44 protein-coding genes, 2 tRNA genes and 1 pseudogene are annotated in these 57,671 nt (G+C 44.4%); 23 read left to right on the top strand and 24 right to left on the bottom strand.

Annotated features, from left to right (window positions below; all coding sequences use genetic code 11):
* Positions 1-142: 142 nt before the first annotated feature.
* Both MSMTP_RS10280 and MSMTP_RS10275 read left to right on the top strand, forming a co-directional pair.
* Entirely contained in the window at positions 143-985 is an 843-nt protein-coding gene (locus MSMTP_RS10280) for a hypothetical protein (protein ID WP_048179003.1), read from the top strand.
* Positions 986-1,005: 20 nt separating this feature from the next.
* Positions 1,006-2,250 carry a BREX system ATP-binding domain-containing protein gene (locus tag MSMTP_RS10275; RefSeq protein ID WP_048179000.1) on the top strand — a complete coding sequence of 415 codons (1,245 nt, stop codon included), beginning with the start codon at positions 1,006-1,008 and terminating at the stop codon, positions 2,248-2,250.
* Positions 2,251-4,223: 1,973 nt separating this feature from the next.
* On the opposite strand, the gene MSMTP_RS20385 is transcribed toward MSMTP_RS10275, so the two are convergent.
* Positions 4,224-4,634: a pentapeptide repeat-containing protein gene (locus MSMTP_RS20385; protein WP_369799638.1), complete on the bottom strand. Its 411-nt coding sequence runs from the start codon at positions 4,632-4,634 to the stop codon at positions 4,224-4,226.
* Here MSMTP_RS20385 and MSMTP_RS20380 point away from each other — a divergent pair.
* Together MSMTP_RS20380 and MSMTP_RS10265 are read left to right on the top strand one after the other, a co-directional pair.
* Positions 4,523-5,875, top strand: coding sequence for a BREX system ATP-binding domain-containing protein (locus tag MSMTP_RS20380; RefSeq protein ID WP_369799637.1), 1,353 nt, complete (start codon positions 4,523-4,525; stop codon positions 5,873-5,875). The two genes, MSMTP_RS20385 and MSMTP_RS20380, sit on opposite strands and share 112 nt — an antisense overlap.
* A gap of 130 nt (positions 5,876-6,005) precedes the next feature.
* The gene (locus MSMTP_RS10265) at positions 6,006-7,670 is read left to right on the top strand and encodes a DEAD/DEAH box helicase (RefSeq protein WP_048178996.1); all 1,665 of its coding nucleotides are present in this window, start codon (positions 6,006-6,008) and stop codon (positions 7,668-7,670) included.
* Between the two features lie 10 nt (positions 7,671-7,680).
* On the opposite strand, the gene MSMTP_RS10260 is transcribed toward MSMTP_RS10265, so the two are convergent.
* The 5 genes from MSMTP_RS10260 to MSMTP_RS10240 all read right to left on the bottom strand — a co-directional run bounded on the left by MSMTP_RS10260 (position 7,681) and on the right by MSMTP_RS10240 (position 10,457).
* Positions 7,681-8,109, bottom strand: a complete 429-nt coding sequence (locus MSMTP_RS10260) for a fasciclin domain-containing protein (RefSeq protein ID WP_048183330.1) — start codon at positions 8,107-8,109, stop codon at positions 7,681-7,683.
* A 79-nt stretch (positions 8,110-8,188) separates the two neighbouring features.
* On the bottom strand, positions 8,189-8,383 hold the full coding sequence (locus MSMTP_RS10255) for an MM0924 family protein (protein ID WP_048178994.1): 195 nt from the start codon (positions 8,381-8,383) through the stop codon (positions 8,189-8,191).
* Positions 8,384-8,539: 156 nt separating this feature from the next.
* Entirely contained in the window at positions 8,540-9,574 is a 1,035-nt protein-coding gene (locus tag MSMTP_RS10250) for a hypothetical protein (RefSeq protein ID WP_048178992.1), read from the bottom strand.
* A gap of 68 nt (positions 9,575-9,642) precedes the next feature.
* A complete protein-coding gene (locus MSMTP_RS10245; RefSeq protein WP_048178990.1) occupies positions 9,643-10,089 on the bottom strand; it encodes a GNAT family N-acetyltransferase in 447 nt (148 codons plus the stop codon).
* Positions 10,090-10,343: 254 nt separating this feature from the next.
* Positions 10,344-10,457, bottom strand: a tRNA-Arg gene (locus MSMTP_RS10240).
* Positions 10,458-10,890: 433 nt separating this feature from the next.
* Between MSMTP_RS10240 and MSMTP_RS10235 the strand changes: the two genes are divergently transcribed.
* Positions 10,891-11,613 carry an ATPase domain-containing protein gene (locus MSMTP_RS10235; protein WP_048178989.1) on the top strand — a complete coding sequence of 241 codons (723 nt, stop codon included), beginning with the start codon at positions 10,891-10,893 and terminating at the stop codon, positions 11,611-11,613.
* Entirely contained in the window at positions 11,603-12,460 is an 858-nt protein-coding gene (locus tag MSMTP_RS10230) for a response regulator (protein WP_052718368.1), read from the top strand. The genes MSMTP_RS10235 and MSMTP_RS10230 overlap by 11 nt, the downstream gene beginning before the upstream one ends.
* Positions 12,461-12,653: 193 nt before the next feature.
* Here the strand turns inward: MSMTP_RS10230 and MSMTP_RS10225 are convergent, their stop codons facing one another.
* From MSMTP_RS10225 to MSMTP_RS10210, 4 genes are all read right to left on the bottom strand, one after another.
* Positions 12,654-13,373 (bottom strand): RAD55 family ATPase, encoded by a 720-nt coding sequence (locus MSMTP_RS10225; RefSeq protein WP_048178987.1) that lies wholly within the window; start codon positions 13,371-13,373, stop codon positions 12,654-12,656.
* Positions 13,374-13,763: 390 nt separating this feature from the next.
* The gene (locus MSMTP_RS10220; RefSeq protein ID WP_048178984.1) at positions 13,764-14,441 is read right to left on the bottom strand and encodes a TrkA family potassium uptake protein; all 678 of its coding nucleotides are present in this window, start codon (positions 14,439-14,441) and stop codon (positions 13,764-13,766) included.
* A 142-nt stretch (positions 14,442-14,583) separates the two neighbouring features.
* Positions 14,584-15,528, bottom strand: coding sequence for a TrkA family potassium uptake protein (locus tag MSMTP_RS10215; protein ID WP_231582748.1), 945 nt, complete (start codon positions 15,526-15,528; stop codon positions 14,584-14,586).
* 317 nt (positions 15,529-15,845) lie between these two features.
* On the bottom strand, positions 15,846-17,657 hold the full coding sequence (locus MSMTP_RS10210; RefSeq protein ID WP_048178981.1) for a site-2 protease family protein: 1,812 nt from the start codon (positions 17,655-17,657) through the stop codon (positions 15,846-15,848).
* Between the two features lie 509 nt (positions 17,658-18,166).
* On the opposite strand from MSMTP_RS10210, the gene cutA reads away from it, so the two are divergent.
* The 4 genes from cutA (at position 18,167) to MSMTP_RS10190 (ending at position 22,402) form a co-directional block, all read left to right on the top strand.
* Positions 18,167-18,517, top strand: coding sequence for a divalent-cation tolerance protein CutA (gene cutA / locus MSMTP_RS10205; protein ID WP_048178979.1), 351 nt, complete (start codon positions 18,167-18,169; stop codon positions 18,515-18,517).
* A 284-nt stretch (positions 18,518-18,801) separates the two neighbouring features.
* Positions 18,802-18,884: transfer RNA gene (locus tag MSMTP_RS10200), tRNA-Leu, on the top strand.
* A gap of 1,604 nt (positions 18,885-20,488) precedes the next feature.
* Positions 20,489-21,154 (top strand): flavodoxin family protein, encoded by a 666-nt coding sequence (locus MSMTP_RS10195; protein WP_048178977.1) that lies wholly within the window; start codon positions 20,489-20,491, stop codon positions 21,152-21,154.
* Positions 21,155-21,541: 387 nt separating this feature from the next.
* A complete protein-coding gene (locus MSMTP_RS10190) occupies positions 21,542-22,402 on the top strand; it encodes a hypothetical protein (protein ID WP_048178976.1) in 861 nt (286 codons plus the stop codon).
* Positions 22,403-23,361: 959 nt separating this feature from the next.
* Here the strand turns inward: MSMTP_RS10190 and MSMTP_RS10185 are convergent.
* Both MSMTP_RS10185 and MSMTP_RS10175 read right to left on the bottom strand, forming a co-directional pair.
* Positions 23,362-24,534, bottom strand: coding sequence for a type III PLP-dependent enzyme (locus MSMTP_RS10185; protein WP_048178974.1), 1,173 nt, complete (start codon positions 24,532-24,534; stop codon positions 23,362-23,364).
* 901 nt (positions 24,535-25,435) lie between these two features.
* Positions 25,436-26,737, bottom strand: a complete 1,302-nt coding sequence (locus MSMTP_RS10175; RefSeq protein WP_048178971.1) for an APC family permease — start codon at positions 26,735-26,737, stop codon at positions 25,436-25,438.
* A gap of 268 nt (positions 26,738-27,005) precedes the next feature.
* Here MSMTP_RS10175 and MSMTP_RS10170 point away from each other — a divergent pair, with 268 nt between their 5' ends.
* On the top strand, positions 27,006-27,866 hold the full coding sequence (locus MSMTP_RS10170) for a hypothetical protein (RefSeq protein WP_048178970.1): 861 nt from the start codon (positions 27,006-27,008) through the stop codon (positions 27,864-27,866).
* Between the two features lie 98 nt (positions 27,867-27,964).
* On the opposite strand, the gene MSMTP_RS10165 is transcribed toward MSMTP_RS10170, so the two are convergent.
* Positions 27,965-29,146 (bottom strand): FprA family A-type flavoprotein, encoded by a 1,182-nt coding sequence (locus tag MSMTP_RS10165; RefSeq protein WP_048178968.1) that lies wholly within the window; start codon positions 29,144-29,146, stop codon positions 27,965-27,967.
* A 609-nt stretch (positions 29,147-29,755) separates the two neighbouring features.
* Here MSMTP_RS10165 and MSMTP_RS10160 point away from each other — a divergent pair.
* Positions 29,756-31,276, top strand: coding sequence for a glutamine synthetase family protein (locus MSMTP_RS10160; RefSeq protein WP_048178966.1), 1,521 nt, complete (start codon positions 29,756-29,758; stop codon positions 31,274-31,276).
* 538 nt (positions 31,277-31,814) lie between these two features.
* Here the strand turns inward: MSMTP_RS10160 and MSMTP_RS10155 are convergent.
* Positions 31,815-32,135: a YbjQ family protein gene (locus MSMTP_RS10155; protein ID WP_048178964.1), complete on the bottom strand. Its 321-nt coding sequence runs from the start codon at positions 32,133-32,135 to the stop codon at positions 31,815-31,817.
* Positions 32,136-32,143: 8 nt separating this feature from the next.
* Positions 32,144-32,347 (bottom strand): hypothetical protein, encoded by a 204-nt coding sequence (locus MSMTP_RS10150; RefSeq protein WP_048178963.1) that lies wholly within the window; start codon positions 32,345-32,347, stop codon positions 32,144-32,146.
* A gap of 319 nt (positions 32,348-32,666) precedes the next feature.
* Between MSMTP_RS10150 and MSMTP_RS10145 the strand changes: the two genes are divergently transcribed.
* The gene (locus MSMTP_RS10145) at positions 32,667-33,506 is read left to right on the top strand and encodes an ion transporter (RefSeq protein ID WP_048178961.1); all 840 of its coding nucleotides are present in this window, start codon (positions 32,667-32,669) and stop codon (positions 33,504-33,506) included.
* Positions 33,507-34,032: 526 nt separating this feature from the next.
* Here the strand turns inward: MSMTP_RS10145 and MSMTP_RS18015 are convergent.
* Positions 34,033-38,001, bottom strand: coding sequence for a NosD domain-containing protein (locus MSMTP_RS18015; RefSeq protein WP_052718367.1), 3,969 nt, complete (start codon positions 37,999-38,001; stop codon positions 34,033-34,035).
* A gap of 487 nt (positions 38,002-38,488) precedes the next feature.
* Here MSMTP_RS18015 and MSMTP_RS10135 point away from each other — a divergent pair, with 487 nt between their 5' ends.
* The 5 genes from MSMTP_RS10135 (at position 38,489) to MSMTP_RS10115 (ending at position 41,816) form a co-directional block, all read left to right on the top strand.
* Positions 38,489-39,103 (top strand): hypothetical protein, encoded by a 615-nt coding sequence (locus tag MSMTP_RS10135; protein ID WP_156153787.1) that lies wholly within the window; start codon positions 38,489-38,491, stop codon positions 39,101-39,103.
* Positions 39,104-39,114: 11 nt separating this feature from the next.
* The gene (locus MSMTP_RS10130) at positions 39,115-39,564 is read left to right on the top strand and encodes a hypothetical protein (protein ID WP_048178957.1); all 450 of its coding nucleotides are present in this window, start codon (positions 39,115-39,117) and stop codon (positions 39,562-39,564) included.
* A 374-nt stretch (positions 39,565-39,938) separates the two neighbouring features.
* Complete coding sequence (locus MSMTP_RS10125) at positions 39,939-40,865, top strand: D-aminoacyl-tRNA deacylase (RefSeq protein WP_048178956.1); 927 nt, start codon at positions 39,939-39,941, stop codon at positions 40,863-40,865.
* A 43-nt stretch (positions 40,866-40,908) separates the two neighbouring features.
* Positions 40,909-41,271 carry a DUF3147 family protein gene (locus MSMTP_RS10120; RefSeq protein ID WP_048178954.1) on the top strand — a complete coding sequence of 121 codons (363 nt, stop codon included), beginning with the start codon at positions 40,909-40,911 and terminating at the stop codon, positions 41,269-41,271.
* Positions 41,272-41,420: 149 nt separating this feature from the next.
* A complete protein-coding gene (locus MSMTP_RS10115; protein WP_048178952.1) occupies positions 41,421-41,816 on the top strand; it encodes a DUF3147 family protein in 396 nt (131 codons plus the stop codon).
* A 97-nt stretch (positions 41,817-41,913) separates the two neighbouring features.
* On the opposite strand, the gene MSMTP_RS19730 is transcribed toward MSMTP_RS10115, so the two are convergent.
* Positions 41,914-42,072 (bottom strand): hypothetical protein, encoded by a 159-nt coding sequence (locus tag MSMTP_RS19730; protein ID WP_197076065.1) that lies wholly within the window; start codon positions 42,070-42,072, stop codon positions 41,914-41,916.
* A gap of 412 nt (positions 42,073-42,484) precedes the next feature.
* On the opposite strand from MSMTP_RS19730, the gene MSMTP_RS10110 reads away from it, so the two are divergent.
* Together MSMTP_RS10110 and MSMTP_RS10105 are read left to right on the top strand one after the other, a co-directional pair.
* A complete protein-coding gene (locus MSMTP_RS10110; RefSeq protein ID WP_048178950.1) occupies positions 42,485-42,979 on the top strand; it encodes a MarR family winged helix-turn-helix transcriptional regulator in 495 nt (164 codons plus the stop codon).
* Positions 42,980-43,304: 325 nt separating this feature from the next.
* The gene (locus MSMTP_RS10105; RefSeq protein ID WP_369799636.1) at positions 43,305-45,689 is read left to right on the top strand and encodes a hydrophobe/amphiphile efflux-3 (HAE3) family transporter; all 2,385 of its coding nucleotides are present in this window, start codon (positions 43,305-43,307) and stop codon (positions 45,687-45,689) included.
* A 1,091-nt stretch (positions 45,690-46,780) separates the two neighbouring features.
* On the opposite strand, the gene MSMTP_RS10100 is transcribed toward MSMTP_RS10105, so the two are convergent.
* The gene (locus MSMTP_RS10100) at positions 46,781-47,914 is read right to left on the bottom strand and encodes an aldo/keto reductase (RefSeq protein WP_048178946.1); all 1,134 of its coding nucleotides are present in this window, start codon (positions 47,912-47,914) and stop codon (positions 46,781-46,783) included.
* 165 nt (positions 47,915-48,079) lie between these two features.
* Positions 48,080-48,589: a GNAT family N-acetyltransferase gene (locus tag MSMTP_RS10095; RefSeq protein ID WP_048178945.1), complete on the bottom strand. Its 510-nt coding sequence runs from the start codon at positions 48,587-48,589 to the stop codon at positions 48,080-48,082.
* A 385-nt stretch (positions 48,590-48,974) separates the two neighbouring features.
* Here MSMTP_RS10095 and MSMTP_RS10090 point away from each other — a divergent pair, with 385 nt between their 5' ends.
* Both MSMTP_RS10090 and lon read left to right on the top strand, forming a co-directional pair.
* Positions 48,975-49,286, top strand: a complete 312-nt coding sequence (locus tag MSMTP_RS10090; RefSeq protein ID WP_231582747.1) for a MarR family winged helix-turn-helix transcriptional regulator — start codon at positions 48,975-48,977, stop codon at positions 49,284-49,286.
* A gap of 223 nt (positions 49,287-49,509) precedes the next feature.
* A complete protein-coding gene (lon, locus tag MSMTP_RS10085; RefSeq protein ID WP_048178940.1) occupies positions 49,510-51,894 on the top strand; it encodes an endopeptidase La in 2,385 nt (794 codons plus the stop codon).
* 518 nt (positions 51,895-52,412) lie between these two features.
* Here the strand turns inward: lon and MSMTP_RS10080 are convergent.
* The 4 genes and pseudogenes from MSMTP_RS10080 to MSMTP_RS19980 form a co-directional block, all read right to left on the bottom strand.
* The gene (locus MSMTP_RS10080) at positions 52,413-52,922 is read right to left on the bottom strand and encodes a hypothetical protein (RefSeq protein ID WP_048178938.1); all 510 of its coding nucleotides are present in this window, start codon (positions 52,920-52,922) and stop codon (positions 52,413-52,415) included.
* A gap of 15 nt (positions 52,923-52,937) precedes the next feature.
* On the bottom strand, positions 52,938-54,338 hold the full coding sequence (locus MSMTP_RS10075; protein WP_048178936.1) for an ATP-binding protein: 1,401 nt from the start codon (positions 54,336-54,338) through the stop codon (positions 52,938-52,940).
* Positions 54,339-54,692: 354 nt separating this feature from the next.
* Positions 54,693-55,652, bottom strand: a complete 960-nt coding sequence (locus MSMTP_RS10070; RefSeq protein ID WP_048178934.1) for a hypothetical protein — start codon at positions 55,650-55,652, stop codon at positions 54,693-54,695.
* Positions 55,653-55,860: 208 nt separating this feature from the next.
* Positions 55,861-55,977 (bottom strand): annotated as a pseudogene (locus tag MSMTP_RS19980) (IS200/IS605 family transposase); the annotation flags it as partial.
* Positions 55,978-56,446: 469 nt separating this feature from the next.
* Here MSMTP_RS19980 and MSMTP_RS19270 point away from each other — a divergent pair.
* A complete protein-coding gene (locus MSMTP_RS19270; protein WP_156153786.1) occupies positions 56,447-56,608 on the top strand; it encodes an AbrB/MazE/SpoVT family DNA-binding domain-containing protein in 162 nt (53 codons plus the stop codon).
* A gap of 125 nt (positions 56,609-56,733) precedes the next feature.
* On the opposite strand, the gene MSMTP_RS10060 is transcribed toward MSMTP_RS19270, so the two are convergent.
* Entirely contained in the window at positions 56,734-57,591 is an 858-nt protein-coding gene (locus MSMTP_RS10060; RefSeq protein WP_197076064.1) for a glycine betaine ABC transporter substrate-binding protein, read from the bottom strand.
* Positions 57,592-57,671 lie beyond the last annotated feature (80 nt).

Below are 57,671 nucleotides of genomic sequence, written 5' to 3'. Positions count from 1 at the left end.
TCCGGAAAAATCCTTGCATTAAAAATTACATACCATATTATTATATTTTAAATAGAATTATTCACTTCAGATATAAATATAGGCAGATTTATGTACTCCGTATAAAGATACTTTGCTACGAGAGCAGGACGCGAGGGTTTGAATGGAAGAAATAATCAAACAACTCGGGAGCCAGGCCACATTAGCAAAAAACATGAGGCTGGCCCTTAGAAAAATTGGCAAAGAGGAAGAGAACCCTTCCAGACGTTTGAGCATCCTGAAAGACGAAGTGAAGAAAATGGACAGGTACCTGGAAAACTGCCTGTTCGACCCTGTTTTTAAGGGCAGGATAAATTCGGAGCTTAAAGCATACAGGGCTGAGATTTCAAGTCTCGAAGCCCTTGTAAAGGCGGATTTCGGACGAAAACTGGCTGAAAACCTGAAGGACCAAGGTTTTTCCCTGGAAGGCCATTACCCGCGGCTCAGGACCTCGATGTACACGTTTGTGGTAAAGCTGGACGCAAATAAGGTAGACATCTACTACGGGCCCGAATTCGAGAGGATTGACACGGTTAAAGCCAGCCCGGACCTGACTGCGGCAAAGCTGCTGGAATGGGACGAAACCATAAGCAGCAGGCAATTCGATGACGACGAGTTCCTGAACAACCTGCTGGAAGCCTACAGGATCTGCCTGCTCCGGGAGAATAAGAATTTTGATGAAGAAATCCCGGTTTCCGAGATCATTTCTGCGTACTCTTTTGTCATTCAGGATAAAAAGTTCAGGGAAAACCCCCTGAAAAAATACTACGGTGAATACAGCCGGATCATGTTCAGCTATGACCTCTCACGCTTGAGAAAGCGGAGGCTTGAAGGTTTCGAACTCAGGCTCATAACGGCAAGGAGAGCGGAAACAAAACGAAAATCAGCTTTCCTCTGGATCCCCCCGCAGTCCGGAAAAGGCCTGGGCGAATCCATATCCCAGGTTAAGTTCAGGGAAGTGAAGTAACACAGAAAGGGAGAGGAAAGATGGGTGATGAAACCGAATTTGAAAATCTCGACAGGACCCTGGCAAAGCGGATCATAAACGAGGTAGGAGGGACCGGACAGCCTCCCCTTTACGGATACCAGTTTTTCACGGCGGGCCTGGACAGGTACATGGAAACGATCGAAGCCGAGTACCTGAAAGACTACATAAAATACGGCGGTAGCTCCTTCAAAATGGTCGTGGGAGCCTACGGAGGGGGTAAGACCCATTTCCTGTACAATGTACTCGGGAGGGCCTGGGAACATAATTACATCACTTCTTACATCGAGCTGAGTGCCAATTCCGTGCCCTTCCACAAGCTGGAAGAGGTGTACAGGGCCATTGTTTCCAATCTGATCTTCCCCCAGGAAACTGCCGCCCTTCTGGATGAACCTGAAAAAGGGATTGAGGCGGTATTGAGAAAGTGGTACAGGGAAACCATTGAGATTTTGCCCCTGGTTCCCCCCTACCGTCCGGGAGAGGAGGTGGAAAATTACCTCCGGGCACTTGGGTCCTTTGAAAGCACAAGTTTCCAGAACGCGGTGAAAAAAGCTTTTACTGCCCTTTACCAGGGAGAGGAAGAACTTTTCGACCTCATTGTGCAGTGGCTGAAAGGAGAAAACCCCTCCTCGAAACTGTTAACCGAGCTCCACATATATGAGAAAATTGACAGGTCAACAGCCTTCAAAATGCTCCGCTGTCTTGTCCAGTTTGTTTTGAAAACCGGGTATTCGGGGCTTATAGTCCTGCTGGACGAAGCCGAACAGACCCCTAGCATGAGCACAAGGGAACGCAGCACCCTCCTCCAGAACCTCAGGGAACTGGTGGATGCCTGCAGCCGGGGTGCCCTGAAAGGGACCATGGTCTTCTATGCCGTGCCTGACGAGAGCTTCCTGGAAGGCAGGACAAATGTCTACGAAGCCCTCAACCAGCGCCTTTCGACCACCTTTGAAGGAGAAATCAACCCCACGGGAGTCAAGATTGACCTTGAAAACCTCTCAAAAGACCCCGTGGACCTCCTGATCGAAATCGGGGCAAAGCTTGCCAGGATCTACGAAATCGCCCACGAAGTGAAATTCGATGAGGCCGAACTGGAAACCACGATCAGGGAAGTTGCTGAAAAAGCCGACCAGGAAAGCTACGGAGAAATCGCATACAACCGCCTCTTTGTCCAGCTGATTGTTCCTTCCTTCCATGCCCTGAAAGCAAACAGTATGGAAAATGCGAAGGGGGCGGAGAAAACCTGATAAAAATTTAAGCCAGGACTTACGCAGTTGAAACAAAAAAACAGTGGGATGAGACTCCAAACTATCTAAATAATTATTTTATTGGTAAGGTCTCATGTGCTTGTTTTTACTTCCCAAGTGCGTAACTTCTATTAAGCATTAAATAAATTTAATATATTATACTCTTTGCTTTTTATTCAAATCCTCGATTTTCAATATTAATTCCCAGTATTAATTCCCAGTATTAATTCCCAGTATTAATTCCCAGTATTAATTCCCAATATTAATTCCCAATATTAATTCCCAATATTAATTCCCAATATTAATTCCCAATATTAATTCCCAATATTAATTCCCAATATTAGTTCCCAGTATTTATTTTCAAATTACTCCCCCAGGTGGTGCCGTGGCCGGAAAAAATTTTTTAGGACTTAGACTCCCTATCTTTGGAAAATTCACTGAAATTTTGAGTAAATTGAGCCGCCGGATTTTTGGAGGCTCTTCAAAAGCAGAAGCCGAAAGGAAAACAAAAGAAACCGGGAAAGCAAAGGAGATACTGAAAAGCAGCAAACCCCCTGAAAAGGCAATTGACACAGTCGAAGCCCTGCCCTTATCCCTGCCTGAGGAGACAAGTCTTCTGTCCTCCGAAGGCCGCAGGGTGGAAAAAATCAGCCCTCCTCCCAGAGCTGCCCTTGACATTAAAACTCTTTCCTCAATCAGTCTTCCGGATTCAATGGAAACCCCGGATCTGGCAAAAACCCCCGATTCGACTAAAACATCTGATCCGACTGAAGTCTCTGATCTTACCAAAATCTCTGATCTGACAAAACCCCCCGCCTTAAAGAAAACACCGGAAGCAGCACAAACCCCGGCAGTCCCCGTAATCTTCGACCTGCTGAAAGTCTCAAATCAACTGGATAAACCCGAACCTGAAGGGGTAAAGGAGCCTGCTGAGGAAAAAGCCGTATTGGAGGTGCTTGCTCCGGTTGAAAGCCCGGCTCCCGTAAAAATGGAGCCGATAGAAATTTCGGATATTTTGAAGGTCCCTGAACTTCCGGAAGTAATGCACAATGGAGAACTGATAAACCAGCTGGAAGTCCCCTCCAATCCGACATCCCCGAATTCCGGAAAAACAGCTGATTTAACGGACTCGCAAGTGACTGCCCCGGAAAAATCTTCGCCTCTTGACGAAATTCTGAATTTGCTGAAAACCCCTGAGCCTTTAGAGGACGAACGGGCTCCAGAAGGTCCAGTTCCGAACGTTTCCTTCTCAGAGGAAGTACCAGAACCTGCGCAAAAGACCGAACCTTCAGCAACTTCAGCTCCTGCAGCAACCTCGGAAGCGGAAATAAATAAGGATTCGACAGGAATCTCTAATTTGCTGGCTACCATAAATTCGATTACTTCGGATGAAAAGCAGAAATACGAACAAATTGATGACACAGAAGAAGATACAGAGAAAGATAAAGAAATAAGTCGTGCTTCTCCCGAAATAACCACGGAACCAGATATTGAACCCGCTGTTTCTGAACCTGTAGAATCCGATTCTGCTGTTTCTGAACCTGTGGAATCCGATTCTGCTGTTTCTGAACTTGTAGAATCCAAGTCTGTTGTTTCTGAACTTGTAGTTTCTGAACCTGTGGAATCCGAATCTACTGTTTCTGAACTTGTAGTATCTGAACCTACAGCACTTGAACCTGCAGAGTCCGAATATGTGGAATCCAAATCTGCTGTTTCTGAACCTGTAGAATCCGAGTCTGCTGTTTCTGAACTTGTAGTATCTGAACCTGTGGAATCCGAATCTGCTGTTTCTGAACTTGTAGTATCTGAACCTGTGGAATCCGAATCTGCTGTTTCTGAACTTGTAGTATCTGAACCCACAGCAATTGAACCTGTAGAGTCCGAACATGTGGCATCCAAATCTACTGTTTCTGCAACTCCTGTGACTTCTGCTGGAATAGGCACTGAAACACTTCTAAAATCAATTGCTGAACTTACCGGAGAGGTAAACGAACTTCCAGAACTCGAATCTTCTGAACTCGAATCTTCTGAACTCGAATCTTCTGAACTCGAATCTTCTGAACTCGAATCTTCTGAACTCGAATCTTCTGAACTCGAATCTCCTGAAATTGAATCTCCTGAACTCGAATCTTCGGAAATTGAATCTCCTGAAATTGAATCTCCTGAAATTGAATCTCCTGAAATTGAATCTCCTGAAATTGAATCTCCTGAAATTGAATCTCTTGAACTCGAATCTTCGGAAATTGAATCTCCTGAAATTGAATCTCCTGAAATTGAATCTCCTGAAATTGAATCTCCTGAAATTGAATCTCCTGAAATTGAATCTCCTGAAATTGAATCTCTTGAACTCGAATCTTCGGAAATTGAATCTTCTGAACTCGAATCTTCGGAAATTGAATCTCCTGAAATCGTATCTTCGGAAATTGAACAAAATGCTGCCGAGCTTAAAGCGGAAGTCCCGGGTCCCGGGAATGGAAACGCTCCCGGAGAGGATGTCAAACCGAGAATTGCAGCCCGCAGGATAATTGAGGCACTAAGGCTTGGAGGTGTACCTCTTTCCTGTGTTGAAAAGTATTCAGTGGGCAGGGAGAAAGAATTCCTTGAAGCCTGTAGCTGGCTCGATTCAGGAAGAGGAGCCCTGCAGGTCATAGGGGAATACGGAAGTGGAAAGACTCATTTCCTTGAGATGCTCTCGGAAACGGCGCTCAGGCAAAACTGGGGGGTTGCAAGGATCGAAATCGATGCCCAGGAGACTCCGTTCCACAAACCGCACCAGCTGTATGAAAGTTTTGTAAACAATTTCTGTTTCAGGGAAAACGGGGCTTTGGGAGATTTCAGGGCATTCCTTACCCTCCTGAACGAAAGTGAAAGTCCTGAGGTAGAAAAGATCCGTAGCCATCCCTACCTTGGCAAAATGCAGGAGGCCTGGCAGGAAGGGAAGGACCGGGAGTGGCTTTTCGAATGGATCGAAGGTAGGAGGGAAGGGCCTGCAGGTTTCCCGGTCCTCCAGAAACACCAGACTGCGGCAAACCTTTACGCCAACCTGCTCAACGGCTTAAGCTGGGCTGCAAAGCACATCCTGGGGCTGGAAGGGGTCCTCATCCTTTTCGACGAAGCCGAGACTGTTGACCCTTACTGGTATACGAATTACCAGTTCGACAAGGCCCTTAACACCCTCAGGGGGCTTGTCCTGCTAAGCAATTCAGACGAGTCCCTGATAGACGACACCCCGGACGCTGACAACCTGGGGAAGAAAAGCGGCCTGATCTACAGCAAAATGACACAGCAGCCTATCCCTTACCTCTGGGAGAGGGAATCGGACCTGAAACTTATCTTTTCATTCGTGCCCGAAATGCTTGAATCCATGGAACAATTTTCAAAAATATCCTCCCTCTTTGGTTCCATGGGCCGGATAGAACTTGAAACCCTGGACGAACCTTCTCTGCAAACCCTGCTAGGGAACATAGAAAAAATCTACTCCGAAGCCTACGGTTATTCGTCTGAAAAAAACCTTTACTCCTATCTCCCGCTTGACAGGCCCCGAAGCTTTGTCAAGGCTGCGGTGGAAGGGCTGGACCTCATGCGCTACCATCCGGACAGCGGTTCCGATGAAAGATTCAAATGAATCTGAAATGCAAAAGGTCAGACGGAATAAAATTAGATGGAGAAAATCAGACCTAAAAAGCCCAGATGAAAAAGCCAGACCTGAAAGGAAGGCAAAAAAAGCCCTATAAATAATTCCGGAAGCCCTGAGTATGAGTGAGAAAGAAGGAAATGAGCGAACAGTATACGAAGGAAGGGTAAAAACAGGGGATGAAAACCAGGATATAAAACGGCTCCTGAAAAGGACCTGGTACATCTTTTTTAGCCGGTCTGCGCCCTTATCTCCTGTCCGGAAAATGGTTATTAGGACCGTGTTTGAGGGAAAAAATGCGGTCATCGCGGCTCCGGAAAAAGAGGGGATTTCCGAAGCTGTGCTTGCTCCGTTGTGCGAAACTGTCCTCGAAGAAAAGAGAAAAGGGCTGGCTGTGCTTTACCTCACCCCTACCCGGGCGCGGGCAAATGAAATATTTGGCCGGCTCCGTGAACAGCTTGCCAGGCCTGGCCTGAGGGTATCTAAAAAAACAGCGTATAGGGTCTTTATAAATGCGGATAACCCCCCTGACTTCCTGATAACGACCCCCGAAGCCCTGGACTCCCTGCTCTGCAGGTATCCGGAAGGGCTGGAGAGGGTACGGGCTGTGGTCCTTGATGGGGTCCACGGTATCGACGGGGGATACCGGGGAGACCAGGTCCGCCTCCTCCTGGAACGCTTAAGGGAAATTGCAGGAAAGTTTTCCGTCTACGCCCTCTCAACCCCTGTCGGAAACGCGGTACAGGTCGGGGAACGGTACATGGACGATTTCCAGGTAATCCGGGTGGAAGAAGAGAGGGAGATAAAGGAGACTTATGCAGCTTCATTCGAGGAGATCTTCGAGCTTGCCGGGAAGGAATACATAAAAAAAATCCTTGTTTTTTGCGGCAGCAGGGAGAAAAGCGAAGAAGTCGAGACCCTGCTGAAGAAGTTCCGGGATCCTTTGACAGCAGCCGCCCATCTGGCCGTCCTCCATGAAGGACTTTCAGGGTCCGAAAAAGAAGAAGTGGAGAACTTTTTCAAAAATGCCGAAAGAGCCGTCTGCATTTCATCAGTTGCTCATGATGCCGGAATCAGTGTTGGAGATATTGATGCCGTGGTCTTTGCCGGGATTCCGGGGAACCTTCATTCATTTGCCCGGGGCTTTGAATGCGCCGGGAAAACAACAGGGTTTGCGAGGGTCTTTTTCCTCTGCGACAGCAAATCAATGCCCTTATTCGAACTTCTTTTGGACCATGCAAAAGAAAACTTCCCTGGAAATAAAGTGTATGTCCCGGACCTTTCCGTTGCAGTCCAGCAAATTTTTTCCGTCCTGTTCTCAAACCCCTGGGGCGTGGATGAAGACTACCTGTACAGGCTATTCAACAATTTCTGTGCCTACGAAGACCTGAAAAGCATCATAGAAGAACTGCTTGCTTCAGGGCTGATAAGCTCCAGAAACCGGAAAATTTACGCCTCGGAGTTCATCATGAACCAGGGCGAGGAGGGTACGCTCCATTCCAATATTCCTCTCGAAAGGTTTGTGGAAGTCGTGAACTCCCGGACAAACAAAAAAATAGGGGAAGCCCGGCTTTCCCCAGGCTGCATTAGAGCCTGCCAGAGCTTTTCTCTTGCAGGGAAGTCCTGGGAGATCTTTAAGCTTGAAGAAGAAAGCGTCTACGTTAAAAAATCGACAGTAAAGGCTGTATTTAATAGCTTGAAATGCGCAGCCGGGCTCGGAGCTTTTTTTGAGTATTTGCCTGATAAAATCCAGGAAGCTGAAATCGAAAAAAGGAAAGGAGTTTGAAAGAAGAAGTTTAACGGGGGGCAGCATGCATTTTAATTGATTTCGGGATTAATACCCTGTCAATTACATGGATGACACCATTAGAACACTCGATATCCGGCTGGGTTACCTGTGCATCTCCAATCTGGACTCCCTGGGTGATATCGATCTTGAGTTCCTCGCCCTGCAGGGTCTGTACAGACTGCATTTTCACGATATCCCGGGACATGACCTGCCCTGAAGCCACATGGAAGAGCAAGACCTGTCTCAGGCTTTCTTGATCTTTTAAAAGAATGTCCAGGGCTCCCCCGGGAAGTTTTGAAAAAGCCTCGTCATCCGGGGCACAGACCGTAAAAGGTCCCTCCTCGCTCAGAGTTTTGACCAGGTCTGCAGCCTCTACAGCCTGGACAAGAGTCTTGAATACTCCTGCGTCAATAGCAGTTTCCACTATATTTCTCATGTTTCCCACTCCCTCGTTTAATTCCATTCTTTTCGGATTCACGGTTATTGAGTACCTATGCTTTTTGCATCTATGTTCTTTATTTCAGGATTTTCCAAATGGCGGCAATACTTTCGATATCGATATGTGTGTAGCCCTCTTCTTTTATATTCCATTTGAGGCTCAGTACCCCGTCCTTACATTCGGCAGCAATTCCACGATACGTGTTTCTCCCACAAACGTCAATTTCAACTTCCTTTCCCAAATAGTACTTTTCTATGAATTCCTGTTTCATGTTCCAACTCCCCCTATGATCAATTCTGTTTAAAACCGGTGTTTTCATATTATCAATTGTATTTTAATAGCCATATACATTGTGAAAACAAAGGTTCTGAATATTGATACGGGAAAAAAGCACAGAAAAGAAAAAATTGAAGAGAAATTAAAAAATTTAAAATCCCGTGATTTCCGGTTCGGAACGGGAAAAACCGTTAAAAATCGGAATTTCCGATTCGGTATACCAGGCTTCAAGGAAACTCAGCATATGGTACTTGGTGAAAACGCCAAAGGGCACGCCCAGGAAAAGCATTGCCACAAAGATCACCAGCAGTTCAAGCAGGACAAAGGGGATCAGAAGCACCCAGAGCATGGTTCCCGACACCAGGGCCGAGAAGAGGAAATACAGGACTCCGTCGACAATCAGGAATACCAGCCCGAACGCCAGAAAGAGAATTAAAGAAAGAATTACGACAAAGATTGTGATTCCGATCATGAGGAAAAACCTGACTACCCAGTAAACCAGTAGCTCTTTCCAGCTTTTCCTGATATTTCCAAAGGCAAGCCCGAAAGCCGAGAGAATCCCTGTTTCCCGATAGATGGAGAGAGGAATTGCAAAGTTAAGGAAAGAATTGATAAACGATCCCAGGATCGCAAGCCCCGTAATCACGGCAAAAAGCCAGATAAATCCACCTACCAGGGCAGGCCAGGAAAAATCCGAGGTATTTTCAAGCAGTTTGGAGACTAAGGGGAGTGCAGCAATCCCAATGAGCAGCAGGAAAACAAGCCCGATACCGAACCTTATGAGCAGGAGATTGAACCCTTTGCCAAGGAATTTTCTGGAATAAGCCCAGAAGAGTACCTCGTTTTTTACCAGAGACTCCACAAAAACGAACTCCATGACACTGGAGATGTAGGAAAAAACAAGAACCAGCAAGAAGACCAGCACTATTCCTGCAATAATAATCCCGGAAACTTCGGCAATCTGCCCGGGGTCGATCTCCGGGAAAATATCTTCGAATTCGTCGGGACTCGCCTGGTAGTTGTTCCCCGAGCCTCCGTAATTGCCCCCAAAATTGGAGCCTGCGCCGCCTATTAAAAATATGATGAGCGCAAGTTTCGCCCATTTCCAGAAGTCAAAAGGTTCAAAAAGAGCTTTCCTCGTCCGGGAAAAAGCCCTGTCAACCGCATCTATGCCGTACCATCCCATGATACAGAATCAATTTTAAGGAATAAGTACGTATCAGTTAAATTTAATTTTGATAGATTGAAGGGGCTTCACATTTTTTTTATCATACCGATATGCTCGATATCCGATTCCATGAAAGTTTCCCCGTAAGCCACAAAGCCCAACTTTTCGTAAAAACCCGCAGCATAGGTCTGGGCATGGACATGGACCTCTCCTGCCTGCAGCTCGACGGCTCTTTCAAGCAGCTTTTCCACAACCAGTTTGCCGACCTGCTTTCCCCTGTATTCTTTCAGGACGGCGATACGCCCTATCAACCACACCTCACAGTCCTTAAAAATTCTTCCGGTAGCCACAGGTTTCGAATTTTCGTATACGACAACATGCCAGGAAACGGCATCTGCGGCATCCATCTCCTCTTCTTCCGGAACATTCTGCTCTTTCATGAAGACCTCCTGGCGGACATAATAGGGGTCCTCAAGATCCAGGTTTCCCCGGATCCATTTTATCTCAAAAGAGTGCTCTTGCTTCAGATCCATATGTGAAAATTCCATATTATTTAATTTCAAATTCATGTCCTGGATATCTTCAGGAAGTAAATTTCGATAATACGGGTCCTCTTACTTAGTGACTTACCGAATAACTTACTAATTGCCCCAACTGCAATTAATTTTTGGAATTGCTTAAATACGGAGGGAACGTAATTACCTGGTAAAAATATGTTTGAATAGCTGGTAGAAAATTTACTTCAGTGAAGTAAAGGAAAAAACTGACTGCAAGCAAAAATACTTAACGGGCCCGCCGCGATTCGAACACGAGTCAATGGGTATCTTCGTAAAAGACTTTACACCTCGTAAAAGACTTTACTTCGAAGCCCATTAGGATATCCTGGCTACCCTACGAGCCCGCAATGTAGCAGTAGTGATAGGAACTACCCATATTAAAGTTTTCTCTTGAAATGAAAGAATGCCCGGGCAGGAGAGAAACGTTTACTTTAACCTCTCAACTGGAGAAAACCGAATTTTCTGCCTCCCGCAGTCAAAAAATGGCCGGACAATATAATGTAAAATGCAAAGTGGCATATGGTTTGGCTAGTGGACATTAATCTTTTACGATTAAACAATAACGATTAAACAATATTTATATGATTGATATAACATTACCTACATCAACAATATTAAATATGAAGATCATTTTTACTTTTAATTAATAGAGTATTCCTAAAATCTTAAACTCAGTTTTAGCGGGATACAACTACATACAGAAAGACTTCCGATTCGATCCGGTGCAAAAGCCGGACAGAGGCCGGGGGCCCAGAAGCATAAAGGGTCAGGGTGAAAATGGAAAGGTTTTCAACGGGTATAGATGAACTGGATAAGAAGCTGAGCGGGGGCTATCCCGGGGAGAAGGTTATCCTTATAACAGGGGTAGCCGGTTCCGGGAAAACCATCTTCGGAATCCATTTTCTTTACAGGTCCTGCCTTGAAGGCAAGAAGTGTATGATGATAGCAACGGAGGAAACTCCCGAAGATATTCTCTACCAGGCAAGCCTGCTGGGCCACGATCTCAAGCCTTACTACGAAAGCGGGCAGCTTATCATCGAACGGATCTTCGAAAACCGCTCGGAAAGAATAGGGCAGACCAGGGTCGGATTCAAGCCCGAAAGTTTTGAAATCGAACTTCCCAATCTCGTAGAACTTGTACCCGAAGACACGGAATGCCTTGTTATTGATAATGTCGGGGTGTTCGCCCTCCGGATTTCCACGAGAAAATTGCGGGACCAGCTAGACGGGATGAACTACCTTCTTAGAAAAAAAAGATGCACAACCCTTTTGATTATGGACGAAGCCGCATACAACATGAGCCAGCAACTGGCGGAGTACACGGCATACGGCTCAATCCGGCTTCTTGTAAAAGAAAACGCGTACCTTGGAAAAATGGAGCGCTACCTGAATATTTCCAAAATGCGCAGCACCCCTATTTCTCCTGACATGTCGGTCTTTGAAATTACACCCGAGGGGATCAAAATACGGGAATCCGGAGGGACAGAACTTGTCGATTGAAGAAAAAACGCCCAAAATCCTGATTGTCGATGACGAAGAGATCAATGTAGAACTGATGGAAGCTTACCTTTTATCGGAACCCTACACAACGATTACCGCTTACGGCGGAAAAGAGGCTCTTCGGAAGGTCAGGGAAGAAAAACCTGACATGGTCCTCCTGGACGTCATGATGCCCGAAGTGGACGGCTATGAGGTCTGCAGGCTCCTTAAGGCTGACAGTGAAACCCAGTTCACCCCGGTCCTGATGCTTACGGCCCTCTCGGAGCTCGAGCACCGTATAAGGGGGATCGATGTGGGAGCTGACGATTTTCTTACGAAGCCCATAAACAAGCTTGAACTCACTACAAGAGTTAAGTCCCTGCTCAGGGTAAAAGACCTCCACGACAAACTGGCGGCCGAACGCGACAGCCTCGAGGTTAAAAACAGGATTCAGAGCATCCTGACCGAAATCATTCCCACTCTTCTTCAGGCAATCTCTTACGAAGAGAAAAAGATAATGATCAACCAGATGACCGGCATGGTCCAGAAAACCCTGATCGATATGTACTCCTTTGACCTGGAAGACCTGGACCTTGCCTACACAGGGAAAATCTGTGAAGATATTATGAACCAGCTCGGAGGGGATTTCAGTTCGAAAACAGACGATGAAGGAACCGCCTGCATAATTGAAGGGATAGCCTGTCCCTGGGGTAAAGAACAGGCGCGCAGAAACCCGATTCTCTGTACCCTCACAAGAAAGATCTTCTCAAATGTTGCCTCGAAAATGCCCGGCAGATGGGGAGTCGAAGTGTATAAAACCATTGGAAACCGAAATGAATGCTGTTATTTCAGGATAAAGGAAATCTGATATAAAAGCGGCCGATAAACCGATAACGGTTCAAACAAAACAGAAATAAGTACAGCCTGAAATACTATTTTCACATCTTTTTTTATTCCTTTTGAGAAGCGTCGCCAGGCAAGCTGGCGGAAGCACTTTATTACACTTGGATCAAAAAGCGTTTTCGGGTTCAAGAATAAATAAAAGGAACAAACCCTAAAATTCAGTAATTTCCTTTTATGCTATTGATTATTTCAATCCCTCTGGAACTAATGTCATACAGGGAATATTTTACAGGCACCTGCTTGTTTCGCATTTTCTGGACGTAAATATACTGGCTGGTCCTCCCGACACTAAGGTTTTCTTTCACCAGGAAACGGATAAGCCCGGCAACCATGTAGCCGGTAAGCCTGTGGGTAAGTTCGTAGGAATCCTCGTCCATGACGAAGAAGCCCGTACAGCCGTTTTTCATAAGGATGATACTTATTGAGCTGAACTTGTCCGCAAATTCCTTGATATCGTGGTCAATGGCCATTACCCCGATGTTGTCAAGGACCACGACCTCGACATCAGGGCTCATGCCGCTCAGGTGGTCGAGAATGTCTGCATCTACCGTACTGAGCCCCTTCCCGAATTTTGAGAAACTTTTGATCTTGTTAATTTTTTCCTCGAAGATGTTCTTTATGATAAGCTGCCCGTTTTCAACGAAGGGGTCAAGGTCGAGCCCCAGGCTTTTTGCCTGCTTGAGGAGGTCTTCCGTGAGTTCCCGGGTAAGGATCATAACACATTTCTTGCCTTCCGCACAGCTCCTGTGCAAGAATTGCAGCCCGAGAATGGTTTTTCCGGAACCCGGAGGGCCCGTGATAAGTACGCTCCTCCCCTTAGGGTATCCGCCATCTATCATCAAATCAAGCCCCTCAATCCCGGTAGATAAGCTCTCCATTTTATCACATCTTTAACGGTAAATAATTTTATAACTGTACATTATTCTTGACTGTGAATCGTTAACTGTGAATCGTTAACTGTGAATCGTTAACTGCGAATCATTAACTGCGAATCGTTAACTGTGAATCGTTAACTGCGAATCATTAACTGCGAATCATTAACTGCGAATCATTAGCTGTAAATAATCATTAGCTGTGACCATCGACTACAAACAATTTCTAGCTGTGGCTCAGTTTCCATTTATTGCATAAGCCCTAATAACAGATATATTCTCCCTAAAAAGTTCCCCTGAACATTCTTCCTAAAAAGTTCTCCTGAAAATTCTTTCGAAAAAGTCCCCCTCAAAATTCTTCCTCAAAAGTTCCCCTGAAATTACATACTATACTTCTTATTCAATATATTTTTCTTTAAACTCTGAAATCTGTTTACTGCTTCCGACGACAGCAATCACGTCCCCTGCCCTTATTAAAGTCTTCTTAGTGAGATCAGTCATGGCAAGGCCCCCGCGTTCAATGCCTACTATGGTGCATCCGATCTTATTTTCAAGGTCCAGGGTCCCGATTGACTTTTTATCCATGTGAGAGCCCTTTTCCACATGATGTATTTCGATTTCTATGCCTTCGTAGAGCATTATATCTTCATCTATCCTGCAGGACTTTCCCACACAGCTGGCAGTCATTTTGGCAAGCATCTGCCCTGCCACGATGGAAAGGGACCCTACGTAATCCGCCCCGGCCTTGTAGATCTTGTCGATGGACTTTACGGAGTTTGCCCTAGCTACGATGGTTGAGTTCGGATTAAGGCTTCTTGCAATCAGGGTTGCAAAAATGACGTTCGTATCGTCGTTCAGGGCCACGAAAATAAAGGATGCCGTCTTCACCCCCGCTGAAATGAGCACTTCCTCGTCGGCTCCGTTCCCCACGATATGCTCGAAGTCTGCGTATTCGAAGACCTTTTCATCCGAATCCACGACGACAAAACGAAAAGGTCCGCTCTTGAGCACCTTTACGAGGCTCTTTCCGACGTCTCCGTATCCCAGCACGACCAGATGTCCCTTTGGCTCCATTTTTCACTCCGGAATCTTCAGATCGAAATCATCAGATTCATTCTTTGACTTTATAATTGGCAGTTTTTTCTCTGCCTGTTATGTTCTGAAACAATAAACTTTTTTTGTTACATTGCCAGGGAACCTGATCCGGGAAACGGGCTCAATGGGTTAGTTTTTTCAGTTTTGAAAGCTGTTCGGGGGTTCCCACGGCCAGGAGAACGGAATTGTCCCGGATCACATCGTCCTCTTTTGGGTCAAAGGAAAGAGTCCCGCTTATCCAGATCCCAACAATGCGTGCTCCGGTAAGCCTCTGGCTGGAAACGTCCTTCAGGGTCTTTCCTATAAGGGGGCTTTTCAGGTATATGGGAAATTCGGTGATGTGTACCCCTTCAAAGATTTCGGTTGCTCCGGTAACCCTGCTCACAAGCCTGTCCATAGCCTTTCTCCCTATGAACTGCCCGAACATGGACTTGGGGGATACCACGGTGTCGGCTCCGGCATACTTGAGGTATTTGGAGTTGGAGCGGTCCTCTACGATGGCAATGATCCGGAGGTGTTCGAACTCCCGTGCAGTCAGCACGATATTTGCGTTCCTTTCATCGGACTTGTTTGCAATCAGGATCCTGGCCTTTTCGACATTGGCGTTCAGAAGTGTATGTTTGTCGCTGGGGACCCCGAGGATGCAGGGGATATCTTTGTAGGCGAGTTCCCTTATAAGTTCCGTATCATCGTCAACTATCACAAACAGGATATCCTGCGCAGCCAGTTCATCTATAAGGGTTTCCACAAGCTGGTTGTATCCGCAAATGATGATGTGCTCTTTCAAACCGGGGGGGGCCTTCCTGGGAAGCCTGAACTTGATTGACTTGTCCAGCCAGGGCATAATCACGTATGTCAGAAAGAAACCGGAAATCATGATAATGCCTACTACCTGCACGAGCACCGAAAAAAGCTGACCTGCCAGGGAAGTAAAGACAATGTCGCCGTAACCTACCGTCGCAATAGTAGTGGTTGCCCAGTAGATAGCAGTTATCGGATTTGCATGCTCGGGCTGGCCTTCCAGGACCATCAGGTACTCGAAGAGAATGATATAAATTATTACCATAAGCAAAGCTGCAATCTTGTAAGCTGAATGAGGCCTTTTCCTCATTATTTTATGAACTTTCGCCTTGCCTGCAGGTCTACCGGATCTTGGAAGAGCCATTAATACACCTTGTTTTCAAACACCCTGTTTTCATTATTACTGTTATAAGTTAGCGGGGATATCTTATAATTATTGTGAAAGCCGGTTAACATGGCACCTCAAAAAAGAAAATAAAATATCCGGAGCTTTACGGATAACAGGCCCCGAAACTTCCAGTCCCGAAATTTCCAAGCTCCACCGCAGTGTCCGGGATATTAACTGAAAAATTTCATTTCATTTCATTTCAACCACTGCCCTATGAACGGCCCGATTATCATAAAGATAAACGAGAACAGGATCAGCATTGAGAAGGTTGCTGAAATAGAATTGGAGACTCTTGCAGAGACGTCTTCCTTTCCTGTAATCCGGTACACAAGGGAGTAGGTGTAGTCCTTGAACACGTGACCCCCGTCCAGGGGTACCGCGGGCAGGCAGTTGAAGAGCCCCACATAGAAGTTCAGCCAGCCTATCCAGAGCAGGGTATTGGCTATCCAGAAGATGCCCACTCCAAGGGGTTCGGCCCAGCCTACGGGCTGGTAGAACTGGGCAATAGTGCCTGAAAAGCCGCGGAAACCTTCCCCTGCAAACCCGTAGATGGGAAGCCCGAAGAGGATCAGCCAGCCAGCAAGTCCTGTGAGCAGGGAGGGGATCTGTTTGAGGGCTTCAAGATAGTATTTTGATTGGGGCATCCACAGGGAAACGCCGAGCATCGGGCATTCGACAATCCCGTCCATTCCGTACATAACTCCCAGGAACCCACGCTCACTGTCAATGGAATGGGGAGCCAGTTTAACATCAAGTACAACCGTGCCGTTTTCCGTCAGGGCTCCCGTATAGTTTGCAGGGGGAAGCAGTTCCGCCCGGATGGTCTGGTTGGCCTGAGTATTTTCCATGAAATTTACAAAATCGGCGACGTCTTGTATCTCCGTGTCATCGAGCCGGATCATGGTCATCCCTTCCTCGAAACCGGTGGCTTCAGCAGGGCTTTCTTCCACAACCCCTCCAATCGGCACCCCATTGATGTGGCCGTCGGCCAGCTCGGAAGCTTCGATCTCATACACCGAAACTACTCCGTCTTCCAGGGCATGGATTTGTATTATGTCCCCGGACTCAACGGTTTCCAGGTAGTAAAGGACGTCCATGGCGTTGGTGATGTTGGTGTCATCTATCCGGGTTATTACCATGTCCTCCCGGATTCCTGCAAGGTCAGCAGGGGAACTTTCGTTTACACTCAGGACCATGGCATCACTCAGGGGAGCGATTGCCCCGAGCACGGGCCCGAAGAAGAGCAGTAAAGCGATGAAGGCAACACAGAAATTTGCCATCACCCCGGCAGCCAGGATTCTGGACCGCTGGGCCCTAGTTGCAATTTTTTCAGGCTCCTGAGCAGGTTTTTGTTCCTTGACTTTGAGAGGTATTTCCCTTTTCCTTTGCTCTTCCTGCCGTTCCCATTCTTCTATTTCATCAATCGAGGCAGTAAGAGGAAGTTCGTTTTCTTCTACTGGCTTTTCTTTTTTGCCGAAAAGTTGTTCTTCATCGGGTTCCGCAAAACCTCCGATAGGCACAAGGGCAAGCAGGATTCCCATGGACTTGACCCGGATGCCTTCCACCCGGCAGAGGATTGCGTGGGAAAACTCATGCACCACGAGAGTGACGATTAGCGCAATAACTCCCCAGGTAAAGGGGATAAACTCGTTTAGGCCGGGGATAAGCAGGATATTCCTGGCAGCATTGTACTTGCCCGGTTCCGGGACGTTGTTGTTCAGGAAGGACGTGTACAGCGCAAAGTCTGAGATCGCTATTACCAGGAACATGGCAATCATGCCTACAAACATAAGCCAGATCCCGAGGTTTGCAAAAACCCGCCAGTAGAATTTGGGGCGGGCCAGGATGTCAAGCAGTTTGAGCCCTTTTGTGGTCCTGATCATAAGGATGGGCAGCGGACCGAAGGTGCTTATATTGTATTTTTCCAGAATTCCCCGCCTGTCCAGGATAGAGACAAGGAACCAGTACAGTATGAATATGCTTATTGCAATGCTTGTGCCACTCAAAGAAATTCTCCGAGAATATGAAATGATCTTGGGTATGAATCGAATTATTCGGAACTTAAAGCAAATAAAACGTTTTATTATATTATGTTATAGGCCAAATCTTGAGACAGTGCAGAAAAGTCAGAGGGCCAAATAGCAATCAAACAAAACATGTCGCATCTAAATCTGAGTAATTATATTAAAATCAATATATAAATACTCATGCCTGCTTTCCCGTACAAAGCCCATTTTTTGTAATTACCATTTATAATTTATCACAAGGTATAACACTTTCTATTAGCCTAAATTACTTATTGGCTTGAATTAATATTAGCTTGAAGTGATTTAGCTGGAATTACTTATTGGTTTGAAATTGTTGGTTTGAAATTGTTGGTTTGAAATTGTTGGTTTGAAATTGCTGGTTTGAAATTGTTGGTTTGAAGTGATTTAGCTGGAATTACTTATTGGCTTGAAATCGTTAAACAATAACATCATTTAAATTGTTAATGTTTCCGGAGGTTCCGGGTAAGATGCAGGGAATCGTATACATAACAACTGGGGACATGAAGAACGCTTCTACCATTGCAAGAGCGCTGGTCTCAAAGAAGCTTGCAGCCTGTGTGAACATGTTTCCCATATCATCGGTCTACACCTGGGAAGGCAAAATTGAGGATGATTCCGAAATTGCAATGATCGTTAAAACCGACTCTTCCCGCTTTGATGAGATCTGCAAGCTTGTAAAAGCCCTCCATACGTATGAACTGCCTGCGATCGAGTTCTGGGAGATCGGAGGGGAGCAGGAGTACCTCGACTGGGTACTGGTAAACAGTTCGGGAGAAAAAATAAACAAGTCAGGCGAGAAAAATTCCGGGGACCTCTAAGCCTGTTCCCGGAGTTTATAGGGGACAGAGATTCCGGAAAAGAGTTTTTCAAGAGAGAGCGTCCTTCCACCACCCGGCTCCGGGGGAAAACTTTGCTTTTCCTGTCGGCTCCAGGGCGTTGTATCTGCCCTGTTTACAGGATTAGCTTTATATGGTAGTTTCATCGTTACCATATTGGTACTCATCCATAAGCAGGAGTAACCAGACGGTCAACGGTTACAGGTTCAACATGTAATTAATTAGGAAGCCTGGAGAATATTTAGACCGAGAAATAAATCAATTGCGCGAGGGTTGCCGAGTGGTTAAAGGCGATGGGCTCAAGATCCATTCCCGCAGGGGTTCAAGGGTTCGACTCCCTTCCCTCGCACTAAACTTATTATAATTTTCTATTTCTGGGATTCTTGTTTTTGGGAAGATACTGCTTCATTTTCCAAATTGCTAATCACGAGTCTGCAGACCTGAATTAATTTAGGTCATTTCACTCTTTTGTTTCTGTTCAATACGGGGCACTACCAGCCGAAGTGGTAAATTTTGATATCGCTTCTTCAAAAGGGATTTCCTTTCTTTATACTCAATTATCTCCTTTATTAAGCCTGTAGTGGTGATTTGGAGGTCATATATTGCCTCTTTCTGTTCAGCGGTCAGATAGTCCTTTACATCGGATTCTGATGCAAGCCCATGGTCTTCTTTGTACTTTTTCGAGCTTCTTTTAAGCTCTTATATAAAGTGCGAAGTGTATCTTCCTTCTTTTTGATTCTCAAACCAAACAGTTAAGTTGTTTTCGCAGCTTTACATATATCCCTTCTTTCGGCTTTGTAGAAAACCTATCTAAATCAACCAGTAAAGGATTAGCTGTAATTCCCCTGTTCAGCTTTTCCCGAAATCTTTTTTCGACTTGCTTTATAGGTACCGGCATTTGCACCGATCGTCGAAGACGACCGGCTTTTCCAGAAGATGCATTAAAATGACTAAAAATAGTATAGATGTTCCCAAAAAAATATGTATGGATAACTAAAAAATCAGAATATGACGTGAAGTAAGTTGAATAAAACTAAAAGCCAATAATTGCAGTTTATTTTGCAGTCGCTTTTTTTCGGAAATTTCGGAAAGGGCCGCTTGCTTCGCAAGCGGTGAGGGCCCTTGTTACCGATATTAAGAACGAAAATTCTCGGAACTGGAATCATTAGTAAACCCGGTAACAAAAACCAGGGCCATTTCAAGCCATATACAGGATTTCTACAGAGCCCTTCTTTCAATTATTGATACTCTTCTTTCGAAATGACGACAATAATATTGTCCTGTCCTCAGGGCACGAAATTTTGGAAGAAATAAAACTGCGTTCACAACAGGGACGAAAAGCTGAGATAAGAAACAAAAGATGGGAAAAACGATAAAATCTGAGAAAAGAGTATCAATAGGCTTGAGTGTTGAATAATAAAGCTTATAAGGTGGTTCACAAGGGTTATCCTGCACCAATGAAGTGATTGCGGGATCAGGTTTGGAACCGTCCTGAATTTGCTCCATTTAACAGTCTGCACGCCAATGAAGTATATTACGGGATCAGGTTTGATACTGTCCTGAATTTGCTCCATTTAACAGTCTGCACGCCAATGAAGTATGTTACGGGATCGGTGAAACCGTCCTGAATTTGCTCCATTTTACAGCTTACTCCCCGGTGAACCATTTTATAATATGTGCGTAATATTATAAAATACTATCGATAAATTTGAAGTTTATTTATCCAGTTATGCACCCTTCAGCCAACCGGGTACTATTCTGCACCAAAATTGGATGATGAATTTTCTGATTGGGAATTCTCAAATAATGATTAATTTCCAAATAGCCTGCGGGTAAAAGATGAATCTTTAAATTGCTGCAATTCGTAATTTCTCAGCAAAGAATATAATAAAGTTTTAATTGTATACACCATTAGTATTTTGCAAAATTGTTGTAAAATCAGAGAGGGTAACCATGAAAATAATTGGAATATCATCAAGCCCAAGAGGCAAAAACAGTAGCACCTTAAAACTTCTGGACGCAGCCCTGGCTGGAGCCGCAAGAGCAGGAGCCGAAGTCGAGAAAATCGACGTTGCAAAGTTGAATCTCAAATACTGCACTGCATGCAATTCCTGCCATGAAACCGGTGTATGTTCAATAAAAGACGACTACCAGCCCGTAATTGAAAAACTTCTGGCCGCGGACGGCATAATCCTGAGCAGCCCCAATTACATAACAAACGTGACAGCTCAGCTCAAGACCCTTTTCGACAGATGTCCCCGTGTTATTCATGAGCAGCTCTTTGATGGGAAGTACGGCTTTTCCCTGACGACTGCGGGCAGCGGGGAAATAGATTTTGTCCTTGACATCATGAATAATTTTATGGCACACTGCGGAGGCAACTTCACCGGAGGAGTGGGCTGCTCAATGGCAGAGGGCCCCTCGGCAATGGCAGCAGCAATCGAAAAATCGCAGGGAATGGGTAAAGACCTCGTTGAAGCGATAAAGGAGAAGAGACAGTACCCGGAACAGGAAGCTGCACATGAAGCCTGGAGAGGACAGTTTAAGTATGTCATCCTTGCCAATAAAGAGCACTGGCCGCACAACTGCGACTACTGGACGGAAAAAGGCTGGATCTAACTTGACAAGCCAAATTTGAAGCCAAAGTAGAATCCAAATTCGAAGGAAAGGCAAAGTTGAAGTTTTCTCTTCAACTTCTGTTTCTTTTTATTCCATGATTTCTTTTAATCTCACACCGTTTTATTCTGATAAAGTGCTTTTTCTCCGGATTTTGCTTGCCAACTGAGTGAAAAATGGGGGATAGATAGATTCAAAAAAATAAAAAGTATAAGTACTTTGAAGCCCAAAATATTTCCGGGAGAGTTTGAACTGAAAAAAACGATCTGAAAAACGAGGAGATGCAAAAACGTGAATTTGAGGCGCAAAAAAACACTAGAGGCTACCGTAGCGTCAAAGAAATTAGCTTCAAAAAAATTAGGATCATAGACATTTAAGAGTGGGGGAAATGTGTCACGTAGTATACTTTTAGTTTTACTTCTCATATTTCTGGGACTGATTATCCAGCCTGCTGCGGGGGAAGTCGGCGGCTGGGAAGTAATCCCTGAAAATCCGGCTGTAGGAGATGGCCTGAAGATCAGGGGGAACGCTGAGCCCGGAGAGGAAGTCGGGATTCTGGTTTCTTTTGAAAAAACGGTTCCGGTCTACCTTAGAGAGTACAGTTACGAACTTGAGGGGATTGAAATCCTGGATTTCAACAACCAGGTCACTGTCAGGGCAGAAGGGGTAGAGGACCTGAACGTGGGCTGGAAAATGCTTTTCTGGAAAACGAACAGCTCCATATCAAGGGAAGGGACAGCCATTGCGTCCCATACAGGCATCCCTCCGGGGAATTACCAGTTTAATGTAGGAGGGTATGCGGAAAGGGAAGCTACAACCGTGAAGCTGAAGATCAGCGCCCTGCAAAGGGTGATGACAGGGTCCGACGGGATATTCAGCTATACATATTACACTGAAGCCTTGCCTGCAGGGGACTACGAAGTGAAGGTCGGCAGCTCAGCAAAGAAGGTAACCCTGAGTCCCGCAGGGCAGGGGATTAGTGAAGGCCCCAACCCTCCCAGGCAGGGAAGCCTGACCATCCATCCGGGGGAAAATACGGCAGCAGAAACGGACGGGGCAATAAGTGCGTCAGGGGCTTCCGTCCGGGATGAGGTCTGGGAAGAAAATGTGCCTGCCGAAGAAAAGACCCGGGAGACCGGGAAAAGCGAGGGCTTTTCGAATATCTCCTATCTGATGGCAGGAGTTCTCACGGGACTGCTCTTCCTTGCAGGGATATCAAAGACGAAAAAGGAGACGAAAAAGGGCAAGTGAACCGATTCTTCCGTTTTATTCCGGGGTCGGCCGCAAATAGCACCCCAAAATCACCCGGAGACTTGAGGGGAATTAAAAAACTTTAGCCCCAAACCAATCTTTTTTGAAAAGGCTATGCCCTTCACCCTATTTTCAAAAAACCCGCATGCAAAATAGAGAAAAATGTGAACAAAACCCTTTAAACCGCTTCACTGTGAACTTTTTTTAATTTTTAAAATCCGCTCATAAGCTTTATTATGAAACAGGACATTACAAAAAACAGAAGTTCGACGCAAAAAGTATTCACTAAGTTTTTGAGTTTTCACAAGTGTTTGATAGCTATAAGCGATCAACAGCTAAAATGATCAATATCAAGTGATCAATAGCTAGAAGTGATTGATAGGGGCCGGTTCCCGTCCGGCGTCCCCCTATCAATGATCCAACCCCACGAGATTGAGAGGAAACCCTTAAACTCTCAATCTACAGCTTTTTTATAAGGACTTGTCCATATATATCATAATCGATCAAAATTATTTGGCGCTACTGAAATATTCAATTCTTATTACTATTTTAGCGATGCCAAAAAATGTTAAGTCGGCTTTATTTTTTCCCAGCCTTGTATTTTTCAACGCCATTGAAATTTCAACCTGGAATCTCAGGAATAAAGATACCCTGAAACAGGAACTAAATAAGAGATCCTAAACAGGAACTAAAAAAGAGACCCTGAAACAGGAACTAAAAAAGATACCCTGAAACAGGAACTAAAAAAGATACCCTGAAACAGGAACTAAAAAAGAGACCCTGAAACATGATGAACTAAAAAAGAGACCCTGAAACAGGAACTAAAAAAGATACCCTGAAACAGGAACTAAAAAAGATACCCTGAAACATGATGAAATAAAACCTGAAACAGGAAGGGAAAACGGGATTAAACCGAAACTGGGCAGGAATGAAAAATAAAAAGGGAAGCTTGTTTCCCTTCAAATTACATACGCCTTGAGAGGTGGGAACCCGTTGAAACTTACGGAACTGTAGCTCTGGGTATAGGCGCCGGTGGTGAAGATATAGACTCTGTTTCCCTCTCTCAGGGTATGGGGAAAAGAGTATTTGTGGTCTTCATAGAGTATGTCCATGCTGTCGCAGGTAGGACCTGCCAGGATTACCTCTTCAGCGCAGCCTTTTTTTTCACAGTAGATGGGGTATTTGATGCACTCATCAAGGGTTTCAATTAAGCCCCCGAACTTCCCGACGTCAAGGAAGACCCATCTGTACTGGTTGAACCTGGCTTTTTTGGAGACCATTACGATTTCACTTACGATTATTCCGGCATCGGCGGTCAGGGAGCGGCCCGGTTCGATCAGGATCTCAGGCAGCTCGTCCCCAAAATCCTCGGATAAGAAACGGTAGATTTCCCTTGCATAGGTCTCAAGGTCATTGGTCGGGGAGAGGTATTTTGCCGGAAAACCTCCGCCCAGGTTTATCATCTTAAGTTTTATTCCCTTTGAAGCTGCGGCCTCGAAGAGGTATTTGCACCTGGCAATCGCACTGTCCCACTGCCCGATGTCTCTTTGCTGGGAGCCCACGTGGAAGGAAAGCCCGTAAGGTTCGAGCCCCAGTTTTTCAGCCTTCATGATTATTTTGTAGATCAGGTCAGGGTGCGCCCCGAATTTCCGGGAAAGCGGCCAGTCCGCTCCGTCGCTTTCCGTGAGGATCCGGAAAAAGACCCTGGACCCCGGGGCATATTTTGAAAGCTTCTTCATGTCGCTTTCCGAATCCGTAGCAAAAAGTCTGACCCCTTTTTCAAAGGCATAGGCGATATCCTTTTCCTTCTTAATCGTGTTCCCGTAACTTATCCTCTCCGGTTCCACTCCGAGACTCAGCAGCTGGTCAAGTTCGTAGACCGTTGCCACATCAAAGTTGGACCCCTTGTTTTTCAGGGAAAGGACTACCTCATCCAGGGGGTTTGCCTTTACAGCATAATGAATTTTTGCGAAAGGCATATTCTCTATAATTTTATCGTACATTCGCTCCACTTTCTGTAGATCCACGATCAAAAAAGGAGTTTCTTTATCCCGTGAAAATTTTTTGATCTTCTTGAACTCTTCCCCCGAAATAAATTCCTCCAGCGGAAACTCATAAGGCTCTTTTCTCATATCTGCTCCTTTGCCACCTTTAAACTGATTTGTAATTTTTAGTATTTTAGCGCTTTAAATCTATTTTAAACGATTTATAACCACTTATTTGAAATTAAATGGGTATAAATCAATTCAAATAGCATTTAAAGCATATAAAATTAATTATAATGATTTATTACTATTTTAAAAGCTTTAATTCGAAATATATTCAGTATAATTCATTATATTTTGAAATAAAGGTAGTTTAATTGCTTTAAATCAAAAAATATTTCACAAAAAGTTCTTTAAATCATCAAATATTTCTCAAAATCCCCCCTATTGTAAAAAAACCTTTTAATTCCCATTATTGGCCCGGGGCAGGAAATGAGCTCTTCCGGCTTTTCAAATTAATTGAGATTTAAAACCGCTGATGTTTTCGGAAGAAGAGCTGCTATGTAGTGCACCCCGGGGCCAGGAACTCCCCGGGCACAGGAACTCAGCAGAACCGGAATAGATTACGGTATTTTATCAAATCGAATTGGTGTGCGGTATTTTAGCAAATAGAATTTGCTGCATGACCAAAAACAAGTGCGTTAGAATCTCTTGAAAAATATAAATTTTTTTAGGACCACTCACAAGCTTTATTTTAAATGAAGACGTTAGAAAAAACAGGTAGGCAAGGTCAAAATTGTTGGAAAAGTAGTGGATAGGAGCCCGATGTTCCCACTTTCCGGCTCCTACCAATGATCCAACCCAGGAGATTGAGAGGAAACCCTTTAACTCTCAATCTGTGATTTTTTATAAGTAACTATGAATATATATCATAATCGCTTCAAATTCAATGCGAGTATTGAAATATATTATTCCATTGAATATTATAAAGATGGAATAATTTTCAACACCGTCAAATTTTCTTCGAGTTAAACCCTATACACATGAATTACGCCTGCTTTAAGGTCTTATTTTTCTTTCTGGTTTTCAGGAACACCAGCACAAAACCGACACCCACAAGAGCAAAACCGTAGGCCATAACCATGGCACTTAGCTGGGTAAAAAGGAAGAGGGCCGAGAGGGCTCCGAGGGCAGGAGGAATCGGAAACTTCCCTATACTGAGAGGGACCCTGAAAGGCCGCCTTTTCTCGGGTTCGGTGTAACGGAGCTTGATAAGGGAGAGGTTGACCATGATGAATACGATGAAAATCATGAAGTTCGAAATGTTTGCAACGGTTGCGATGTCCCTCAAGAATACGAAAAGGATTGAAAGCCCCACGACGCCGAGGATAGAAATCCAGGGAGTCCCACGGGAAGGGTGGATCCGGGAAAGGATGTTGGGAAGGGAGCCGGAAGCTGCCATGCCATAGATGATTCTCGAACCCCCCAGCATAACAACCAGCACGGTGTTTACCGTGGAGAAGAGGGCAATCCAGGAAAGGAGGACAAAGGCTTTGTCCCCTAAGACCACGGTTGCTATTTCGGCAAGAGGCGCAGCTGAAACCCCGAGGGTCCGGTAGTTGAGCACACTTACTGCCACCACTGCCACGCAGACGTAAAGGATGACAGTGGTAAAAATTGCAAGGATCAGGGCCTTTGGGGTTGTCTTCTCGGGGTCCTTTGTCTCCTGGGCAAGCCTTACGATGTCTTCAAAACCCAGGAAGGCAAAAAAGATGAGGGCAGAGGCTTCAAATACCCCTGAAAAGCTTGTCATCTCGAAGTAATTGACTGTCCCCAGGAACGGAATCCCTATGTAGATTATTATCAGCAGCCCCGAAAACTCGATTAGCGTGATGAGGATTGCAAGCCGGGCCGATTCTTTGATCCCGTAAAACATGACAAAACCGAGGAGCAGCAGCACCCCAATCGCCCCCTCCAGAATTCCGGCCCCGAAAAGAGAACTGTAGTAACCCCCAAAGCCCAGGGCAACTGCGGAAGCCGTGATAACCACCACGTAAATAATCAGCAGGCCCACAAGAAGCCCCACCTTTTCCCCGAAAGCCCTCCTTACAAATTCGTATTCAGCCCCGGCCCGGGGGTACATTGAAGCAAGCTCCATATAACTCAGGGCAGAGAGGGACGCAGCGGTACCTGCAAATAAAAACGAAAGCCAGACAAGGTTGCCTGCAAGCCCGGCGGCTTTTCCCACAAGCACGTAAATCCCGGCCCCGAGGATGCTGCCCACCCCGGTTAGTGTAACCTCTACCAGGCTCAATTCACGCTTTAATGCCGGTTCCCTGTCCGTAAGCAAACCCCCATGTCCCCGGAAATTTCGGTCCCGGGCCTGTGAGAAAAAAATCACTTTTTATGGAAACTACATTTGAAATTCAAGCAATTATAGACCTGAGGAAACTATGATCCTGAAAAAACGTAGCATTACCTGAGGAAGCTGTGATCCTGAAAAAACGTAGCATTACCTGAGGAAGCTGTGATCCTGAAAAAAGTAGCCATGATTAGTAAATATTAGTAAATGTTACTCGCCATAACAGTTAAACGTTCACAACCAGTAATTAAAGTAGATGGATATTTCCAGGTTCAGCTCCATTGCTCGCCCGATCGACCCTAACTATCCGACAAACCGGGCAATTTTGATCCTTACTCTCTTCGTCATCTTCGCAAGTGCAGGCTTTCAGGTTCTTTCAGGTATCCCTCCGGTAAAGGTGCTAATACCAGGTATTCGAACCGGAATCTACGTCTTTCTTGCCTGGGCGCTTGCCCGTGAACTGGACCCCGACAATGAACTTTCGGCTTTTACTGCAGCTTTTCTTGCCTGTGTCGCACTCCTGTATTTCCCTGTCCCCGGGTTGCTTGCTTCGGTTTTGTTTCTCCTTTTAATCAGGATTTTGAACAGGAGTACCGGCCTCCCCGCAAAAAGCTTCGATTCCCTGGTGATACTCTTACTTTCAGGCTGGCTCGCCCTGCAGGAAAACTGGATTTTCGGGGCTACGGCTGCTGCGGCTTTCTTCCTGGACAGCAGGCTTTCAGAGCCTAAGAGGCAGCAGCTTTTTTTTGCAGGTGCCGCAGCTCTTACCTCAGCTTTTACACTCCTCAGGGAGTTGAAAACTGGATTATGGGGAGGCGGAGTAAGCGAAGCCACTCCTCTGCAGGTAACGGGTTTGATTCTGATTCTGCTTATTCCGGCAATCTTTTTCGTGCCGCATATCCTGGCTTCCCGTAAAATAAAGTCAAAAGGTGACCGGAACGGGCTACCCCTTGATCCCGGAAGAATTCAGGCAGCCCAGGTCACAGCACTACTGGGTGCTCTTGCGCTTGCAGCCCTGGAAGGGTGGCATGGAGTGGAACTCTTTATACCCTTATGGAGCGCAGTGATCGGGATTTTCCTGTATGCTTTTTTGGAACTGATCCGGGCACGCCTATAAACGCAGGCCCGGAAGAATTCAGGTAAACCCCGATTGGAAACCAGGGAATTTCCCGCTTATTCTTCCATATTCCGATCGAAAACTCAGGCATTTCCCGCTTATTCTTCCATCTTTTCCGCAAGTTCCAGGGCTATTCTTTGTACTTCCTTAAGGTCCTCTTCTTTCGGAGCCCCTTTCACCTGGAGCGTTCCCACAACTTCGATTTTTGTCGGGGCCAGCATTTCAGCTGCCTGCTTCAGGGCACCGCCCCCCCAGCCGTAGGAGCCGAGAAGAACCCCATACTTAATGGGTGGCTTGAAAGCTTTTACCAGGTAAGCTCCCTGCATGGCAAGCGGGTGCATCCCGCCAAGGACTGTCGGGCTCCCTAGCACCACGGCCCGGCTGTCCACGAGTTCCCGGGCAAGGTCCCCGATGTCTGAGACTGCAAGGTTGTAGAGGCGGACGTCAATGCCTTTTGAGAGCAGGGTTTCGGCCATTTCCCTAACCAGTTTTTCCGTGGAGCCCCACATGCTTGCGTAGACGACGAGGGCTTTCTTTTCGCTTTCTCCTGATGTCCATTTCCTGTGAGGTCCCAGGATCCTTTCAGGGTTTTTGTACATTGGTCCATGGCTGGGGGCAATGACCCGGATTTCAAGATCCTTTATTTTCTCAAGAGCCTTTGCCCCCTGTTTCCTGAAGGGCATCATGATCTCCCCGAAGTAGCGCTTGGCCATGGGTATCAGGTCTTCAATGTCCTCGTCATAAACGCCCTGAGCTGTGTGAGCCCCGAAAAAGTCGCAGGAGAAAAGGATTTTATCTTCCTCAAGATAGGTGAACATGGTCTCAGGCCAGTGAAGCCAGGGGGCTTCAATAAACCTGAGGGTTTTTCCCCCTAGATCGAGCAGGTCTCCGTCCCCAACGATTTTTACCCGCTCATCCGGGATCTCATGATAATTCCTGACCATCCCTATTCCCTTTTTCGTGGTGACTAGCACGGCTTTCGGGGCTCTTTCCATGATGAAACGTATCGCATTGGAGTGGTCAGGCTCGGCATGGTTCATTATAAGGTAGTCGAGCTTTTCGAGCTCGGTTACTTTATTGATTTTTTCCACGAATTCCTTCTCAAACCCCGGGTTCACGGTATCGATAAGAACGGTTTTCTCCGTGCCCTTCACAAGATACGAATTGTAGCTGGTGCCCTCCGGAAGAGGGACCAGGGCATCAAAGAGCCGGCGGTTCCAGTCTTTTGCCCCTACCCAGAATACATTGTCAGCAATTTCAGGTACGTAATAACTTTCCATATCTTATTCCCCCATTTTCCGGAACATTACTCCGGCCGAAAAGCAGCGAGGCATTCAGGGTGCCATTCAAAGAAATACAGCAGAAAACCGGTGTCACATGAAATGTTTTCACCTTAACCGGTGTCACATGAAATGTTTTCACATAAGCTGATTCCATCCAAACTATACAATGTGTCATTTCAACTGTTATCAGGCCTGACTGCAAGCAATGTTCTTTTAAGAATTAACTACTGCATTATATATAATGCCTAATTCGGAAAGCTCCGTAAGAAATAATAATGGATTACAAAAATTTTTAGTTTCGGGGGCATTGCTTAAGTTCATTTCCCCAATTCCGTATCCCAACCAAACATTTTTTTAAATAAAAGTTGCTAAAAATTTATATATATGTTAATAATCTTCTTCTTTCCTTATTAATATTAATAAGCATACCTAAAAAGTACCAAATGAAAACTATATATAGTCACCAAGCAGTTAACTACTTCCTGTCAGGCAATGAAATAAAAAATAATTGACTAATGTGGGAACCATTGAAGCCTGAAGAATATTCAGTATTGAAATGAGGCTTTGAATACTGCTTATATTCTAATCAAAAAAGAAGGGATATTTATGAAAACATCAAATGTAGAACTCAATCCTAACAGACTGGTACAGCATCTCAATAAGCCAGCAAGCGAATTCACTAAAGACGACATTATAAGGTTCATCAAGGATAACGGCATTAAGATGCTGAATTTCCGCTATGCTGGCGGCGATGGCAGGCTTAAAGCCCTCACCTTCGTAATCAGAGACGAAGAGCATCTTGACAACTTACTTTCCGCCGGTGAGAGAGTAGACGGATCAAGTCTTTTTTCATACATTGAGGCAGACACAAGCGACCTCTATGTCCTTCCTAAATACAGGACTGCCTTCGTAAATCCTTTTGAAGAAATTCCCACCCTGGACATCCTCTGTTCTTACTTCGACAAGGAAGGAAACCCCCTCAAAAGCTCTTCTGAAACCGTCATGAAGAAGGCTACCCAGATCCTGACTGAGAAGACAGGCTACGAGCTCCAGGCAATGGGCGAACTCGAATACTATATCATCGCCAACAAAGATGAAGTCAACATGGGTTTCCCGGCCGTTGATCAGGCAGGATACCACGAGTCCAATCCCTTTACCAAATTCGATCAGCTCAGAAAGGAAGCAATGATGTACGTTTCCGAAGCTGGCGGAAAAATCAAATACGGACACTCTGAAGTCGGAAACTTCACTGACGACAAGTACTACTACGAGCAGAACGAAATCGAATTCGAGACCGACTCACCTGAAAGCAGTGTCGAAAGTCTGCTTATTGCAAAATGGATGCTCAGGATGCTTGCAGACCAGTACGGTGTAGTTGTCAGCTTTGCCCCGAAGATCACTGTCGGAAAAGCCGGAAGCGGACTGCACGTCCATATGAAGCTCCTGAAGGACGGAAAGAGCGTTATGGTAGAGAACGGCGATGTTAGTAACACTGCAAAGCGTGCAATGGCCGGGCTTCTTGACGTTGCGTCAGGAATCACTGCCTTTGGAAACAGGATCCCTACATCCTACCTGCGCCTTGTTCCTCACCAGGAAGCTCCCACAAATATTTGCTGGGGAGACAGAAACCGCTCTGCTCTGGTCCGTGTGCCCCTTGGCTGGTTCTCCAAAGGCTCCAGCAAGATGGTAGCCATAGCCAATCCGAACTACGACGAGGAGTTCAGGGAACACAGTTACAAGTCTACCTTTGAATTCCGTGCTGCAGACCCTTCAGCTGACCTTTACCTGCTCTTAGCAGCCTTTGCTGTAGGTATCCGCCATGGATTTGAGATGGAAGATGCCCTTGAAATTGCCGACAAGCTCTATATTAGCGTTAACATCTTCAAGGACGAACATAAAGACAGACTTGCCCAGCTTGAACACCTCCCCGCTTCTTGCTACGAGTCCGCTCAGGCCCTGAAGAAACAAAAGGACGTTTTCACTCAGTACGATGTCTTCACTGAAGGTATGATTGACGACAGCGCAAAACTCCTTGAAGCCTTTGACGACGATCAGCTCAGTGAGAGGCTCTACGGCAAGAACGACGAAATCAAGAAGCTTGTGGACAGTTTCATCCACATTGCTTAATCACGATAGTCAAAACGACTAAAAACGAACCTTAAAAAACGAACCTTTTTTCTTTTTCCTGCCGGAAAAAGAATCAGGGCCCCTGTTTTGCAAGGGCAGGGGTTCTGCAACCATCTTTCCTCCGTCCGGCTTTTCCTCCTTATTTCCTGCACTTCTTTTTATTTCCTGCACTTCTTTCATGCCCCCAGGTACTCGATATCCTGTACAGGAACCTTAAAACCGACTGTTTTTTGATTAAAAGAAAATAGCGGCCGGGTTGAAAATCCCCGAACTCAGGCCGAGATAACCTTAAATGACCTTCCCGAAACGTTGCTGAACTAAAGCCAAATTAACCGGAATAGCCTCATTTTGTCTTTTTTGCACCGGACGCAAGTCCGGCTTTTTCAGAACAAAAAGGGAAAAGATAATTGGAAAGAAAAAGCGACCGAACATAGTCGGTAAGAGGAAGGGGCTGAGTATCAATAGTCAAGGATACTTATAATTTATGTGCCATGCTATGGTGGTTTTTTTATTCCTTATTTTTATCCCTTATTCATTATCACTTATTCACTATCTTAACAGCTGTTCCGTATGCAAGGATCTCGGCTGCCCCTGCCATTACCATGGAGGTCATGAACCTGACATTCACAACGGCATCCGCTCCCATCTTTTCGGCGTCATCCACCATACGGTTGATTGACTTTTCCCTTGCTTCTTCAAGCATCTGGGAGTATTCTGTCAGTTCGCCCCCTACAACGGTGCGCAGGCCTGACATGATATCCTTGCCGATATGCTTGGCCTGAATGGTACTGCCGCGGGCCATTCCAAGGGTATGTACAATCTCCTTTCCTGCTATTGTATCTGTGGTTGCGATAATCATGTTTTCACCTAATATCTCCTTTCAATTTCCTTATCCTCAACACTCATTTTTTCCATAATCAGGGCCAATAAAGCCAGCACTATGCCTGCTACAATTGCCCCAATAGAAATTTTAAGAATCAGGCTGGATTCTATGGTAAAAAAATTATAAAGGGCATATCCAAGCAACAGGATAAAACCTGTGACTGTCAGTCCTATGCCAAGATTTTTCACCGCCGAGTTGCTATTCAGAAGAACACCTCTTCAAACAAAACTGGAAATCATCACAGAAACCAGGTTACTTGAGATATTATATAAGTACAGGATATACTATATCATTTTCGTTATATTAATGAATATGTCTCATCTAATGCAATGCTCTCTTTAAGGAACTCTCTTTAGGGAAAATCCACTGCAAGAAAATACATATTACCCTGTGAAACATAGATAGACGTAACTGCTTTGTAAGATGCTTCACCATAAGCTCATCTTCAAAAGCTTAAAATTTAAAACTTAAATTGCTTATCAAACTCCTGCTGTGTGGATGTTAACAATGGCTGCTTCAGTGAAAAGTAACCCGCAAAATAGGCCGCCTTACGATAACTGGCGAAATACCTTATATACAATAATATTTGAAGCAGAATCCCCCGCAGGAAAGCTTTTTGATGAAATCCTGATTCTTGCCATCCTGCTGAGCATTATTGTTGTTATGCTCGACAGCGTTAGCAGCATTGCGGCTATACATGGCGATTTGTTCTATACCCTGGAATGGATTTTCACGATACTGTTCACAGTGGAGTATTTTTTACGCCTGATCTGTGTTGGCCGGCCCATCCGGTATGCCACGAGTTTCTTCGGTATCATAGACCTGCTGGCAATTCTCCCTACCTATCTTAGCCTTATGCTGCCGGGCAGCCAGTACCTGCTGGTGATCCGGAGTTTGCGCTTACTCCGGGTTTTCAGGGTGCTCAAACTTGCCCAGTATATTGGTGAAGCTGATTTATTGATAAGAGCTTTACGTGCAAGCCGGAGAAAAATAACCCTGTTCTTATTTACTGTTTTGACTCTGGTGGTGATATTGGGCTCCCTTATGTATGTTATTGAAGGGGCAGATAGTGGGTTTACCAGCATACCCCGGAGCATCTACTGGGCAATCATAACCCTTACCACCGTAGGATACGGGGACATAGTCCCCGAAACGAATCTCGGGCAGGCCCTGGCATCGATTATTATGATAATAGGTTACAGCATCATAGCGGTCCCTACCGGCATTGTAACATCCGAGATCACCTATGCAAGCAAATACCTTGGTGGAAGGGTGTGCCATAATTGCAGTTTTGAAGGAAATGACAGCGATGCCAGATACTGTAAGCGCTGCGGGGCAAAATTATAAGCTCATTGGCGGTTGCAGGGAGTTTGAAAAATTTGACCAGCTGATCGTTCGTTTTCAGAATATTGTCTGCACTTCTTACTTAACCGCGAAAATCCTGAAAAACTCCAAGATGAAAACCAACTTAACCATATTAGCCTCATTGAGTCGTTCTTGTCCCGGAAGCCAAAGGCTTCCGGCTTTTCCAGAATAAAAAGGAAAAAGACGAGTGAAAAGTAAAAAACAGCGCAAAACTACACACGCCAACAAAAAAGGTATTAATATTTAAAAAAAGTCCATGCTTATTTCACATTAATCACTCATTTTCATTTTGGAGAGGGCCGCCAGGCAAGCTGGCGGAGGCTTATCGATCTCTTATTAGTGTTAAACGGTTTTTCGGATCAAAAATCGTTCAACAGAACCTGAAAACCATAATTTGCCCCTGCTGATCAGGAAAATTCCCGGGCAGGATTGAAGTTCTTTCTGCCCGAAACATCCTTCCACATCTGGCTCAAAGCCCACATTCCGTTTTTCCCTGAAGCTTTGATCTTCAGCCGTGCTTCCTGCTCTTTTTCAAAACGCACAGGGCACACACAATTCCTGCCAGAGCAAAGCCTGCTCCAAAGCCGAGAGCTTTTTCATCTCCACCTCCAGTGCCGGCTTCGGCAGTATTATCTTCAACCTTTGCTTCAACAGGGTTCCCTGTATTTTCCGAAACTGCCGAATCTTCTTTTTCAGTTATTTCTAACCGGCTGGCAGCTATCGCAAATGGGGAGTAACCCGGGGTTTCGGCTTCGAAGTACACGAGGTTTTCATCGTCTCCCTCTACAACGCGGGTAACGAGAGCATTCCACTCTCCGTCACTGTATCGGTAAAGGAGAACGGCATTTTCACCAACGCCGTTGGATTCAAGCCATTCTTTTTCAACCCTGAACCCTATCACCGCATTTCCTATGTTTTCCGGGCTTGCAACGCCTTCGTTTCCTACCCAGATGTTCACGTTTTTGTAGACTACTCCGGCAGGCAGTTCATCTACAAGGGCGGATTTGCCTTTGAGCATCTCAACATTAGTGAAGGTTTTGCCAAAAGTCCTCTTTGCATCAAATGCAACGTAGCAGACGCAGGTAACACCTTCAGGGAAATCGAACTTTACCCTGTTACCGTTTGTAACGAACTGCTGGGCGAGTTCCTTTATCTCAATGTTACTGGCAGATTCGGGAGAACCTCCACCTCCGCCCCCGCCGGATGAACCGGAAGAGGAATGAGATTTGGGTTTTGCCACTGCAGTGTAGATGCTTGAGTTGTTCCACGCAACGTTGCCCCAAGCATCAGCTACTGAAACGTTTACCGGATACGTCCCTTCTTCAGCTACGAGGCTTCCCTGCCAGATGTCTCTTCCGGTGAAGTTCAGGGAGATTCCGGAAGCTTTCATGGAAAGTATGCCGATATTATCGGTGGCATTGACGGTTACGAGAATGCTGTCTCCTGTATAGAGATACGTCTGGTTTAGCTCGACTGAATTGACAATCGGGGCCTCGTTATCGGGTACAAGCGGGACATAATTGTCAGAGGAGGTCAGCAGGGGATAAATGTCGTATTCATAAGGAGCGTCTCCAATTCCGTTTTCATCCTTATCCGGTCCACTGTAATCCGAATAGTAATTTCCGAGGTAGCTTGTCTGTTTTTTCCCATTGTAGAGGTAGTTTACGGGTTCTGAGCTGTTCCAGAAGTTGTTTCCATCTTCGCTTATCTGAATCGAATTATCCAGCAGATTATTAAGGAAAAGCCTGTTGCCGCTTGATAAAAGCAGAAAGATGCCGTAATCGTTGTTCAGGGCGCTGTTATTTTCAAGCCAGTTGCCGGTCGAAGCGACAAGATAAATGCCGTAACAGTTGCTCGACACTTTATTATTTTCAAGCATGTTGCTGTTTGAAGAGGACAGATAGATTCCCTGGTCCTTGTTCGAATCAGCGCTGTTGTTTTCAAGTATGTTATTATCGGAAAGATTCAGGTAAATGCCTTTGCAGTTTTCCGATAACTTGTTGTTTTCTATGAGGCAGGCTTCAGTCCCTGAAAGCAAGATTCCAGAAGGTCTATTGGTCTCTGCATTAGCCCCTGTTATATTGAACCCAGCAATTGTTACAGAATCGGCAGTTACCTCAAAAACATGATCATCAGGATTCGATGCCGTGATAATGGTGTCCTCAGAACCAGTTTCAGAAAGGAGTGTTAAGCTCTTGGTAATTTCCAAGTTTTCTGTGTATGTTCCGTTTTTCACTATCAACATATCTCCGTTTTGAGTATCATGATCCTCTATAGCCTTTTGGATAGTCAGAAATAACTCACCCGTACGTGTGTTATTGACGTTTGCTGGCTGGATAGACCATGCCTTCAGGGGATATTTGTCTCCATTTACCGTATAGGGAGCAGCAGGGTAGTCTATGACGCCGTCGCCTCCGTCATCTCCCGTGCAGTCTGAATAGAAGTTTCCAAGATAACCGTTATGAAGATCCCCATTATAAATATACCAGACCTTTTCGGGGGAATTCCATATGTTACCAGTACAGCTTTCTAAGCCTACATTAAAAGTGTTATTAAAGTAATTGATAAAGATTCGATTACTGTTAGAAGACTTTAGATAGATGCCATAGTCTGTGTTCGACTCTGCCTTGTTGTTTAAAAGCACATTATAGTTACTTAAATAATCAAGATTGATGCCATAGCCGTTTTTCGATGCATTGTTGTTAAAAAGTGTGTTGTTGTTCGAAGAATAAAGATGGATGCCGTCGTCGTTGTTTGATGCTGTATTATTTTCAAGCGTGTTTCTGTTTGAAGAATCCAGCCAAATGCCGTCGTCGTTGTTTGATGCTGTATTATTTTCAAGCGTGTTGCTGCTCGAAAAAATAAGATGGATGCCCTCGTAGTTGTTCAATGCATTATTTCTTGAAAGTGTGTTGTTACTCGATGAATAAAGTTCAATACCATTGTTGTTGGACGAAGCAGTATTTTTTGAGAGCGTGTTGCTACTCGAACAATCCAGCTTGATGCCTTGGAAGCTGCTTGATACTTTGTTATTTTCAAGTATGTTGCTGCTCGAGGAAACCAGCTTGATGCCATAGCCGTTTTTCGATGCATTGTTGTTAAATAGTGTGTTGTTGCTCGAAGAGTAAAGATAGATGCCGTATATGCGGTTCACTAAGGTGTTATTCTCTAAAGTGTTGTTACCCGATGAATAAAGCTCGATTCCATTGTCGTTGAAAGAAACAGTATTGTTTGAAATTGTGTTGCTGCTCGAAGAAGCAAGAAGGATCCCATTGTTGTCGTTCCAATCCACGGTGTTGTTTCCAAGAGTGTTGTTGCTTGATGAATGAAGCTCGATTCCATTGTGATTTTCCATCAAGCTGTTGCTTTCCAGTTTAGAGTCCGTGGTATTGTAAAGGAAGATTCCGTTTCCTGCCTTTTTAATAGCCAAGTCTTTTACAGTGATATTTTTACAATCAATCAGGTAAACAGTTTCTGCATTTGAAGACGAATTGATTTCAAGGTCTGAAACTTCAACAAGATAATAAATTGGCTTTCCGTCCACTCTGTTATTAGCATAGATAATATTGGTGCCCAGATATCCACCATTTACATCAAAATTATGCGTGTTGCCCTGCATCAGGTTTCCGGAAAGAATACTGCTGTTCGATGAATGCAGACTGATGCCGTAGTAGTTGTTCGATGCTGTGTTGTTTTCAAGCGTGTTGCTGCTCGAACAATCCAGATAAATTCCGTAGTAGTCGTTGTTAAATGCGGTATTATTTGAAAGTGTGCTGCTATTTGAAGAATCCAGCCATATGCCATAATAGTTGTTTGATGCTGTGTTATCTTCAAGCACGTTATTGCTTGAAGAAATAAGAGATATGCCGTTGATGTGATTGTTAGATACGATATTATTTGAAAGCGTGTTGCTGCTTGAAGAAATAATAGAGGTGCCATACTCACTGTTCGATGCAGTATTATTTGAAAGTGTATTGTTACTCGAAGAGGTAAGAGAGATGCCGTAGCAGTTGTACAACGCAGTATTGTTTGAAAGCGTGTTGCTGTTTGAATCGTCCAGATAAATTCCGTAGTAGTTGTTGTTAAATGCGGTATTGTTTGAAAGTGTGTTATTACTCGAAGAAATAAGAGATATGCCGTAGCCGTATTCTGACAGTCTATTATTTATTAAGTTGCACTCTTCAACTTCAAAAAGACAGATGCCACACTTAAAGCTGATAGCTCCGGTTTGACTTATGTGAAACCCGCTTATCGTTACGGAATCATTTGTGATTTTAAATATGTCTTTTTCGGAGACCAGAGCCTGAACCGTGGTAAAGTCAGGCCCGTTTTCGGATCGTATGGTCAGGTTTTCCACATTTACCAAAATGTTTTCATTGTATGTCCCGTCTCTCACGATGATCGTATCCTCGGGAGAGGCATTGTTTACTGCAGCCTGGATCGACTCTCCGGGACTTACGAAAATAGTTGATGCCACCGAAGTGCCACTGTTTATTAATAGGAGGATTGTTACTGCTGCCAGGCAAAATATTTTATGATTGTTTATCCGGGTTCTTCTACAACATCTCATGGGGATTCCTTACAATATTTATGAAAAATTAAGAATTAATTGATCAAAGTGTTATTTTTTTACAACTAATGTATTTTTTATGAGAATAACTACAAAAAATTAACTTATTTTTAAATAAAAATATAGTTAAGTAGATGTGAAAAATGATATTAAGGATAAAAATTAGCAGATTAGCAACTTTTAATGTTACTTAAATTACTAACAAACGTTATCTTAATGAATTAATTTATATATTGAAATGTGACTTTTATATAATAGTGAATAAGTTGTGGGGTGTGGTTCGGGGAATTTTTTAGGCTCCCATATATAGAATTTGCCAATTTGACTTTAAATTGTAGAGGGTTTCCGGGAAAAACCAAAGATGAAAAAATACCGACTACCGATAATTAGCTGCTTGATCATAGTTTCAATTTTTGTTTTAGCATTTAATATGCCTCATAATGGGGAACGATCTACAACAATTAGTAGTGCAAAACAACTTAAAATAACTGCAGGTGAAATTGGAGCTGGATGGAAAGAAGAAAACTATCAATATATGAGTGATCCGATAGAATTTCTTGAGAATTTTGTTAATCAAATTGATGAAATAGGATTTAATCCTGAGGAAGCAAAAAAAGACAAAGAACGTTTGCTGGAAATGGCAACTAAACTTAATGAATCAAATATGAAAGATGGTTCTATATTACAACTGAGAAAATCAGATAATAAAATTACAACGAGTTTCATCGAATTGGACACTTTTGTCTTCAATGACCTCAATGGTGCAAAGAAATATTTTGATTACAGGAACAATAAAAACAATGGAACAAGAATATCAGGAATTGGAGATGAAGTTGCTGTCGTTTCAGAGAAATATGGCAGTCGGCATATTTATTTTGTCCGGATCTCAAACGCTTTCATGGAAATAATTGTATATGACGAAGAAGAAGAGGCAAGAGCAGTTGCAGAGAAAATCGTTGAAATTCTTCATAAGAAAAGTTCTACAAAACCGGGACTCTCTATATTATAGGAAGGTAAATTGTGAAAACAAAGAGGATGGACATAATTGCAGGAGTTCTGGTATTTCTCCTTTTAGGCTTTTATATCTATAGCATCTTTCCTTATATTTTATATGGTTCTCTGCTCCCTCTTTACGATATATATAATAAAGACGATACTCGTCATGAGGTAGTTGTTGAGGTATTCGGTTTATACAACCAATCTATAATCAAGGAAAAATATTCCGTGGGACCAGAGGGAGGGGCTTCTTATCCAAAAACATCCTGGTTCAAATTTAATCGTTGGACAACTTATAGATTTAAAATCACTTTGGATAATAAAACAGTAAGTGCATATAATGGGAAAATTAGCAACTTTAAAAAAGTTCACATAGTATTATATGACGAAGATAGTAAGTATTATCCAATTGTCGTGGATGAAATGTCTTATGAACCGGGAAAAGGCATGAAGTGGGATTATGGTTTAATTTGACATAAAAATGAATTTTACTTTTCAATTTTTTTGATAATAAGTTTATGCTTGGATTGCATTGGAAAGCTAACCATGAATCCCTCATTCAATATTTGAATGAAGAGAATACAAATGTTCAATTGACTGCAGAGGAAAAGAGCCGCCAGGCAAGCTGGCGGAGGCTTATCGATCTCTTATCAGCACAAAAACGGATTTGGGGTTGCAATTGGTATTCTTCACAAAATGGGAAGCGGGGTTTTTCCAGAAGCTCAAAAAGAAAAAACGGGAACTTTTTGATCAGGGTCAGAATTCCTGGGTTGGTTTTATCTACTGTAAAGAAATGTATAGAGGATTGGTTCAGAAAATAAGGATAAAAAACCCGGATTGATTCAAAAATGACAGGAACGAGCAATCCAGAAGAAAATAATTCAGAAAACGCCCCGAAAATCACCATCATCTGTTCTGCCCCTGACCTTGCCAGCCAGAACATAAAGAAACACCTCCTTGCCCTTGTGGAATGGAAGCCCCTTGAACTCCCGGAAAACTCAGGTTTCTCCGCTGCCCGTGAATCCGCAGACGGGAAGTTCAGGCTTGTGGACATCGAGGAGATCCACGTTTTCCAGGATGGGCTTGATAAAAAACTGGAAGTTGCAGGGCTCCCGGCTTCCCTGATCATCTTTGCCTCCAAGCACAGGAGCAAGCAGGAAGTAAAGTCCCTGACCGTGCACTGCACAGGAAACTCCTCGGACGAAGCCAGGCTCGGGGGACACCCGAGAGAGCTTGCAGTCTCCTCCCCGCCAGCCATGAAGTCCATCCTGATGGAGATGAAAAGGCTTGCCGAAGCAAAGGGGCTGAACTACGACGTTACACTGGAAGTAACCCACCACGGGCCAACCGAACTAACTGTGCCCTCCCTCTATGCCGAAATAGGGAGCACCGAGGGGCAGTGGGAAGAACCGGTCCCCGGGGAGGTCGTCGCTCAGGCTATCCTTGCGGTATCCCTAAAAAAAGTCCCCACAGCAGTCGGGTTCGGGGGCGGGCATTATGCCATGCGCCAGACCGGGATGCTGCTGGAAACCGCCATCTCCTTCGGGCACAACTTCCCGAAGTACCAGCTTGAGTTTGTGGACGAGGCCCTTATCCGGCAGGCAGTCGAGAAATCCGGCGCCGACTTCGTCTACTTTGACAGGAAGTCCATGAAAAGTGCGGACAAAAAGCGGATCACCGAAATCGTGGAAAAACTGGGGTTTTCGGTCCTGAAAGAATCCGAGATCCGGGAAAAGTACGGGCTTTCCGGAGAAGAAATTTCAGGATCGGAATAAAGCTATAAGGATCCGGAAAGAAATTATCAGTGGCGTATGAATCATGTTTCACATTGAGCTTTTCCCCCTTGCCCTCCGCTTTGTGCTCGGCGGCAGTGCGGTAGTTGCATCCACGCTGGTTGCACGGGCTTTCGGAGGCCGGATCGGGGGAATCTTTGCAGCTTTTCCGGCAGTCTACCTGGCCGCCATCCTTGGCCTGGGCCTGGAATTCAGAGGACAGGACCTTCTTTTTATGTCCGAACAGGTCTCAAAGGGTGCCCTTGTAGGGATGGTCGCAGATATTGGCTGTGCCCTTGCAGCCAGCTACCTGATCCTAAGATACGGATGGAAATCGGGCTTATCCCGGGCTCTCCTGTTCTGGGCCGTGCTTGCACCGGCAATTTACTTTGCATGGTACGGTTTTTGAAACAAAAACCCAAAAAGTAGCTGAATGTAAGGTGAAGGAAATCAAAGACGGAAATTAAAACGGAAAGTAAACGGAACGTAAAAACGGAAAGTAAAACAGAAATTAAAACTCGAAGTCAAAGACGGAAATTTGAGATAAGGGAGAAATTCATGGAAATTGATATCCGGGATCTTGCTTTAAGGTTCATCCTCGGGGGAAGCTCTGTTGTTGCCTGTTTTCTTGTCCTGCAGCTCCTTCCCTGGAAGGCTTTTGCGGGGATTTTTGCCGCTTTTCCGGCAGTGATGGTTGCAGCTGTTATTATGGCAGGCCACTTTGAAAGTTCCGAGCGGGCCGCTGACATTGCTCTCGGGGCAAGCGCCGGGATGATGGGCTGCACGGTCTGTGTGCTTGTGGCCAGCCTCGGCATGCAGTACCTGAACAAATGGGGCCTTTCCCTTCTTATTGCCCTCGTGGCCTGGCTCTTCAGCTCCTTTGTGTTCATAAGGCTTATGCAGGGCTTCCTTGAAAGAAGGAGGGAAGAAAGAGGTAGGGGGACAGCCCCCTAAAAATATTTCTTGAATCACAAGAGGGGATTCCGGTCAGATTTCGGTCAGATTCATGGCTAAAACGGCCGGGAGTTTATTCCCCAGTTTATTCCCCAGTTTATTCTTTTAGCTTCATCGGTTTTCCGCAGCAGGAAATGTCTCCTGTGCAGCAGGCTCCCAGTTCACATTCCTCTCCGCATTCTTTTATAACCTGCACTTCGAATCCGCAGTCTTCACAAAAAAGAACCTGGCCTTTCGTCATTTCATTGCAGCGCATATTGAATCACCTGATTTTGATTGATTAGAAAACTATGCATTCCGGATTCAAACTGCTTTTGAAACAAAGGTTCTGAAGATTATTCTATGCTAAAAAATAAGAAGGGATAAGCTGAAGTTTGACTTCTTTTTCTTCAAATCCCCGGAAACTTATCTGAAAAATTTAACATAATCCATCTCAAAAGTCACTTTTACTTTCAAAATAAAAATGAAAATGTTTAAATATCAGATCCGACTATTTGTTGCAAATATCAATTATTAACAATTACACCTTTTGTAATTGTTAAACATTAAGTTTTCATTAAATGAACTTCATGTAAATCCCCAGAAGCTTACGAATCGACTCTAAAATCCGGCTATGGTACCTCTGCATCTGTGCGCCTTAGTTACATGTATAGCGTCCTGGAGGAAGCATGTTAGATGACAAAAGAATAAAAGAAATCAGGCGGTTAATGCTGGAAAGGACGATACTTTTCAACAAATTATTTGAAAGAGAGGTTTATCAAAAAATCTCCCGGACCAGCCTGGAAGAGCTCGAAAAACTCAGCAAACAGCAGCCTCTGGCCATCATGATAATTGGCACGGCAGGAGAAATAATTCCTTCATACCTGGGCCTGTGCATGAACCTGGATAGGAGCAGCCTTTCAAGGATGATAGATTCCCTCGAGAAAAAAGATATTGTCGGAAGAAGAACGGATCCGGAAGACCGCAGAAAAGTCCTGATATCCCTTACTGAAAAGGGTAAAAGGTACTATGAAGTAATGAATGAGAAAATGAGAGAAGTTGATGCATTTCTCATGGGACATCTTGAGGAACAGGAAATCAAAGATTATGAAGAATGTCTTAAAACAGAGGTACGGATCATGAGAAAAATTGATTTCGTAAAGGGGGCAGGAGATAGATCCTGACCGGTAAAAATCCCTACCTGAAGGATTCATGCATTCGGCCCGGTTTGATTAATAACACTGATAAAGCATTTGCATAACAGGGTTTCTTGCTCCAGGGGACCTGAACAAGCACTAAAAGATTTGATTCATTTTTCATGGGGATTCCGGTTTTGATTAGCCTTGGCTATGTATTTTTCCCGGATTAAGCTGCTGACAAAAAGGACCTGATAATGAATCAGAAAAGCACCTGATAATGAATCAGAAAAGCACCTGATGATGAATCAGAAAAGAACCTGATGATGAATCAGAAAAGCACCTGAAAATTTCAGATGAAGATTGTCCCAAAATCAAAAGGAAGAAATCATATCTGTTATGCCTCCAGGGGGGTAGCACCATAAAAAAGATATTCGAAAAATTAGGAGTTTTTATCCAGAGTAACCGTCCGACTATAATCGCTGTCATGTTCCTTTTTGTCCTTCTGTCCTTTCAAGGGGCACAGATGATCGAGATGGCTTCAGGGACGGAAACTTTTGTTTCGAAAGGTACACAACTGTATAAAGATTATGACCACCTTTTCAAGAAGAACTTCCAGACCGAAGACATTGTAGTGATGGTCGAGGGAAATGAGGTCACATCTGCAGCCGTGATGAAAGCCGCGGATAGGCTGGAGCAGCAGATGTTGACCGTCCCGGGAGTTCTGTCGGCTACCAGCCCTGCTACCCTGATAAAGCAAATCAATTACAAAGTTTCAGGACGGGCCAGGATTCCGGATTCGGACCGGGAAGTCCAGGACATGCTTGAGAGCAGGCCGGAAATGTTCGAAACCCTGATGCCTGACAAAACCCACATGATGATCGGGATTAAGATTGCAGGCAGCACGACTGACCAGCAGCGGGAAGACATCCTGAATGTCCTGGACACTTCCCTGGAAGAAGCTGCTTTTCCGCCCGGGTACAGCCTCGTTATCACTGGTTCTCCTGCCCTGCGGCTTGACATTAACAAAGAAATAAGCCAGAGCATGGGAGTCCTGCTCGGAGTTGCCTCCCTTCTGATGGTTGTCGTGCTTCTCCTCGTCTTCAGGCATGTAAGGTGGGGGCTGCTGCCGCTTCCTGTTGTGCTTCTGGGGGTCTTTTTTACATTCGGGGTTATGGGATATGCCGGAGTGCCAATGACAATGGTGTCCATGGCAGCTTTTCCCGTCCTGATCGGGATAGGGATTGACTATGCCATCCAGTTTCACAACAGGATGGAAGAGGAAATCCGCTTCGGAAAGAACTCAGGAAAGGCCCTTGTCCTTACCATCAAACACACGGCCCCTGCGGTCCTGATAGCCCTGGCAATGACTGCACTTGGCTTTATCCCTCTTTTTACTTCCACCATCCCCATGATTCGGGATTTCGGAAAACTGCTCCTGATAGGAGTAATTATGTGTTACGTCTCTGCAATCTTTTTCGGGCTTGTAACCCTTTACAGTTTCGACTGGCTGGCAAAGAGGAATCCACTTGGGGTTTTCAAAAAGAAAAATGGAGAGGGAAAAACTGATTCAGGTCTTGAAAGTTCTCCCGGGGCAGGGGTGCAGGAAACAAAGGTGCAGGAAGGAAAAGCAATCGAAAAAGTCCTTATCCGGGTCGCCGACTTTACCATCAACCATTCCAGAGTCATCCTCGCAATTGCTCTTCTTACCTGTTTTGCGGGGATTTACGCAGACCAGTCAGTCCCGATCCAGAGCGATACGAATAGCTTCATCCCTCAGGATATGCCTTCCCTGATACATTTTAAACAGATGCAGGACATAATTCCCGGAATGGGGGACCACCTGAATATCATTCTTAAAGTTAGGGATAACAGTGACCCGCAGGTCCTGGAGTGGATGGACGAGTTCAGCAGGCATGAAGTTGTAAACCGGGGCCATGTCTATGCAGCTACGAGCATTGTAGACCTTGTTAAGGAAAGAAACGGAGGCAGCATCCCCGAAACGTCCGAAGAAATACGTGAAATATACAGCGAAATCCCCGCCAGCCAGAGTAGAGAATACAAACAGGGCAGCCAGCTGCTTACAATTGACCTGGATATAGGGCAGGCTATGGAGAACCTCGAAATCACGGGCATTAAAGAGCTGCGAGACATTATTAAGGAAGATGTACAGTGGATGCAGCCTCCTCCGGACGTTACTGTCACCATTACCGGCCAGAGTGTGGCGATGATTGACATAATAAGTGCCCTTACGAGCGGGAGAGTCTTTATGACCATGCTTGGAATAGGGCTTGTGCTGCTCGGGTTGATTGTGGTTTACAGGAACCCCGTAAAGGCGCTTTCCCCCATAATTCCCATGTTTATTGTCGTTGGCTGGTCAGGCCTTGTCATGTCCGGGCTGGGCCTTGCATATACGCCAATGACTGCAGTGCTTGGGGCTTTGATCCTTGGGGTGGGGTCCGAATATTCCATCCTGATGATGGAACGCTACTTTGAGGAAAAGGAAAACGGGCTGGACCCTGTGGGAGCCATCAACCAGGCAGTGACAACCACAGGCTCCGCCCTGATAGCTTCCGGAGCTACAACGGTCTTCGGGTTTTCAGCCCTTATTTTCTCGCCCTTCCCCATTCTGAGCAATTTCGGGTTGGTGACTGTTATTGATGTTTTCCTGGCAATCTTCGTCACCTTCGTGGTCTTCCCACCCCTTATTGTGATGATGGATACCCGCCAGGAGAAAAGAAAAGCAAGAGCAGCCTGAGATAAGGAAAAAACAGTGGAGTGGTTTCGGGACACATATCCCCATTTTTAAATCTTATTTTTTATTTCAGTCGAATACCCCGTAGCTTGCTGCGGGGATGGATACTTCCCCGGTAACCGTTGGTGACAATGCTAATTCTCAATTCCACTTTTTGTTTGTTAACTTCTACTCGAAATAAATCATATTAGGTCTATTGGACTCTGGTCCAAAATCTAGTGATTTTTGCATTTTTTGATTGGAACAATGAATTTGCAGGAAGAATTCGTTCTTCAATCAAACTCAATATTCGGCATCTAAAGACTTCAATCAAGAGGCCGTGTTCAAAGGACCACAACAAATTTCAAAATCCAGTGATTTTTTAGTTTACATCAATCACTGGATTTTGGAACTGAGTCGTCTATTGTCTTCTTTTACGGAATTTTCAGCGGTGGCGCGAACATACCCCGTTGCTTGCAGCGGGGTGCGCCAGCGCAACTTTGATTTTTCTCTTGTTCTGGCGCTTCTCCATGCACTGACCGAAGCGACCTGAATAATTCTTCAAAAATCGAATCTATCCGCTTTCGGCACAATTTTAATCCGTCTCAAAACCCCGGACCCGGTCTTACCTACTTTGATCAGGTCGTTTTGTCAATTGGGGTGGCTGGCGAATTGAAAACAACCATATACACCGCTGCTGGTCATTCGATTGGTTTGCTGAACTTCACCGAAGCAACCGGAATGGCATCTCCCGTCGTTTTTGTCCCGAGCGTCAGCGAGGCCCGCCCAGAAAAATTGTCAAAATGAAAAAAACATACAAAAAAATAACTTCCCCGGTACAAGAAATCAACATGAAGCACGCGAAGGCCATTTTTTGAGTCAATATGAAGCCCATTGTTCAAAAATAAAAATGCGGTTTCTGGCTTGATTACTATATCTTATTCATAAAAGTCAGGGAAAAGCCGGTTGCTTCGCAACCGGGGGTGGGCACGGGGTTGGACTACGTGATGGAACCCCGACAAAGATCGAAAATCGAATTGCAAAAAATTTACCACAGGCTTACAATCTAAAAATCCCGATATCCGGGGTTCGGATTTTTTAAAGACCAACCCATATCACTCGAATGAATCCCTAACTTCCTTCAACATCTCCCTGATCTCAATCCCCTGCGGGCAAACCTCCTCACATTCCCCGCACTCAACGCAGTTTCCGGCCTTTTCTTCCGGGGCCAGAAGGACTCCGTACTGGAACCTGGCATTTTCCACATCATCAAGCACGTAGACGTCATTCAGGTAACCGAGGTTCCGCGGGATGTTTACTCCCTGAGGGCAGGGGATGCAGTACTTGCAGCCGGTGCAGTTGACTTTGATCCGGGCTTTGTAGATCTCTTTGACTTCCGCGATAAGGTCTTTTTCTTCGGGGGAAAGGGAATTGGGGAGCCCTTCGTCCGCAATTCTCAGGTTTTCTTCCAGGTGCCCTATTTCCGACATCCCGCTCAGGACTACGCTGATTTCGGGATAGTTCCAGAGGTAGCGAAAAGCCCATTCTGCGGGGCTTCTTTTGATTTTGGAACGGTCCCAGATCTTTTTGGCTTCTTCCGGAACTTTTGAGGCCAGGTTTCCGCCGCGCAGGGGTTCCATGATGACGACGGCAAGGCCCTTTTCACCCGCGTATTTCAGGCCCTCGACCCCTGCCTGGAAGTCTTCGTCCAGGTAGTTGAACTGGATCTGGCAGAGGTCCCAGGGGTAGGCGTCCAGGACTTCTTTGAAAACGTCCAGATCATCGTGGAAGGAAAAACCGGTGTATTTGATCTTCCCGGCTGTGCGGGCTCTTTCCAGGAATTCGAAAATCCCGAACTTCTTCATTTTATCCCAGTAGCTTTTCTTTACCCCGTGGAGGAGATAGAAGTCGATGCAGTCCGTCTGGAGTTTTTCGAGCTGCTCGTTTAAAAAGCGGTCCATGTCCTCTTTGCAGTTTACGCGCTTGCAGGAAAGTTTGGTTGCGAGGTGGACTTTTTCCCGGTAGCCGTCGGCAAGGGCTTTTCCCAGGAAAACTTCGCCTTTCCCGCCGTGATAGGAATAGGCAGCGTCAACGTAATTTACCCCGTGGTCAATGGCGTAGCGGAGGAGTTCGATTGCTTTTTCCTCATCGATATTATCAACCGCTCCGTCGATAACCGGAAGCCTCATGGAACCGTAGCCAAGAATCGAAACCTTTTCACCTGTTTTTCCTAATTTGCGGTATAGCATTTTTTGCCCCGGTGTTAGTCCTTCATCAGTTTATTCCTTAATTTTCAGATTCAATTGCTTTTGTGCTTTTGTGCTTTTGTGCTTTTGTGCTTTTGTGCTTTTGTGCCTTTTTACTTTTTTGCCCTTTCAAGCACAATCAATTATTTCGCTGACTCTTTTTCCATTTCAGCTAAAATCAATTTTCCCGCTAAATCCATTTAACACATTCGGAACTAATTCACAGGCCATAACATATTCATCGGGAATTTCAGGTGTATGCTTGATGCCAAAATCTACAGCCGATCTGAACCCGAATTTATTATAATAGGCAGGGTCGCCGACAAGAACTACTACCGTATAACCCAGCTCTTTTGCCAGCCTGAAACTTTCTTTTATCAGTTCGGAACCGACTCCTTTGTTCCGATATTCCAATAGGACGGAAATAGGTGCTATCAAAAGGGCTTCAAATTTACCATCGCCGGTCGTGATATAGGTCTTTGTCAGCATAATATGCCCGATTAGCTTGCCGTCTTCCTCTGCGACTAACGCAAGTTCGGGAATATAGTTGCCGCTGCCTCGCAGTTCAATGGTAAAATCCTGTTCTTTGCCATTAGAAACTTTTGCGGTTTGAAATGCAACTTTCACCAGATCGTATATCCGGTCAAAATCTTTCTCGGTTTCTTTTCTGATAATCATTTTAATTCTCCAGGGCACTATTGGAATTGGATTTTGGGATAAATATAACTGTGAAATTTGGATAAAAGGCTTTGTATATTTTTGAAAATTAGTGGATTAAAAGTAGGGATGGGTTGTTTTTGTCATCCGTAAGTAAGCTGAGCGGTATTCCGGGCATAGCCATAAACTATATATATCATACAATATAATTAGGGTAATGCTAACTAACTGAATACTGCTAAATAATAACTAACTAAATACCAGCTAATAAAATACTAACTAACAGAATGATCGAGATATGATGGCGAAAAAAGAGCATTTATTCATAGTTTTTGAAAACCTGATCAAAATCAAAAGCGAATGCTCTTGTGAGATCTTCTCTGAATGCGGGTTATCGGAAATTACAATGAAGCAGATCGGATATTTAAAGGTCATTGATGAGCATGGGGATGTAACATTTAGCAAACTTGCTAAAATCACCAACCATTCAAAACCCACCATTACAGAGATGATTAACAAATTTGCCAGAATGCAGTGTGTTTACAGGGAAAAATCTCCCGATGACGGCAGGATCTATTATATCCGCCTGACCGAAAAGGGGCAGAGGATAGCCCGTGCCGAAGAGAAAGCTTTACTAAGGGTTATTGAAAAGATGGCAGATTCCCTGGACGAAAAGGAAATGGAATCCCTGATTAAGCTTCTTGAAAAGGTCAGATAATTTTTTTTAACTGGCAAATTAGTTAGGGAAACTCAAACTAAATAAATGCAGTAAGACATGTGTTAATTCGAGCTGTTAACAGTGTTAAGCTGGCTCGAAAACCGTGATTGTTCAAGCTGATAACAATTTAATTTGATCCAATAATCGTGTTAATTTGATCCAATAATCGTGTTAATTTGAGCTAATAATCAAAAAAACGAGACAATAAACGGGACAACTAACAATGGATACAAAACAAACAGATTACAGCAGAGAAAGCCTCGTAATACCCCTCTTTGAAGTAGTGGTCTACCCGGAAAGCCGGACAAAAATCCGGGTTGACAAAGCCACCGGAGAAGCCCTGCTTGCCGGTATGAAAAATGCCGAATATGCGTATACTGTCGGACTGACAGCAAAGAGCGGCACGAAAACTTCGGAACTGTCAGAAGATAATCTTTACAAAACAGGAAACCTGCTCAAGGCAACATTTGTGCAGCCTGCTGATGACGGATATCTGGTTGCTGCTAAGGTAATCCAGAGGGTAGAAGCCGTTTCCTTTTACCGGAAGGACGGACTTTTCTATGCCGCGTACGAACCTGTTCCTGACCTTCCGGACCTCAGTGAGGATGTCCAGGCAGGGATGATGGCGAATGTAAAAAATAAAATTAATGAGATCAGCAGCATTCAGGGTTCCGAGCAATTTACCCGGCCTATTGCTAAGATGGAATCCATCGACCAGATAATGGGATTTATCATGCCGTACATCCCGATTAAGCTTGAAGAAAAGCAGGCCCTTCTGGAAATTGTTTCGGTTCGGGAACGTTATAATGCATTCCTCGGGGTCCTGACGAAGCAGAAAGAGAACATCAACCTCCAGCTTGAGATGGCAAAAAAAGTTACCGATAAGGTAAACAAGTCAAACCGGGAAGCAATGCTTCGGGAACAGCTCAGGATGATCCAGGAAGAGCTCAACGGAGGACAGGACCCGGTTTCAGGGGAAGGCGGATACGGGGAAAGAATCGGGAGCTCTAAGATGCCTCCAGAGGTTAAAAAGAAGGCAATGGAAGAGTATAAGAAACTCGAAGCAGGTGGCCCCCACAACCATGAAGCCCCTGTTATCAAAAATTACCTGGACCTCATGCTCGACCTTCCCTGGGAAACCGAAGATAAAAAGAGCATCGATATTGTCGAAGCCCGCCGTGTGCTTGAGGACAACCACAACGGCCTTGAAAAGGTCAAGGAAAGAATAGTCCAGCACCTCGCGGTAATGAAACTCAAACAGGATAAACAGGGCTCGATCCTCCTCTTCGTAGGCCCCCCAGGCACCGGCAAGACAAGCCTTGGAAAGAGCATTGCAGATTCCCTTGGCAGGGAATACGTCCGGGCAAGCCTCGGAGGCGTCAAGGACGAAGCCGAGATCAGGGGACACCGCAGGACCTATGTGGGAGCCCTTCCCGGAAGGATCATCCAGGGCATGAGAAAGGCAGGCACGAAAAACCCGGTCTTCATTCTCGACGAAATCGACAAGCTTTCAGCTTCCTACTCGGGAGACCCTGCAAGTGCCCTTCTCGAAGTCCTTGACCCCGAGCAGAACAGCAGCTTCTCGGACCACTACCTGGAAGTCCCCTATGACCTGTCCGACGTACTCTTCATTGCCACCGCCAACTCCCTGGCAACCATCCCGCCCCCGCTCCTTGACAGGATGGAGATGATTGAGATTTCGGGCTACACGAAAAATGAGAAGTTTGCGATTGCAAGAGACCACCTGCTTCCCGAGACCCTGGAAGAACACGGTCTTGATGCGGATAAACTCAAAATCGAAGACGAAGCCCTGAAACAGATCATCGAAAAGTACACCCGCGAAGCAGGGGTCAGGCAACTTAAAAAGCAGCTTGCAAAGACCGCACGGTTTGTGTCCGAGAAGATCGTCTCAGGAACAGCCGAGCTTCCTTACGTGGTAAAGCCGGACATGCTCAAGGAGACCCTCGGAAAAGAGCTGGTCAGGCAGGAAGAAGCCAGGAAAGAAAACGTACCCGGAGTAGTCACCGGACTTGCGTGGACTCCTGTGGGAGGGGACATCCTCTTCATCGAAGGCACATTCATGCCCGGAAAAGGAAAGCTTACCCTTACAGGTCAGCTCGGGGACGTGATGAAAGAATCTGCCCAGATCTCTTTGAGCCTTGTAAGGTCCAGGCTTGCAAACACCGCAAACAGCTTCAACTTCACCGCAAGCGACATCCACATCCACGTCCCCTCGGGTGCAACCCCGAAGGACGGCCCGTCAGCAGGCGTGACCCTCTTTACCGCCCTCACCTCCCTGATCACCGGCAAAGCAGTTGACCCCAAACTTGCCATGACAGGGGAAATAACGCTGAGCGGCGCAGTAATGCCAGTCGGCGGCATAAAAGAGAAAGTCCTCGCAGCCCACAGGGCAGGCATAAAGAAGGTCATCCTCCCCAAAGAAAACGAAAGAGACCTCGAAGACGTCCCCGAAGATGTCAGGAACGAACTCAAATTCGTGCCTGTAGAGACTATTGAAGAGGTCCTGAAAGAGGCGCTGGATATTGAGCTGCCGAAGCAGGTTTTGTCGTTTGAAGGAAATGGATTTGGAGCTACGCAGAATGTTTAAGGATTGAAGAGTGCAGAGGATGGGGGTTGAGAGAGTCTAAATCTGTCAGCTCCCTAACGTTCCCATCTCATTTTCCATCTAATTATCACAGTTACCTGAGTAAAATACTAACTCGGGTTTCATTTTTCAGCTTTTTTGATTCAATATAGTTTACTCAAAACATTTATGGGATATTTGTGACATTCAGTTGCTCTTTTGAAGGAAAGAAAAGACTGACTCTAAATCCGTAGTTCTGTTTCTTGGAATCGCAACTAGTTATGTTACTCTTTTTATCCTTTGGAGCCAAAGGCAGGCTTTTACAGAATTAAGGGAACGACTCTTTAAACAATTAGTTTTGGAATCATTTTTCAAGCTGTTATAGAAAACACTGCTTCCCTCGGAAGCTTAGAGTCTCGGACACGACATAAAGATCATAAACATAACTATATTAATATATGAAATATGTTATAGTCCTCACAGTAAAAATTTACACTTATTAAACCAAGCAAGATGCATTTAATTGGTCATTAAAAGTGTAATTAATTCGTGAGTTCACTATAATTTATTCCTCTTATAAAATTTTGGAATTTACATTTACCGATCTCGCAGTATTCTAGACCTATTGAATTTAACTCTACCTTTTGTTTTTTAACATTTCTAGGACTAGATTTTTGATGAATCTCTACATAAGCAGCCCAAGTAACCCCACTAAATTTACTATTAAATACTCGAAATGTGTTTTTAATTTGATCCACAGCGTGAGAAATATCTTTTCCTTTCCCTTCAGCTAAACAAACTACTTTTATAAATCTATTATTATTATTAGCCTTTTTTTGGTAGTAAATCAACAAATCACATATTTGTTGATTGTTTCCATTCATCCCCAAACATTCTTTTAATCCTTCATTACTTTGGTCATCTATTCTAAAAAAAAGAAATTTTTCTCCAGCTTGAGGAGATATACTTATTTCATTACCTTCTTCATTCCAACTTGTATTACATAAAAGATGTTGCAACAGATGGCAAACTACTGATTCATCAACTGACATATAATCCATCCTCAATTACAAATTGAAATATAAATCTGAAACATAGTCAGATTCATCACTGAAAGTACCCCAATCAATTAAACCATCTTTTCCATATACATCTTTTATAGTGCCATTGTCAAAGAGATAAACGGAAACATTATCTTGACTAATAAAACTGTCCTTATTTTTTAGCTTAAACTTCTCTTCTAATCCTTCTTTTTCTTTAAGGGTATAAGCTTTCGTTAAATTGGATAAATGATCTACTAAGTACGTGCTATGCGTGGTAATTATTACCTTTATTCCCGAATTTACCATCATAGCCAATAATTCCATAATCTTTATTTGTGATTCAGGGTGTAAATTCATTTCAGGTTCATCTATTACAATTAAATCCCCTTTATCTGCCAAAAACCTAAGATAGTATATTAAGGGGGCTAGATCCTTTACACAAGAAGAAGTAACTTGTAAATCAAAAGCTTCTTTTCCTTTTAAATTATAAAGGAATTCCATTGATCCATCTGGTTTTTCTACAGTTTTAACTGTACCACCAAGAATATCAGTCTCTAAAATCTCAGCCATTTTGATGTATTTTTTAATGTATTCATTCTTACTAGCCTCTTCCATTCTTTCATTCCAATGTTTTTCATCACCAGAGTAAATGAGCATGTCAAGAAGGCTTCCGAGAGGAAGAGGTACAAAATTTTCTTTCTTATTCCTACCTTTTATTTCTTTTTCCCTTTCATTATCATCATTTTTCCCAAATCTTCTACTCCCACTGATTAATTGTATTATTCCTGTTCTTTCGGAAGGTAAGAAATAAACATCTAAGAAAAACGACGTGTGTATTAATTTAAAAACTTCACTTGAAACAAATCTTTTAACGCTTTTAACTGGAATGTCTTGAACTTTGGAAGTTGATTCTGTAATCAAATATAAACAAAAGTCATCTGCTTCCTTATGGGCAGTTAAAAGAGCGTTACCATCTTTATCTACTGAGAGTCCTTTGTCTATTTCCAAAGTTTTAATAACATCTAATGAATTCTTGAAACTCGTAGTTAATTCTACATTTATATCAACTTTTTCAAATGTAATTTTCGATGTGCTTAGAGTATATTGTAAATTACCTGGGATTAACTTAGCAAGATCATTGATGTATCTTGCCGAATACTCTCTGAATAAAGTCTCTATATCTATTTTTGTATTTCCTTTATCCAAAATTTCTTTAACAGCATTTTCGATACAATCATAACTATATAAATTTTCTTCTAAATAAGAAGTTAAAAAGGTTTTATAAGAAGTCGGAGAAAATAAATAAGCAAGTGTATATGCAGTCCAAGTCTTGCCTTTATTATTAGGTCCTATAAAAGCTGTTAAAGGTTTTAAATTAACTTCCCCTTTCTCAACCGCTCCTAAATTATTTATGGTAACTTTCATATTTTTCCCTTGAGTAGATTTTTAAATGGAAAATGTAATTTTCTTAAGATATAACATATCTAAAGAAAAAACTTTTGTTTAGAAATTGTTAGAAAAGAATAAAAATAAATAATTCAATTTAATCTTAGATGTACCGATATATTTATGAAGGTAATTATATACAAATTAAAGTATGAAATATTAATCTTAGAAGAGTGAATATTGGTGGTAAAAAGAAATATAAAGAGCTCACATTGAGGAGAAGTTGACGTTGTGATAGATTCCAATAATAGGATTCTATTCTTCCAGCACATTTCGAGCGTCTTCCATTTTCCAAAATGACAAAGCAACACATTGCTCAAGCTTCATCCAGTTTCACCACACCCGTGAAGAGCTGTGAAAAAAATCAAAGATGTCCACCGCTTCCGGATCAAGCCCCAGTTCTTCAAAAATCTCCCTGAAAACCGCCCGGTATTCCTCTTCAGGTATCGTATCCCCACTGCTTCCCGGAGGCATTACGATTTCGAGCTTTACCTTTCCCGAGGCATCGAGTTCAACTATGTATCTGTTTTCATTATCATAAGCCGTTACCGTTGCCTCCGGGACGAAGTACTTTACGGAACCCAGCCGCTTTCCATCCTTTAAAAAGACTTCTGTGGGGTATGCATTAATACCCAAACTGGTTTCGTAACTGGAATCATCACTGTTTTCCTTGAGATAAGCATATGCAGCCGGGAAATCCGGAGATTCGCTCACCTGTATTTCAGCTTCCCAGGTCTGGTTTTGTGCGGCTGTTTTCAGAGCCTCAAGATACTTTTCCAAAGTCTCCTCGTCCAGCCCGAAGAGGAGCCCTAATTTTTCAAGCATCCAGGCATCCGGCGGAAATTCGGATAGCTGTAAGGAGGATTCGGGGTCGGAGTGGCTGAAGTTCGAGATGACCACACAGGTTAAGGTCCCGGCTTTTTGTCCGCCTTCCAGTCCGTTTTCCGGTCTATCTTCACAGATGAAGACCATGAGCTCGGAGTTCCCGTCATAGTTAAGCCTGATGTTCTCCACAAGAGCGGCAGCTCCGAATCTTTCCCGGACCTCCGGGACATCACCCTGCTCAAAACCTGAAAAGTTTCCGGGCCAGGGCCAGGAACCTTCCACTTCATAGCCGGCGTTCTCCGCGTTCGTAAGTGCGGAACTGTAGTCAAGAGGCCCGATGTCAACTTCTTCGGAATAGTACCAGGAGCTGTCAACAAAACCCATTAATAAGAAAGGGCCGAAGATACACAGCGCAAGAAGGAGGGGAATGAGAAATAATAATATCAGTATGGCTTTTTGCTTTTTCAAATTTTCAACTCCGGGAAAACATCAGTAAACTGAGGGGGCTGTTAGTATTCCGAATTGCGGGTCTAATCTTAAAAAGATCGGAGATAATATCTTTTAGTTTTCCATAACACTACATTATCCATGCTAAAATAATAAATAAGTTAGGTTATTTTGCAAAGTTTTGAGTAAAAATTGTTCCGAGCACCAGCAAGGTTAGCCAGAAAAAACTGATCGATTCGCAAGCCTTTTTAACTCGCTTATCGTAGAATATTACGTATCGATACAAGGCACCAATACGATGTGATAGGTTCTGACCACAGCCATGGCTAGAACTACGCAATTCCAACGCTTATCACGTCCCAGCCATAGGTGGGTGTCACCACCTGTGGCTATGGTGCCAAAAAACCTCATTTTAAAAAGAAGTAATAATTTGTCGGGTTTAAGGAGCAAAATACCGGAGCTATTTTTCTGCTACTTGATCGAACTTTCCCGAAGCAGCCGGAATGGTATCTTCCGTCTTTTTTGTTCCGAGCGTCACAAAGTGACTGCTATAATGGAATAATCGCAAAAAATGAATATCCAGAAAGAAGAAAATCAATGGCTGCATGCAGTGACCAGGATATTGAGATGATGTGTATTCAAAAATAAAAAATATGGCTTCAATTTTCATTTTTTCGCTTTATTCATAAAAATCAGGGGCAAGCCGGTTGCTTCGCAACCGTGGGTGGGCACGGGGTTGGACTGCGAAACCGGAACCCCGGTAAAGCTCAAAAAACCGAAACAAAAAAGCTCTCATATAAAAGGTGAGCACAAAAATGACACTTCTGAACTTCAAGTGTTTAAAAATGAACAGCAAGGGCCAGATAACAATCCCCATGGACCTGCGGGATGAAAAGTTCAGAGAAGGTCATAAGGTTGCCTTATTGGCCTACGAAGACGGGATAGAGATCCGGCCTATCTCTTACGATAAAAAATAGAAAAAACAGAAGCCGTAAAAAGACTTCTGCACATATAATATTTTAGATAGAGTCGAGAAAGGATTGAATAGCTAATCCAATAGGGTTGAATAGCTTATTTAGCTGAATATTTTAGACTTCAAAGCTTACTCTTCCCCCAGCCATTCCGCGACTTTTTCGGGGTTGTTTTCTATCCACATTGCTGCGGCTTCCTCATCCGATGCCCCTTTTTCGACTTCGTACATTACCCAGTTCATGTCCTCGACTTCCCAGTGGAAGCGGTCGAGTATGGCGTATGCCCCGGGAATATCTTCTTTAAAGCCTATCCTGGCAATAGTCCCTATGTACTCATCGTCTCCATAGACATTTTTCGGATCATCGAGATATTTGAGGTCCCAGCGGGAGAATTTCCAGTGGGGGGTCCAGCCGGTGATGACAATCCATTCTTCGTTTTCGATTGCGCCTTTCAGCTCGGAGAGCATACCGACTTCACTGCCAGTGACAAGCTCATAGCCCTCAAGCCCGTAGTCTTCTATAGCCTGCCCGCTCATCCGGACAGTGCCTGAACCGGGTTCAATGCTGATTATTTTCCCATCGAACTCTTCTGCATGGCCCTTCAGTTCGTCAATCGAATCGATCGGGACGTATGCAGGCACAATCATGCCTATACGGGTCCCGTTCATATTGTAGCCGAGCAGTTCAAGCTGGTCCCCGTACTTCTCCATGTATTTTTCATGGCATACAGGGATCCAGGCATCCGTATAGCAGTCCAGGTCTCCAAGGACTACTCCCTGGTAGGCTACCCCGATATCCACGAAATCAAGTTCTACATTGTAGCCGGCTTCTTCAAGGACCTGCTTGAGGACATATGAACTGGAATAGGCCGTACCCCAGGGGCCGACGCCCACAACGACAGTCTGCTGCTCAGGAGCCTGTTTAGAATCAATTTCAGAATCCTGCTCGTTTATTTCTTCCGAATTTTCGGTGCAACCCGAAACAAGCACTGCAAGCAGGGCAAAAATACATAAAAGTACAAAAAACTTTGATCTGTTTTGAGACAGAAAATTCCTCCTTTGACTAATAT

Source organism: Methanosarcina sp. MTP4, from assembly GCF_000970045.1.
Lineage (GTDB): Archaea > Halobacteriota > Methanosarcinia > Methanosarcinales > Methanosarcinaceae > MTP4.
Note: the sequence above shows the minus strand (reverse complement) of the source record. Positions and strands in the feature narration are given on the sequence as shown.

Excerpts from the sequence above, each read along its gene's own strand:
- MSMTP_RS10235 (WP_048178989.1), top strand. The coding sequence starts at position 10,891 with ATGGAAAGGTTTTCAACGGGTATAGATGAACTGGATAAGAAGCTGAGC.
- MSMTP_RS10155 (WP_048178964.1), bottom strand. The coding sequence starts at position 32,135 with ATGATTATCGCAACCACAGATACAATAGCAGGAAAGGAGATTGTACAT.
- MSMTP_RS10110 (WP_048178950.1), top strand. The coding sequence starts at position 42,485 with ATGTTAGATGACAAAAGAATAAAAGAAATCAGGCGGTTAATGCTGGAA.
- MSMTP_RS10100 (WP_048178946.1), bottom strand. The coding sequence starts at position 47,914 with ATGCTATACCGCAAATTAGGAAAAACAGGTGAAAAGGTTTCGATTCTT.
- MSMTP_RS10095 (WP_048178945.1), bottom strand. The coding sequence starts at position 48,589 with ATGATTATCAGAAAAGAAACCGAGAAAGATTTTGACCGGATATACGAT.
- MSMTP_RS10265 (WP_048178996.1), top strand. The coding sequence starts at position 6,006 with ATGAGTGAGAAAGAAGGAAATGAGCGAACAGTATACGAAGGAAGGGTA.
- MSMTP_RS10125 (WP_048178956.1), top strand. The coding sequence starts at position 39,939 with ATGACAGGAACGAGCAATCCAGAAGAAAATAATTCAGAAAACGCCCCG.
- MSMTP_RS10280 (WP_048179003.1), top strand. The coding sequence starts at position 143 with ATGGAAGAAATAATCAAACAACTCGGGAGCCAGGCCACATTAGCAAAA.
- MSMTP_RS10185 (WP_048178974.1), bottom strand. The coding sequence starts at position 24,534 with ATGAGAAAAGAGCCTTATGAGTTTCCGCTGGAGGAATTTATTTCGGGG.
- MSMTP_RS10075 (WP_048178936.1), bottom strand. The coding sequence starts at position 54,338 with ATGAAAGTTACCATAAATAATTTAGGAGCGGTTGAGAAAGGGGAAGTT.
- MSMTP_RS10275 (WP_048179000.1), top strand. The coding sequence starts at position 1,006 with ATGGGTGATGAAACCGAATTTGAAAATCTCGACAGGACCCTGGCAAAG.
- MSMTP_RS10195 (WP_048178977.1), top strand. The coding sequence starts at position 20,489 with ATGAAAATAATTGGAATATCATCAAGCCCAAGAGGCAAAAACAGTAGC.
- MSMTP_RS19730 (WP_197076065.1), bottom strand. The coding sequence starts at position 42,072 with ATGCGCTGCAATGAAATGACGAAAGGCCAGGTTCTTTTTTGTGAAGAC.
- MSMTP_RS10145 (WP_048178961.1), top strand. The coding sequence starts at position 32,667 with ATGGCTGCTTCAGTGAAAAGTAACCCGCAAAATAGGCCGCCTTACGAT.
- cutA (WP_048178979.1), top strand. The coding sequence starts at position 18,167 with ATGCAGGGAATCGTATACATAACAACTGGGGACATGAAGAACGCTTCT.
- lon (WP_048178940.1), top strand. The coding sequence starts at position 49,510 with ATGGATACAAAACAAACAGATTACAGCAGAGAAAGCCTCGTAATACCC.
- MSMTP_RS10170 (WP_048178970.1), top strand. The coding sequence starts at position 27,006 with ATGGATATTTCCAGGTTCAGCTCCATTGCTCGCCCGATCGACCCTAAC.
- MSMTP_RS10120 (WP_048178954.1), top strand. The coding sequence starts at position 40,909 with ATGTTTCACATTGAGCTTTTCCCCCTTGCCCTCCGCTTTGTGCTCGGC.
- MSMTP_RS10255 (WP_048178994.1), bottom strand. The coding sequence starts at position 8,383 with ATGAAACAGGAATTCATAGAAAAGTACTATTTGGGAAAGGAAGTTGAA.
- MSMTP_RS10080 (WP_048178938.1), bottom strand. The coding sequence starts at position 52,922 with ATGTCAGTTGATGAATCAGTAGTTTGCCATCTGTTGCAACATCTTTTA.
- MSMTP_RS10115 (WP_048178952.1), top strand. The coding sequence starts at position 41,421 with ATGGAAATTGATATCCGGGATCTTGCTTTAAGGTTCATCCTCGGGGGA.
- MSMTP_RS10225 (WP_048178987.1), bottom strand. The coding sequence starts at position 13,373 with ATGGAGAGCTTATCTACCGGGATTGAGGGGCTTGATTTGATGATAGAT.
- MSMTP_RS10090 (WP_231582747.1), top strand. The coding sequence starts at position 48,975 with ATGAAGCAGATCGGATATTTAAAGGTCATTGATGAGCATGGGGATGTA.
- MSMTP_RS10165 (WP_048178968.1), bottom strand. The coding sequence starts at position 29,146 with ATGGAAAGTTATTACGTACCTGAAATTGCTGACAATGTATTCTGGGTA.
- MSMTP_RS10260 (WP_048183330.1), bottom strand. The coding sequence starts at position 8,109 with ATGAGAAATATAGTGGAAACTGCTATTGACGCAGGAGTATTCAAGACT.
- MSMTP_RS10245 (WP_048178990.1), bottom strand. The coding sequence starts at position 10,089 with ATGGATCTGAAGCAAGAGCACTCTTTTGAGATAAAATGGATCCGGGGA.
- MSMTP_RS19270 (WP_156153786.1), top strand. The coding sequence starts at position 56,447 with ATGACACTTCTGAACTTCAAGTGTTTAAAAATGAACAGCAAGGGCCAG.
- MSMTP_RS10160 (WP_048178966.1), top strand. The coding sequence starts at position 29,756 with ATGAAAACATCAAATGTAGAACTCAATCCTAACAGACTGGTACAGCAT.
- MSMTP_RS10215 (WP_231582748.1), bottom strand. The coding sequence starts at position 15,528 with ATGGTAATAATTTATATCATTCTCTTCGAGTACCTGATGGTCCTGGAA.
- MSMTP_RS10220 (WP_048178984.1), bottom strand. The coding sequence starts at position 14,441 with ATGGAGCCAAAGGGACATCTGGTCGTGCTGGGATACGGAGACGTCGGA.
- MSMTP_RS10250 (WP_048178992.1), bottom strand. The coding sequence starts at position 9,574 with ATGGGATGGTACGGCATAGATGCGGTTGACAGGGCTTTTTCCCGGACG.